The sequence below is a fragment of the Idiomarina sp. UBA3176 genome (assembly GCF_002364295.1).
Classification (GTDB): Bacteria; Pseudomonadota; Gammaproteobacteria; order Enterobacterales; family Alteromonadaceae; genus Idiomarina; species Idiomarina loihiensis.
Genome location: NZ_DEXU01000023.1, coordinates 172,023 through 229,104 on the forward strand (window position 1 = coordinate 172,023; position 57,082 = coordinate 229,104).

The 57,082-nt window shown below is 46.6% G+C and carries 57 protein-coding genes and 1 tRNA gene (2 of these 58 only partly in view); 35 read left to right on the forward strand and 23 right to left on the reverse strand.

The genetic code is table 11. The features are described 5' to 3' along the window. From pspA to B2U97_RS10450, 14 genes are all read left to right on the forward strand, one after another. Positions 1-471: the 3' portion of a phage shock protein PspA gene (pspA, locus tag B2U97_RS10385; RefSeq protein ID WP_011233983.1), read on the forward strand. 204 nt of this gene lie to the left of the window's left edge; 471 of the gene's 675 nt are visible here — the last part of the coding sequence; its start codon lies off the left edge, out of view; the stop codon is at positions 469-471. Positions 472-486: 15 nt separating this feature from the next. Beyond that, complete coding sequence (pspB, locus tag B2U97_RS10390) at positions 487-729, forward strand: envelope stress response membrane protein PspB (RefSeq protein ID WP_011233982.1); 243 nt, start codon at positions 487-489, stop codon at positions 727-729. Next, positions 726-1,109 (forward strand): envelope stress response membrane protein PspC, encoded by a 384-nt coding sequence (gene pspC / locus B2U97_RS10395; RefSeq protein ID WP_272988760.1) that lies wholly within the window; start codon positions 726-728, stop codon positions 1,107-1,109. Before pspB ends, pspC begins: the two co-directional genes overlap by 4 nt. Then, positions 1,106-2,479: a YcjX family protein gene (locus tag B2U97_RS10400; protein ID WP_272988758.1), complete on the forward strand. Its 1,374-nt coding sequence runs from the start codon at positions 1,106-1,108 to the stop codon at positions 2,477-2,479. Before pspC ends, B2U97_RS10400 begins: the two co-directional genes overlap by 4 nt. Further along, on the forward strand, positions 2,476-3,465 hold the full coding sequence (locus B2U97_RS10405; RefSeq protein ID WP_273025249.1) for a TIGR01620 family protein: 990 nt from the start codon (positions 2,476-2,478) through the stop codon (positions 3,463-3,465). Before B2U97_RS10400 ends, B2U97_RS10405 begins: the two co-directional genes overlap by 4 nt. 107 nt (positions 3,466-3,572) lie before the next feature. After that, entirely contained in the window at positions 3,573-4,799 is a 1,227-nt protein-coding gene (locus B2U97_RS10410) for a trans-sulfuration enzyme family protein (RefSeq protein WP_011233978.1), read from the forward strand. A gap of 69 nt (positions 4,800-4,868) precedes the next feature. Further along, positions 4,869-5,663 (forward strand): phenylalanine 4-monooxygenase, encoded by a 795-nt coding sequence (phhA, locus tag B2U97_RS10415; protein WP_011233977.1) that lies wholly within the window; start codon positions 4,869-4,871, stop codon positions 5,661-5,663. A gap of 19 nt (positions 5,664-5,682) precedes the next feature. Next, positions 5,683-6,024, forward strand: coding sequence for a 4a-hydroxytetrahydrobiopterin dehydratase (locus B2U97_RS10420; RefSeq protein ID WP_011233976.1), 342 nt, complete (start codon positions 5,683-5,685; stop codon positions 6,022-6,024). 115 nt (positions 6,025-6,139) lie between these two features. Continuing rightward, entirely contained in the window at positions 6,140-7,720 is a 1,581-nt protein-coding gene (tyrR, locus tag B2U97_RS10425) for a transcriptional regulator TyrR (RefSeq protein ID WP_110014027.1), read from the forward strand. 190 nt (positions 7,721-7,910) lie between these two features. Continuing rightward, entirely contained in the window at positions 7,911-8,984 is a 1,074-nt protein-coding gene (gene hppD / locus B2U97_RS10430; RefSeq protein ID WP_110014026.1) for a 4-hydroxyphenylpyruvate dioxygenase, read from the forward strand. Next, the gene (locus B2U97_RS10435; protein WP_011233973.1) at positions 8,977-10,107 is read left to right on the forward strand and encodes a homogentisate 1,2-dioxygenase; all 1,131 of its coding nucleotides are present in this window, start codon (positions 8,977-8,979) and stop codon (positions 10,105-10,107) included. Before hppD ends, B2U97_RS10435 begins: the two co-directional genes overlap by 8 nt. Positions 10,108-10,113: 6 nt before the next feature. Then, complete coding sequence (locus tag B2U97_RS10440) at positions 10,114-11,139, forward strand: fumarylacetoacetate hydrolase family protein (protein WP_114981386.1); 1,026 nt, start codon at positions 10,114-10,116, stop codon at positions 11,137-11,139. Continuing rightward, complete coding sequence (gene maiA, locus B2U97_RS10445) at positions 11,139-11,777, forward strand: maleylacetoacetate isomerase (protein ID WP_110014025.1); 639 nt, start codon at positions 11,139-11,141, stop codon at positions 11,775-11,777. Before B2U97_RS10440 ends, maiA begins: the two co-directional genes overlap by 1 nt. Positions 11,778-11,807: 30 nt before the next feature. After that, on the forward strand, positions 11,808-14,291 hold the full coding sequence (locus tag B2U97_RS10450) for a S9 family peptidase (RefSeq protein WP_272988744.1): 2,484 nt from the start codon (positions 11,808-11,810) through the stop codon (positions 14,289-14,291). Positions 14,292-14,299: 8 nt separating this feature from the next. On the opposite strand, the gene rrtA is transcribed toward B2U97_RS10450, so the two are convergent. Next, a complete protein-coding gene (gene rrtA, locus B2U97_RS10455) occupies positions 14,300-14,869 on the reverse strand; it encodes a rhombosortase (protein ID WP_011233969.1) in 570 nt (189 codons plus the stop codon). A 77-nt stretch (positions 14,870-14,946) separates the two neighbouring features. Between rrtA and ggt the strand changes: the two genes are divergently transcribed. Both ggt and B2U97_RS10465 read left to right on the forward strand, forming a co-directional pair. Further along, on the forward strand, positions 14,947-16,686 hold the full coding sequence (gene ggt, locus B2U97_RS10460) for a gamma-glutamyltransferase (RefSeq protein WP_011233968.1): 1,740 nt from the start codon (positions 14,947-14,949) through the stop codon (positions 16,684-16,686). Positions 16,687-16,692: 6 nt separating this feature from the next. Beyond that, positions 16,693-17,133, forward strand: coding sequence for a hypothetical protein (locus tag B2U97_RS10465; protein ID WP_011233967.1), 441 nt, complete (start codon positions 16,693-16,695; stop codon positions 17,131-17,133). A 5-nt stretch (positions 17,134-17,138) separates the two neighbouring features. On the opposite strand, the gene B2U97_RS10470 is transcribed toward B2U97_RS10465, so the two are convergent. Both B2U97_RS10470 and hspQ read right to left on the reverse strand, forming a co-directional pair. Then, on the reverse strand, positions 17,139-17,507 hold the full coding sequence (locus B2U97_RS10470; RefSeq protein ID WP_272988741.1) for a histidine triad nucleotide-binding protein: 369 nt from the start codon (positions 17,505-17,507) through the stop codon (positions 17,139-17,141). A 61-nt stretch (positions 17,508-17,568) separates the two neighbouring features. Beyond that, on the reverse strand, positions 17,569-17,880 hold the full coding sequence (gene hspQ, locus B2U97_RS10475) for a heat shock protein HspQ (protein ID WP_011233965.1): 312 nt from the start codon (positions 17,878-17,880) through the stop codon (positions 17,569-17,571). A 98-nt stretch (positions 17,881-17,978) separates the two neighbouring features. On the opposite strand from hspQ, the gene B2U97_RS10480 reads away from it, so the two are divergent. Then, positions 17,979-18,281, forward strand: coding sequence for a PilZ domain-containing protein (locus tag B2U97_RS10480; protein WP_011233964.1), 303 nt, complete (start codon positions 17,979-17,981; stop codon positions 18,279-18,281). Between the two features lie 12 nt (positions 18,282-18,293). Here the strand turns inward: B2U97_RS10480 and metG are convergent, their stop codons facing one another. Continuing rightward, positions 18,294-20,327 carry a methionine--tRNA ligase gene (gene metG / locus B2U97_RS10485; RefSeq protein WP_286824226.1) on the reverse strand — a complete coding sequence of 678 codons (2,034 nt, stop codon included), beginning with the start codon at positions 20,325-20,327 and terminating at the stop codon, positions 18,294-18,296. Positions 20,328-20,432: 105 nt separating this feature from the next. On the opposite strand from metG, the gene apbC reads away from it, so the two are divergent. Further along, a complete protein-coding gene (gene apbC, locus B2U97_RS10490; RefSeq protein ID WP_231378626.1) occupies positions 20,433-21,419 on the forward strand; it encodes an iron-sulfur cluster carrier protein ApbC in 987 nt (328 codons plus the stop codon). Between the two features lie 45 nt (positions 21,420-21,464). Next, on the forward strand, positions 21,465-22,052 hold the full coding sequence (gene dcd, locus B2U97_RS10495; protein ID WP_011233961.1) for a dCTP deaminase: 588 nt from the start codon (positions 21,465-21,467) through the stop codon (positions 22,050-22,052). Here the strand turns inward: dcd and B2U97_RS10500 are convergent. Continuing rightward, positions 22,049-22,945 carry a gluconeogenesis factor YvcK family protein gene (locus B2U97_RS10500; protein ID WP_011233960.1) on the reverse strand — a complete coding sequence of 299 codons (897 nt, stop codon included), beginning with the start codon at positions 22,943-22,945 and terminating at the stop codon, positions 22,049-22,051. The two genes, dcd and B2U97_RS10500, sit on opposite strands and share 4 nt — an antisense overlap. A gap of 106 nt (positions 22,946-23,051) precedes the next feature. On the opposite strand from B2U97_RS10500, the gene B2U97_RS10505 reads away from it, so the two are divergent. From B2U97_RS10505 to B2U97_RS10525, 5 genes are all read left to right on the forward strand, one after another. Then, on the forward strand, positions 23,052-24,458 hold the full coding sequence (locus B2U97_RS10505; protein ID WP_011233959.1) for a protein adenylyltransferase SelO: 1,407 nt from the start codon (positions 23,052-23,054) through the stop codon (positions 24,456-24,458). Between the two features lie 80 nt (positions 24,459-24,538). After that, on the forward strand, positions 24,539-25,033 hold the full coding sequence (locus B2U97_RS10510) for a DUF192 domain-containing protein (RefSeq protein WP_273025247.1): 495 nt from the start codon (positions 24,539-24,541) through the stop codon (positions 25,031-25,033). 29 nt (positions 25,034-25,062) lie between these two features. After that, positions 25,063-26,736 carry a M28 family metallopeptidase gene (locus B2U97_RS10515; protein WP_011233957.1) on the forward strand — a complete coding sequence of 558 codons (1,674 nt, stop codon included), beginning with the start codon at positions 25,063-25,065 and terminating at the stop codon, positions 26,734-26,736. A gap of 75 nt (positions 26,737-26,811) precedes the next feature. Continuing rightward, positions 26,812-27,180: a hypothetical protein gene (locus tag B2U97_RS10520; protein ID WP_011233956.1), complete on the forward strand. Its 369-nt coding sequence runs from the start codon at positions 26,812-26,814 to the stop codon at positions 27,178-27,180. 21 nt (positions 27,181-27,201) lie between these two features. Beyond that, complete coding sequence (locus B2U97_RS10525; protein ID WP_011233955.1) at positions 27,202-28,245, forward strand: bifunctional glycosyltransferase family 2/GtrA family protein; 1,044 nt, start codon at positions 27,202-27,204, stop codon at positions 28,243-28,245. Between the two features lie 64 nt (positions 28,246-28,309). On the opposite strand, the gene B2U97_RS10530 is transcribed toward B2U97_RS10525, so the two are convergent. The 9 genes from B2U97_RS10530 to asnC all read right to left on the reverse strand — a co-directional run bounded on the left by B2U97_RS10530 (position 28,310) and on the right by asnC (position 40,459). Further along, positions 28,310-31,411 carry an efflux RND transporter permease subunit gene (locus B2U97_RS10530; RefSeq protein WP_273025245.1) on the reverse strand — a complete coding sequence of 1,034 codons (3,102 nt, stop codon included), beginning with the start codon at positions 31,409-31,411 and terminating at the stop codon, positions 28,310-28,312. Between the two features lie 12 nt (positions 31,412-31,423). Then, positions 31,424-32,578, reverse strand: a complete 1,155-nt coding sequence (locus B2U97_RS10535) for an efflux RND transporter periplasmic adaptor subunit (RefSeq protein ID WP_011233953.1) — start codon at positions 32,576-32,578, stop codon at positions 31,424-31,426. Between the two features lie 69 nt (positions 32,579-32,647). Then, positions 32,648-33,664: a zinc-binding alcohol dehydrogenase family protein gene (locus B2U97_RS10540; protein WP_011233952.1), complete on the reverse strand. Its 1,017-nt coding sequence runs from the start codon at positions 33,662-33,664 to the stop codon at positions 32,648-32,650. A gap of 73 nt (positions 33,665-33,737) precedes the next feature. After that, positions 33,738-34,748 (reverse strand): ArsA family ATPase, encoded by a 1,011-nt coding sequence (locus B2U97_RS10545; protein ID WP_272991079.1) that lies wholly within the window; start codon positions 34,746-34,748, stop codon positions 33,738-33,740. Positions 34,749-34,783: 35 nt separating this feature from the next. Continuing rightward, the gene (locus tag B2U97_RS10550) at positions 34,784-35,056 is read right to left on the reverse strand and encodes a cory-CC-star protein (protein ID WP_011233950.1); all 273 of its coding nucleotides are present in this window, start codon (positions 35,054-35,056) and stop codon (positions 34,784-34,786) included. A gap of 20 nt (positions 35,057-35,076) precedes the next feature. Further along, positions 35,077-36,756, reverse strand: a complete 1,680-nt coding sequence (locus B2U97_RS10555; protein ID WP_011233949.1) for a carbon starvation CstA family protein — start codon at positions 36,754-36,756, stop codon at positions 35,077-35,079. A gap of 122 nt (positions 36,757-36,878) precedes the next feature. Further along, positions 36,879-37,052, reverse strand: a complete 174-nt coding sequence (locus B2U97_RS10560; protein ID WP_016341288.1) for a DUF1328 domain-containing protein — start codon at positions 37,050-37,052, stop codon at positions 36,879-36,881. A gap of 135 nt (positions 37,053-37,187) precedes the next feature. Further along, on the reverse strand, positions 37,188-39,806 hold the full coding sequence (locus tag B2U97_RS10565) for a M14 metallopeptidase family protein (protein ID WP_286830511.1): 2,619 nt from the start codon (positions 39,804-39,806) through the stop codon (positions 37,188-37,190). A 182-nt stretch (positions 39,807-39,988) separates the two neighbouring features. Next, complete coding sequence (gene asnC, locus B2U97_RS10570; protein ID WP_011233946.1) at positions 39,989-40,459, reverse strand: transcriptional regulator AsnC; 471 nt, start codon at positions 40,457-40,459, stop codon at positions 39,989-39,991. 150 nt (positions 40,460-40,609) lie between these two features. On the opposite strand from asnC, the gene asnA reads away from it, so the two are divergent. The 5 genes from asnA to B2U97_RS10595 all read left to right on the forward strand — a co-directional run bounded on the left by asnA (position 40,610) and on the right by B2U97_RS10595 (position 44,453). Continuing rightward, positions 40,610-41,590 carry an aspartate--ammonia ligase gene (gene asnA, locus B2U97_RS10575; RefSeq protein WP_011233945.1) on the forward strand — a complete coding sequence of 327 codons (981 nt, stop codon included), beginning with the start codon at positions 40,610-40,612 and terminating at the stop codon, positions 41,588-41,590. 56 nt (positions 41,591-41,646) lie between these two features. Beyond that, positions 41,647-42,237, forward strand: a complete 591-nt coding sequence (locus B2U97_RS10580; protein ID WP_016341287.1) for a TetR/AcrR family transcriptional regulator — start codon at positions 41,647-41,649, stop codon at positions 42,235-42,237. A 20-nt stretch (positions 42,238-42,257) separates the two neighbouring features. Then, the gene (locus tag B2U97_RS10585) at positions 42,258-42,995 is read left to right on the forward strand and encodes an SDR family oxidoreductase (protein ID WP_011233943.1); all 738 of its coding nucleotides are present in this window, start codon (positions 42,258-42,260) and stop codon (positions 42,993-42,995) included. Positions 42,996-43,001: 6 nt separating this feature from the next. Beyond that, positions 43,002-43,985 carry an LLM class flavin-dependent oxidoreductase gene (locus B2U97_RS10590; RefSeq protein ID WP_011233942.1) on the forward strand — a complete coding sequence of 328 codons (984 nt, stop codon included), beginning with the start codon at positions 43,002-43,004 and terminating at the stop codon, positions 43,983-43,985. Between the two features lie 84 nt (positions 43,986-44,069). Next, positions 44,070-44,453, forward strand: a complete 384-nt coding sequence (locus B2U97_RS10595; protein ID WP_011233941.1) for a glutathione S-transferase N-terminal domain-containing protein — start codon at positions 44,070-44,072, stop codon at positions 44,451-44,453. Here the strand turns inward: B2U97_RS10595 and B2U97_RS10600 are convergent. After that, positions 44,450-45,292 (reverse strand): TIGR02285 family protein, encoded by an 843-nt coding sequence (locus tag B2U97_RS10600; RefSeq protein WP_011233940.1) that lies wholly within the window; start codon positions 45,290-45,292, stop codon positions 44,450-44,452. The genes B2U97_RS10595 and B2U97_RS10600 overlap by 4 nt on opposite strands. Positions 45,293-45,407: 115 nt before the next feature. Between B2U97_RS10600 and B2U97_RS10605 the strand changes: the two genes are divergently transcribed. The 3 genes from B2U97_RS10605 to B2U97_RS10615 all read left to right on the forward strand — a co-directional run bounded on the left by B2U97_RS10605 (position 45,408) and on the right by B2U97_RS10615 (position 47,440). Then, positions 45,408-45,908 carry an alpha/beta hydrolase gene (locus B2U97_RS10605; protein WP_011233939.1) on the forward strand — a complete coding sequence of 167 codons (501 nt, stop codon included), beginning with the start codon at positions 45,408-45,410 and terminating at the stop codon, positions 45,906-45,908. A gap of 3 nt (positions 45,909-45,911) precedes the next feature. Next, complete coding sequence (locus B2U97_RS10610; protein WP_011233938.1) at positions 45,912-46,316, forward strand: HIT domain-containing protein; 405 nt, start codon at positions 45,912-45,914, stop codon at positions 46,314-46,316. 68 nt (positions 46,317-46,384) lie between these two features. Next, entirely contained in the window at positions 46,385-47,440 is a 1,056-nt protein-coding gene (locus tag B2U97_RS10615) for a Fic family protein (protein WP_011233937.1), read from the forward strand. A gap of 28 nt (positions 47,441-47,468) precedes the next feature. Here the strand turns inward: B2U97_RS10615 and B2U97_RS10620 are convergent. Beyond that, positions 47,469-47,545, reverse strand: a tRNA-Pro gene (locus B2U97_RS10620). Positions 47,546-47,631: 86 nt separating this feature from the next. Then, positions 47,632-49,266 carry a DUF3413 domain-containing protein gene (locus B2U97_RS10625; protein ID WP_011233930.1) on the reverse strand — a complete coding sequence of 545 codons (1,635 nt, stop codon included), beginning with the start codon at positions 49,264-49,266 and terminating at the stop codon, positions 47,632-47,634. A 67-nt stretch (positions 49,267-49,333) separates the two neighbouring features. Here B2U97_RS10625 and yejK point away from each other — a divergent pair, with 67 nt between their 5' ends. Further along, positions 49,334-50,377: a nucleoid-associated protein YejK gene (gene yejK, locus B2U97_RS10630; protein WP_011233929.1), complete on the forward strand. Its 1,044-nt coding sequence runs from the start codon at positions 49,334-49,336 to the stop codon at positions 50,375-50,377. Positions 50,378-50,454: 77 nt separating this feature from the next. Here the strand turns inward: yejK and cspD are convergent, their stop codons facing one another. Continuing rightward, positions 50,455-50,670, reverse strand: a complete 216-nt coding sequence (cspD, locus tag B2U97_RS10635; RefSeq protein WP_011233928.1) for a cold shock domain-containing protein CspD — start codon at positions 50,668-50,670, stop codon at positions 50,455-50,457. Positions 50,671-50,887: 217 nt separating this feature from the next. Here cspD and clpS point away from each other — a divergent pair, with 217 nt between their 5' ends. Next, positions 50,888-51,196: an ATP-dependent Clp protease adapter ClpS gene (gene clpS / locus B2U97_RS10640; protein WP_011233927.1), complete on the forward strand. Its 309-nt coding sequence runs from the start codon at positions 50,888-50,890 to the stop codon at positions 51,194-51,196. 27 nt (positions 51,197-51,223) lie between these two features. Continuing rightward, positions 51,224-53,494, forward strand: coding sequence for an ATP-dependent Clp protease ATP-binding subunit ClpA (clpA, locus tag B2U97_RS10645; protein WP_286830512.1), 2,271 nt, complete (start codon positions 51,224-51,226; stop codon positions 53,492-53,494). Between the two features lie 69 nt (positions 53,495-53,563). Here clpA and infA read toward each other — a convergent pair whose 3' ends face one another. The 5 genes from infA to ald all read right to left on the reverse strand — a co-directional run. Continuing rightward, positions 53,564-53,782, reverse strand: coding sequence for a translation initiation factor IF-1 (gene infA, locus B2U97_RS10650; RefSeq protein ID WP_008489926.1), 219 nt, complete (start codon positions 53,780-53,782; stop codon positions 53,564-53,566). Between the two features lie 9 nt (positions 53,783-53,791). Continuing rightward, positions 53,792-54,520, reverse strand: a complete 729-nt coding sequence (locus B2U97_RS10655) for an arginyltransferase (RefSeq protein WP_011233925.1) — start codon at positions 54,518-54,520, stop codon at positions 53,792-53,794. After that, positions 54,520-55,230 (reverse strand): leucyl/phenylalanyl-tRNA--protein transferase, encoded by a 711-nt coding sequence (aat, locus tag B2U97_RS10660; protein WP_011233924.1) that lies wholly within the window; start codon positions 55,228-55,230, stop codon positions 54,520-54,522. The genes B2U97_RS10655 and aat overlap by 1 nt, the downstream gene beginning before the upstream one ends. Before the next feature lie 9 nt (positions 55,231-55,239). Beyond that, on the reverse strand, positions 55,240-56,199 hold the full coding sequence (trxB, locus tag B2U97_RS10665) for a thioredoxin-disulfide reductase (RefSeq protein WP_011233923.1): 960 nt from the start codon (positions 56,197-56,199) through the stop codon (positions 55,240-55,242). 145 nt (positions 56,200-56,344) lie between these two features. Then, positions 56,345-57,082: the 3' portion of an alanine dehydrogenase gene (gene ald / locus B2U97_RS10670; RefSeq protein ID WP_011233922.1), read on the reverse strand. Its footprint extends 390 nt past the window's final position; only the last 738 of its 1,128 coding nucleotides appear in the window; its start codon lies beyond the right edge, outside the window — the gene reads right to left on this strand; its stop codon occupies positions 56,345-56,347.

Consider the following 57,082-nt stretch of genomic DNA (forward strand, 5'->3'; position numbering starts at 1 on the left):
CAGGACTGGGAAAACAAAGCTGAGCTGGCGTTAACCAAAGAGCGTGACGATTTAGCTCGTCAGGCATTAATTGAAAAGCAAAAAGCACAGCAGGGCGTTGACTCGTTGCAGCAGGAAATGGATCGCGTTAATGAAAACCTGGACAAGCTAAATGATGAAATTGGCCAACTTCAGGAAAAACTGGCCGATGCGAAGTCTCGCCAAAAAGCGATTCTGATGCGTCAGAAGGCGGCCAGCAGTCGCTTGCAGGTTAAGCAACAGGTCGATAGTGGCAAAGTAGATGACGCAATGCAGCGGTTTGACCGCTACGAAGCCAAAATCGATGATTTGGAAGCCCAGGTTGAATCTTATGATATGGGTAAACGGACATTACGTGACGAATTTGCAGAGCTGGAAAACGAGAGTAAAGTGAATGACGAGCTGGAAGCATTGCGTGCTCGTATGAGCTCAAAAACCAAACAAGACTCTTAAAACAGGCTTAAAAAAATGGATATTGAAGCAATACTAGGGATGTTGATGGCGCCGATTATTTTGTTTGTCATTATAGTCGCGCCTATCTGGATCATCCTTCATTACCGCAGTAAACGACAAATGAATCAGGGATTGAACGAGGAAGAAAGGGAATCTTTAGCGTTACTGGCGAATCAGGCAAAACGCATCCGTGAGCGTGTACAGACACTGGAACGTATTCTGGATGCTGACGCTCCGGGCTGGAGGGACAGACAATGAGCGAGAGAAGACCCAAACGAGAACTGCGTCGTGACTCAGAGCGAGGAAAAATTGCAGGTGTTTGTGCTGGTATTGCAGATTACCTGAACCTGGAACCCTGGCTAATACGAGTGGCCTTTGTTACTGGAGTGATTTTTACTAACGGCTCTTTCTTTGTACTTTATATCGCCGGTTGGTTAATTCTGGATAAAAAGCTACCGAATACTGAGCGTCATAATGTTGATGTAAAGACTAAGGTCTGGCAGGGCGGAGAACCGCCGCGTGAAGCTTTTCGCGATATAAAGCGAGAGTTTGATGAACTGGGGCAACAGTTGCAATCAATGGAAAAGTACGTAACCTCAAATCACTATAATCTTCAACGAGAATTTAATCGTCTGTGAGCCGTTTTCAAAAGCTACAACACCAAACCCGCGACGTTATTCATCGCGGGTTTGATCGTCATATACGTCTGGCTGTAACGGGGTTAAGCGGAGCGGGAAAAACCGCGTTAATCACCGGTTTACTTGAGCAGCTATTATATGCGAATGAAACGCAGCAATTGCCTTATTTTAAGGTGAAGCAACAACAGCGTCTTAATGGCTGTCGTTTGCACACCAGTAGTAACTGGCAAGTCTCGCGTTTTGACTACGAAGGGGCAATAGACTGTTTAACCACAGATGTGCCCCGGTGGCCACAGTCGACACGCGATGTGAGTGAAATACGTGTCGAAATAAAATATAAGCCGCATCGAGGCTTAGCCGGGCGAGTGCTCGACACTCGTCGGTTAACCCTGGATTTAATTGACTATCCGGGCGAATGGCTGCTGGATTTGCCGCTACTAAAACTGAGCTATGACGAGTGGAGCCAGCAACAGCAGCGCTTACTGAAAGCTGAGCTACGACATAAGCTGGCAGCGAGCTGGTTGACTAAGGTTCAGACATCAGCAAACGCGGCGTCAGAGGATAAAGCTGAGCAGCAGATACGTGAACTGGCATCGGGGTACCGCTCTTTTTTACGCCAGTGCCGGGAGCAAAAATTATTATTGTTGCAGCCCGGAAGAATGGTGTTGCCTGGTGAACTGGAAGGGGCTCCTGCGCTGGAGTTTTTCCCCTGGCCGTTGTCACAACCAATACCCGATGCCTGGGCGAAACGCTTGCGGGAGAAATACCGTTACTATCAGCAGTATGTGGTGACTCCGTTTTATCAAAAATACTTTAAGCACTTTAACCGGCAGATTGTGTTAGTTGATGTCCTGCAGGCGTTGCAGAATGGTGAGCATCATTTTGCCGAATTACAGTTGGCAATAAATGAACTGATGAAAAGCTTCTCCTATGGGAATAACAGTTTGCTTAAGCGGTTGATGTCGCCGGTTATTGATAAAGTCGCGCTGGTTGCGACAAAAGCCGACAGCATAGCCCCGCAAGACCATCAAAAACTGACGGAATTACTGCGTGTTATGACGCAGAAACATCGTCAGGAGCTACAGTTTGATCAAATACCTCACCAGGTATTTAGCGTGGCCGGCATTGCCACCAGTCAAATTAAAAAATTAAGTAACGGTACGACTGTTCTGGACGGTATTAATGAAAGCCGTGAGTTTGTGCGGGTTGGTGCACCAGAGGTGCCTAATGCCATACCAACGGCTGCGGACTGGCAACAAGGCTATATTTATCCGCAGTTTTACCCCGGCTTCACCGCGCAGAACTCACCTCTGCCGCATATACGGCTGGATCAGCTGCTTGAATACGTTCTGGGAGATAAACTCAAATGAGTGATCCGCGCAAGTTAACTTACTATTCGGTGGATGAACCGGCAGTTGAAGTTTCTGATACCGATAATATGCCTGAGCAAGCAGGACTTGAAACGGGGGCTACACAGGCAGCTGCGGGCGTCAAGTCTGGTCGCTGGGGCAAGTGGCTGGCACTGGGTTTAGTGGTTGCTTTATCGGCCGCTGTTATCGAATCGGTATTGATGGTTATTGAGCGTTTTCAACAAAACATATTTTTAGGCAGTTTGTGGGCGGTTGGTTTTGGTGTTATTGCGTTGGCATTATTGAGCTTTATGGTGCGTGAAATCTGGTTGCTGCAAAAGTTGAAACGGCGCTGGAAAAGACAGTCTGAAGATCCCAAACCGGAGCAACAGTTACAGCTTCTGCAACATCCTGATTTAGAACATCGCTGGCAGCAAATCAAACAACCGTATTGGTCTGCGGATGAAGAACGCGAACGTTTTGAAGTGGACGTCTTAAGCCGTATAGACCAGCAGGCTACCCGTATTACAAGTCGCTGGTCGGCAGAAGCCGCCGCCATGGTGGCAGTGAGCCCCTTCGCCTTGTTGGATATGCTTATCGTTATGTGGCGTAACCAGCGCATGATATCGCGTATTGCCGAGTTGTACGGCGTAAAACTGGGGTATTGGGCCAGAGTTCGCTTATGGCGTCAGGTGTTTGCCAATATTGTTTACGCAGGGCTAAGCGAAGTTGCGGTTGATTTAGGTGCTCAGTGGGTTAGCGCTGAACTATTAACGCGTTTATCAACCCGGGCCGGACAAGGTTTAGGAGCCGGTTTGCTCACCGCCAGACTGGGCTACCAAGTGATTGAATTATGCCGACCTATGCCGTTCGAAAAGGTTAAAAAGCCGGGCTATTTAAAACTGCAAAAAGACTTACTAAGCCAGCTAAAGAGCGTTTTACCTTTTATTTATAAATCGCGTCAGGCAAAGGCTACAGCCACATCTGAGCAGAAAGTGGAAAACTAGCGTTACAGTTGTTTATAGGTTTGACACAGCGCAAAGATTGCCAACTAAGGTAAGCTCGTTGCACTCTGTTGCTCGTTAACAAATTTCTGACAAACGAGCCAAAACGCATGTCTTCTGATTTAAAACCACATAATAATAAATGGCAGCCAGCGACTCAGGTAATTCATGCCGGAGCCGCGCATGATGACCCTCATGGCGCGTTAACCGCGCCACTTTATCAGACCTCGACTTTTCGGTTTTCTTCTGCGGAGCAGGGCACTCGCCGCTTTGCCGGCGAGGAAGAAGGCTATATTTACAGCCGTTTAGGTAACCCGACAACAGCAGAACTGGAGCGCCGGATGGCGTCGCTTGAAGGTTATGAAGCTGCTGCTGCGGCAGCGACCGGGATGGGTGCTATTGCGGCTGCTACTATGGCTTTTGTGCGCAGCGGTGATCATATTGTGGTATCAGATGCCATTTACGGTTGCAGTTTTGCATTGTTCAGTGAGTTGTTTGAGCGCTTCGGCGTCGAAGCTGACTTTATTGATTTAAACAACGAAGGCCTGTTGAAAGAAACCCTGCGTGAGAATACCCGCTTAGTTTTTCTGGAAACCCCGGCTAACCCGCACCTGAAAGTGGTTGATATCGAAAAAGTTCATGCGGTAATTGCTGACTCAGATATTCGTCTGGTGGTGGATAATACCTTTATGACGCCACTGATGCAGCAGCCCAAACGACATGGTGCCGATATTGTTGTGCACAGTGCAACTAAGTTCCTCAATGGTCATGGTGACGTGGTCGCCGGCATTATTTGTGGCAGTGACGACGATATTAACACCATTAAAAGTACAACCTTAAAGGATATGGGCGCCACCATCAGTCCACATGACGCCTGGCTTATACTGCGTGGTCTGAAAACCCTGGATGTGCGCATGCAGCGCCACTGTGAAAACGCCGATGCGGTTTACGATTTTCTGGCCGCGCGGCAGGATATAAAAAAGATTTACTACCCCGGAGCTCCTGACCACGAGGCACAAGCTTTAATGGGTAAACAGATGAGCCGTAACGGGGCGGTTATTGCTTTTGAACTGGAAGGCGATGAAGCGAAAGCACGTTACTTTCTGAATCAATTGCGGATGATAGCTCTGGCAGTGAGTCTGGGCGATGCTGAAACTCTCATTCAGCACCCGGCGTCAATGACGCATTCCCCGTATACGCCGGAGGCTCGTCTTAAGGCGGGGATTTCGGATACATTGATCCGAATTGCGGTAGGCTTAGAAGCAGCAGACGATATTATTGCGGATCTTGAACAGGCGCTGGAGGCCTGCCGTGTGCAGTGGCAGAAGTCCGCGTAATTCTGCGAAAGATGAACTAATAATAACAAAAACGATCAAACATTAATGAGGAAGCAACAAGGCTGAATTATGGGTAAACAAAGTCAATACGTATCAAGGCAACCGGATGAAAACGGTATTATTCAGTGGAGTGACGAAGAAAATCAGGTCTGGAAGGATTTGGTCGAACGTCAGTTGGAATGCATACCGGGTAAAGCTTGCGATGAGTATATGAAGGGACTGGAGTTACTCGACTTGCCGAAGGATCGCTTGCCACAAATGCATGAAATTAATAATGTGCTGGAGAGAGAGACAGGCTGGCAAGTTGCAGCAGTTCCAGCGTTAATTCCATTTGACGAGTTTTTTCGCCTACTGGCAAACAAGCAGTTTCCGGTAGCAACCTTTATTCGCACACGGGAAGAGTTTGATTACTTGCAGGAACCTGATATTTTTCACGAAATATTCGGACACTGCCCACTATTAACCAACCCGGCGTTTGCGCATTTTACTCACCAATACGGTAAATTGGGTTATGCAGCCACACCCAAAGAACGGGTCTATCTGGCTCGCCTGTACTGGTTTACCGTAGAGTTCGGGTTATTGAAAACCGAAGAGGGTATCCGAATTTATGGTGGCGGTATTTTATCGTCTCCGGCTGAAACGGAATACGCCGTTAACAGCGATACGCCAGAGCGCAAACCACTGAAAGCGTTAGATGCGCTACGTACACCGTACCGAATTGATATTATTCAACCTATCTACTACACCATAGAGAGTGTGGACGAGCTGTTTAAGATATCCGATATGGATATCATGTCGCTGGTTCATGAAGCTATGGAGCTAGGGTTGTTTGAACCAAAATTTCCACCAAAAGATGCAGCTTAAGGCAAAGGAGTATTAAAGAATGTCAAACTTGGAAAATGCACGTTGCGAAGCGTGTCATGCAGACGCGCCACAAGTCAGCGATGAAGAGCTGAAAGAGCTGATGCGTGAGATACCTGACTGGACGCCGGTAACAAACGACAACGTTATGATGTTGCAGCGCGAATTTAAGTTTAAAAACTTTAAGCAGGCGCTGGCTTTTACTAACCGAGTAGGTGACCTTGCTGAGGAAGAAAAACATCACCCTGAGCTGGTGACTGAATGGGGCAAAGTAACGGTTACCTGGTGGACCCACGCTATTAACGGTTTGCATAAAAATGACTTTATTATGGCGGCAAAAACCGACAGTGTAGTTGACGCTTAGCCAGCTTTGTCGATGAACTGCATGGAACCCCGGTCTATTGGCCGGGGTTTTTGTTTTTTAAGCGGGAACAATAGTGTATTATTTGCTTTACATTTAGTTCAATGCAGTAGGGTTTATGCGACTTGAGATAACTTGTGATGACCGTCTGGGTATCTGTCAGGATGTTCTGCAAATTTTGCGAGACCACGAAATTGATTTACGTGGCATTGAAGTCGATCCTAAAGGAAAAATCTTCCTAAATTTTCCTGAATTAGCCTTCGATGATTTTCGGCATTTGATGCCTCAGATTCGTCGCATTCCCAATATTATTGACGTAAAAACCATTCCTTACATGCCGTTTGAACGCGAGCATTATGAATTTAGTTTGCTGTTAAGTACCTTGCCGGATCCGGTTCTTTCCATTGATAGCAAAGGTCATATCGACATTATCAATGACGCCGGCTTACGTTTATTAGCGGGTCAGGAAGACAGCCTTAAAGGTGAGCCGCTTATGCAGTATGTGCATGGCATCTCGCTACAACGCTGGCTGGATAAAAAGCCCCGTGACCCTATTTACGAGGCCGTGACCATAGGCAATTCAGAGTACTACGCTCAATTATTGCCTATCTGGGTTAACGACGAAGAAGGCAGTACGGCGTTTGCCGGTGCGGTAATGACTTGTAAGTCAGAGCCCGTAACAGCAACCTGGCAAAGTCAGGACAATGAAAAAGCCTTTGAGCGCCTGCTGACCGATAACAGCACTATGAAACGCGTTATTAAAGATGCCCAGCGTATGGCAGAGCTTGACGCGCCGCTGTTAATTGAAGGTGAAACGGGTGTCGGTAAAGAGCTGTTGGCAAAAGCCTGTCATTTAGCCAGCCAGCGTCAGGACAAACCCTTTCTGGCAATAAATTGTGCGGCATTACCAGACAATGTTGCTGAGAGCGAACTTTTTGGTCATGGTGAAGGCAGTATAAGCAGCCAGAGCACTCGTAAAACCGGAGTCCTGGAACAATCTGCCGGGGGCACAGTATTACTGGACTCAGTCAGTGAAATGTCTATTGGCCTGCAGGCAAAATTACTACGCTTTTTAGAAGACGGTGTGTTTCGCCGCATTGGCGAAGAGCAGGAAGTGAGCGTAGACGTGCGAGTTATTTGCACTGCTCAGGGTAACCTATACGAACTCGTTGAAAACGGCGAATTTCGCGAAGACTTGTATTATCGGCTTAACGTCCTGGCACTGAATGTCCCGCCACTGCGTGAACGCAAAAGCGATATTTTATTGCTGGCAGAGCATTTTGTGACTCAGGCTTGTAAGAAGCTCGGGCGCAGTCAGGTAAGTTTAAGCCGGGCAGCGAAAGAGCGGCTCAAGCGTTACCAGTGGCCGGGCAACGTGCGCCAGCTGGAGAACACTATGTTTCGTTCGGTTTCAATGATAGAAGGTTATACGCTGGAGCCCGCGGATATCCGTTTGCCTGAGTTGAATCAGGAAGATGACCAGCTAGCACTGGATATCGACGATATGAGCCTGGACGATGCAGTTCGTCGTTTTGAAAGCCACGTACTACGCCGTTTGTATCCGAGCTTCCCCAGTACAAGGCAACTGGCAAAACGTTTAGGGCTTTCCCATACCGCAGTGGCCAATAAATTACGCGATTATGGCATTGGTAAGCAACGCAGTGGTCGTGCCCGTAAAGCAGAACAGACAAAAAAGTAGTCTTGTAACAAAAGCTTTACAAGTTAAACAGGCTGTACCTTGATCCAGAGCAAGTGTTCAGCCTGTACATTAAACTTTACGTTTTAACCTTAACTTCAGCAATTTGCTATCTTCTCCTCTTATTCGCCTTTTCCCCACAACTACCGCTACAGTCATGGTGTTAACAACCGAATAATAAGAGGAAGTAACCATGACAGATAAAATGATTAATCCGTTAAATACAGACGGTTTTGAGTTCGTTGAGTATACCGCTCCGGACCAGAAAGGCATTGATGCGTTAAAAGACTTGTTCGATAAACTGGGTTTCACTGAAGTGGCTAAGCACAAGAGCAAGCAGGCCTGGTTGTACAAGCAGAACGACATTAATTTCATTATTAACGCTGAACCGGGCGGGCAGGCTGAAGAGTTTGCGAAAGACCATGGTCCAAGTGTTTGTGGTATGGCTTGGCGTGTCGAAGATTCGGCTCATGCATTGAAGCACTCACTTGATAACGGTGCCAAAGCTTTTCCTGCTGATAAAGGCGTTGTTGAAGGTGTTCCGGCAGTTTTTGGTATTGGCGAAAGTGCGTTGTATTTTGTCGACAACTACGAAAACCATGAAATTTATAAGCAGCATTTCGACTTCTATGAAAACTGGGAAGCGAAAATGAGCGAGCACGCCGCGGGTCTGTTTGAAATAGACCATCTGACGCACAACGTATTCCGTGGCAACATGGATACTTGGGCTGGCTTCTATGAGCGCATTGGTAACTTCCGTGAAATTCGTTACTTCGACATTGAAGGCAAACTGACAGGCTTGTTAAGCCGTGCTATGACAGCGCCTTGCGGTAAGATCCGTATTCCAATTAACGAATCTCACGATGATAAATCGCAAATCGAAGAGTACTTAAAAGAGTACAAAGGTGAAGGCATTCAGCACATTGCTTTAACCAGTGACAATATCTACAAAACCGTAAAAGATCTGCGTTCTATTGGCATGGACTTCATGGATACGCCGGAAACTTACTACGAGAAAGTGAATGACCGCGTTGAAGGGCATCAGGAAGATTTAGACGCACTACGTGAACAGCGTATTCTAATCGACGGTGCGCCAATGAAAGATGGCATTTTACTGCAAATCTTTACTCAAACCGTAATTGGTCCGGTGTTCTTTGAAATCATTCAGCGTAAAGGCAACGAAGGTTTCGGCGAAGGTAACTTCAAAGCGCTATTCGAAAGCATTGAAGAAGATCAGATCCGCCGGGGAGTGTTAAGCGATGCGTAAATGGATCAGCTTTCCGAAACAGGTGGGCAAGTCATCTCGACAGGCCCACGCTGATTTTCCGGAGCAAGCCATTTATGAACGTGAAGCTGGTCGTAGTGGCTTTTTCGGTCCGGCCACGCATTTTCACCATCAGCATGCTCCGACCGGTTGGTCGGAGTGGCGTGGGCCTCTGCGCCCACGGGCTTTCGATTTTAACAAGCTAGAAGCCATAGCTCCGGAAAACCCCTGGTTAACGCCTGACTTATTGCACAATAATAACTGCCGTTTTCGCTTGTGGCATTGCCACAGCAAAATGGACTATTTAGTGCGTAATGCCGACGGCGATGACTTGCTCTTTGTTCATGAAGGCAGTGGTCATCTGCATTGTGACTACGGGCATATTCACCTGGTGAAAGGGGACTACTTCTTAATTCCCCGTTCTACTAACTGGCGTCTTGAGCCCGATGAAACCATGCAGTTGTTGATGATTGAAGCAACAAATGGCTCTTATAGCCTGCCGGAGAAAGGTCTGGTGGGTAATCATGCTATTTTTGATCCGGCAGTTCTGGATACGCCGGATATCGATGAGGCGTTTCAGGCTCAATACAGTGAAGAGCAGTGGCAGGTGTATGTAAAACGTCATCAGCAGGTGTCGGTTATTACGTACCCTTATAACCCACTGGATGCGATAGGCTGGCACGGAGAATTAGCTCCGGTTCGTTTAAACTGGCGCGATATCCGGCCGTTAATGAGTCATCGTTATCATCTGCCGCCGTCGGCACATACGACCTTTGTGGCTGACCGTTTTGTGGTCTGTACTTTTGTGCCGCGTCCTATCGAGTCAGATCCGGGCGCGTTAAAAGTGCCTTTCTACCACAATAATGATGATTACGACGAAGTGCTGTTCTATCACGAAGGTGACTTTTTCAGTCGTGATAATATCGACCGCGGTATGGTAACCTTCCATCCGGCAGGATTTACTCATGGCCCACACCCGAAAGCGTTTAAAGCCGGGCGTGAGCATAAAAAGAAATTCACAGACGAAGTTGCGGTTATGCTTGATACCCGCGATGCCTTGCAAGCAAGTGATGAGGCTTTAGCGGTTGAAAACCCGGACTACGTCTACAGTTGGCAGGAGAAATAACAACTTATGAAACTCGCCACATACAGAAATGGTACTCGTGACGGTCAGTTAATGGTCGTCAGCAGGAATTTAAATGCAGCAGTAGCGGTTCCTGCTATTGCGTCTTGCATGCAAGAGTTGCTCGACAACTGGGACGGCATTGCACCTAAGCTCGAAAAAATCTATCAGCAGCTTAACGACAGCGACGTGGATGGCAGTATCCAGTTCGATGAAGCTTTATGTGAGTCGCCTCTACCTCGTGCGTATCAGTGGGCTGATGGCAGTGCCTATGTAAACCACGTTGAATTAGTTCGGCGTGCACGTGGTGCCGAGATGCCACCGAGCTTCTGGGAAGATCCTTTAATGTACCAGGGCGGTTCTGATGATTTCTTAGCGCCTTACGACGATATTGAAATGGGCAGCACTGAATGGGGCATCGATTTTGAAGGCGAAATTGCCATTATTACTGACGATGTTCCAATGGGTATTGATGCTAAGACCGCCGGGCAGCACATTAAGTTATTGATGCTGGTTAATGACGTTTCATTGCGCGGGCTTATTCCGGGCGAGCTGGGAAAAGGTTTTGGCTTTTTCCAGAGTAAACCATCCTCAGCTTTTTCGCCGGTCGCGGTAACACCAGATGAACTGGGCGACGCGTGGAAAGCCAACAAGGTGCATTTACCACTATTGTCAGAGTACAACGGTAAAGCTTTTGGTAAACCTAATGCCGGTGAAGATATGACCTTTGACTTTGGCCAGTTGGTTGCTCATGCAGCGAAGACTCGTCATTTAGGGGCTGGTGCTATTATTGGCTCGGGTACAGTTTCCAATAAACAGGGAACTGACCACGGAACCTCTATTGAAGAAGGTGGTGTTGGCTACAGCTGTATTGCCGAAGTGCGTATGATTGAAACCATTCGTGATGGCAAGCCGGCGACGCAGTTTATGCAATTTGGTGACACCATCAAAATGGAAATGAAAGATGATGGTGGCCAGTCAATATTCGGCACCATTAACCAAAAAGTTGTTCAATACGAAGGTCCTGAAAAGTGATGAAACTTTACGGCTACTGGCGCTCAAGCGCCAGTTACCGGGTTCGTATTGCGTTAAACCTCAAAGGGCTGGCGTACGAGTACGAACCGGTGCATTTAGTAAAAGACGGTGGACAACAGCACAGTGAGGCTTATCGAAAGCTTAATCCTGCGCGTTTGGTTCCTACTTTTTTAGATGGCGACGTTAGATTAAATCAGTCCTTAGCCATTATTGAGTATCTGGAAGAGTGTTATCCAAAGAAACCTTTATTGCCCTCCGCTCCAGCTGACAAAGCCAGAGTCAGAGCCTTGGCTTATGATTTAGCCTGCGAACTGCAACCTGTTACAAACTTACGAGTGCTACAGTACTTAACCGGTGAGCTGAATTGCAGTGACGAACAACGCTCAGCCTGGATAGCTAACTGGGTAGAACGAAGTTTTACCGCATTTGAACAGCGGCTTACCGAGTATGCAGGTGATTATTGCTATGGTAATTCGGTAACATTGGCTGATATCTGTTTGATACCTCAGGTATACAATGCACAACGCTTTAATTTGGACTTAACGGCATATCCAACTTTAATGGCGGTGCATGAACGTTTGCAGGCGCTTGACGCAGTGCAACAGGCTCGGCCTGAAAATCAAGCGGATGCACAGTAATCCAGGGATCCTAAAAAGGAAAATAATAATATGGTGAAGTCACGTCTGGTGATGGCCATTGGGGCGGCATTGTTTGTCGCCTCTTGCGCATCAACCTCTCCTCAGAATACGAATACTGCTGACACGCAGAAAAACCCCCCGACCTTACAAGCTAACTCTCTTGCCAGTGCGCAGGGAACCGCCGCTCTCACCATGGAACAAATTATGGCTGATCCGGACTGGATGGGACGTTTCCCGGAGCAGGCTTTCTGGAGTATGGATGGTGAGGACATTCTTTTTTATCAAAAGCGCGAAGGCAGCGACATTCGTGACTTAATGATGCTGGAAAATGGTGCCGGTGAACCACAGAAAGTGGCTATAGAAAACCTGCATCAGTACGTTGCCGATGAAAAAGTGCATGCAGCGGATGACAGCTTTTTAGCTTATACCTTTGAAGGCAATATTTTTGTTCGTTTTAATGACGGCAGTCTCCGTCAATTAACCCGTGACGATGCTCGCCAGCATAATCTACAGCCTATGACCAATGGGCAGTTGAGCTACCAACAAGATAATAACTTTTTTGTTATTGATGTGAACTCGGGGTTAAGCCGCCAGGTTGCTTCATTAGCTTTTAAAGAAAAGCCTAAGGCAAACGAAGAACCGAAGGATTACCTTGCTCGTGAAGAACAAGAGTTAATTCAGTTTGTGCAAAAAGAGCGTAAGGCATCGGAAGAACGTTTTGCTCAGCGTTCCAATTTACATGCGCAAAACTCAACCTTAGCGCCTAAGCCTTTCTACTTACCTGAAAATAAAGAGTTGGTGTCGGCCAGTTTGTCACCAAAAGGCGACTTTTTGCTGGTGGCTATTACTGAGCCGCAAAGCTGGCGTGATGAAGGCGATATTATGCCAAACTACATCAGTGAAGACGGCCGCGTAAAAAGCGAGAATGTTCGTCGCCGTGTGGCTGATGCCAAGCCGGTTGAACATCAGTTGGTTTTGCTGAATTTAACTAACGGTAGCCAGTCCACCTTAACTTACAACACTTTACCTGGCTGGAACGAAGATGTACTGGCAGAAGTGAAGCGCGAAAATCTTGAGGCAGAAGGCGAAAGCTACACCTCTGAAGAGAAGCCGCGCCCAATAACTCTGATGTCCGACTGGGGTTGGGATAACGGTGCTATTCAGTGGAACGCTGAAGGAACTGAAGTTGCGGTGATGCTGGAAGCCTGGGATAACAAAGATCGCTGGCTTGCTACTGTTGATACTGCCGGTAAAAAACTGGTTTCTCAAGATCGCTTACACGACGATGCATGGATCAATTACACTCACAACGAGTTTGGTTGGTTAAACAGCAGTGAGTTGTGGTTCATGTCCGAGGCTGATGGTTATTCACAGTTGTATGCGACGAGCATTGATGGCAGTACGCGCCAGTTAACTAAAGGTCATTATGTTGTCGAGTCTGCCGACTTAAATCGTAGCGGAGACTATCTGTATTTTCAGGCGAACATTGAACATCCTGGTATTTACGAAGTGTACCGGGTGAAAACCCATGGTAGCGGCGAACCGGAAGCTTTGACTGACCTTGATGGTATGACCGCATTTGAGCTCAGCCCTGAAAGTGACGAGCTGTTGCTGACTCATTCAACACCGTTAATGCCACCTGAGCTTTATCATAAAGCTGTAGGCTCATCTCAAACAGCGAAGCGCCTGACACATACGGTTTCGGAGAAGTTCCTGAGTATTGACTGGACTGCGCCGGAACTGGTCGGGGTTGAGTCTTCTCATGTTGATGAGCCTATTTATACCCGCATCTATAAGCCTGAAGGTTTTGATGAAAACAGAACCGAAGAATATCCTGCGGTTGTGTTCATTCACGGTGCCGGCTATTTGCAAAACGCGCACATGGGCTGGTCAGGCTATTTCCGCGAGTTCATGTTCCACAGCTTACTGAATAAAAATGGCTATGTGGTTGCAGACCTCGACTACCGCGGTTCAAAAGGTTACGGACGCGACTGGCGTACCGCTATTTATCGTCAAATGGGAACGCCGGAAGTTGAAGACCTGGTCGACGTTGCTACTTACTTAGAAAGTGACTTGAACGTTGATGGCGACAAGTTAGGAACCTATGGCGGTTCTTATGGTGGCTTTTTGACTTTTATGGCCTTGTTTAAAGAGCCAGGTTTATTTGAGGCTGGTTCTGCTTTGCGTCCGGTGACTGACTGGGCACATTATAACACCAGTTATACCTCAAACATTCTGAATTTGCCGCAGGACGATGCTATTGCGTATCGTCGCAGTTCCCCTATCTACTTTGCTGAGGGGTTAGAAGATGCGCTGCTTATCAACTCTCCGATGGTTGATGACAATGTGTTCTTTCAGGACAGTGTTCGCCTTGTGCAGCGTTTAATTGAGCTGAAGAAAGAAGACTGGGAAACGGCAATTTATCCGGTGGAACCGCACGGTTTCCGTCAGCCTGAAAGTTGGCTGAACGAATACCGTCGGATTTTTAAGTTGTTTGAAGAAAACCTGAAGTAAAGCGAACTTTACTTATCGAAGGGAACGGCGTCACTAATGCGGCGCCGTTCTAATTTATAAAGCAATAATGAGCTCACTAAACCTGCCGCGTGAATGTAGCTGACATGCTCGCCAACAAAGTGATCCGGCTGCCAGCCAAGTAACTCGGCAACGACCTTTGCCACAAGTGCAATTAGAATAAGCCACATCCATTTTTTACCCGCACGAATGTCCTTAATTAAGCAATAAGCAAGCAGTCCGTGTAACACACCAGATAAACCGACAAAGCTTAAATTAACCGGCATAATCCAGAGCATTAGAGAGGTTGCAACACCGCTTATCAGCAGAGCGTTTATTAGCCACCGAGTGCTCCAGTATTCACGCCAAATGAGAACAATGAGCGCCAGCCCAATGAAGTTAAACAACGCATGCCACCAGTCTAAATGAATAAAGTGGGCGCTAATCAATGGCCAGCCTTCAGCCATAACTGTTTCTGAGTTAAAAGTCAGTAACGAGTGCCACTGGGGCATCAGTTGTAAAAAAATGGATAAAATCAGAACAAGGGCAAGCCCTGCCCAGTATTGATTAAACCTCTCCATTCGTTTTCCTTTTCGTTGCGTCATTGGTTTCTGATTCGTATGATAGGGGAAATTCCTCCCAATATGAATGAGGCCTTATGAAGTTCTGGCTACCGACAATAATTGCTGCAAGCGTATTAACTGCCTGTACGCCTGCATCCGAACAAGAAACCCGTGAACCGGAAGCCGCAACTGGCTTTGTTGAGAAGAGTGCGGTAACTGCCGATAACTTTATGGTGGCTGCAGCGAACCCGCACGCGGTTGACGCTGGCTATCAGGTTTTAAAGCGTGGTGGTTCTGCAGTTGATGCCGCTATTGCTGTACAGGCTATGCTCGGGCTGGTTGAACCTCAGTCATCGGGGCCGGGGGGCGGTGCGTTTATTCTGTATTGGGATAACGAAGAGAACAAGCTGTACAGCATAGATGCGCGTGAGACTGCTCCTATGGACGCTACTGAGTCTTTGTTTCTGGATGAAGAAGGTAATGCGCCTAAGTGGATTGACGCCGTCGTCGGTGGCCGTTCAGTCGGGACACCGGGAGTCATTCGCGGCCTGGAATTAGCTCATAAACGTTGGGGCAAAGCGGATTGGTCGTCACTTTTTAGTCAAACTATTGAGCTTTCAAAAGAGGGTTTTGAAGTATCTCCGCGACTGGCCAAGCTGGTTGAGATGGAGATTAACCCTGGTGTGAAAAAAATGCCTGAAGCCAGCGACTACTTTTTCCCTAACGGAGAGCCATTGAAAGCGGAGTCCATTCTCAAGAACCCTGACTATGCAAAGAGCTTAAGTCTTATTGCTGAGCAGGGGGCTGATGCATTTTATCAGGGGGAGCTGGCAGCAAAGATTGTGGATGCGGTACAAAACAGCCCTATCGAGCCAGGCGCATTAAGTCTTAAAGATTTAAGCCAATACAAAGCCAAACTGCGCGAACCAGTATGCAGCGCATATAGACAATATCAGGTCTGTGGCATGGGACCTCCAAGTTCTGGGGGGATTACAACACTGCAAACACTAGGCGTGCTGGAAAACTTTGAGTTAGGTGAGCTTGAACCTAATTCAGAACAATTCGTTCATTTGTTTACTCAGGCGTCACGCATGGCTTATGCCGACAGGAACCAATGGATTGCGGATCCTGACTTTGTAGAGATGCCAGTTGAAGCCATGCTGGACAAAACTTACTTGTCGAGCCGGGCAGATAAAATTACCGAAAATGACATGGGCAAGGCAAAACCGGGAGTTCAGTTACAGCCCGAGTATGAGCAGGATATTGCTTATGAACTGCCAAATACCAGCCATGTTTCAATAGTCGACGCCGAAGGTAATGTATTGTCTATGACCACCAGTATTGAAATGGGTTTCGGCTCAACAGTCATGGCCGGCGGTTTCTTGTTAAACAACCAATTAACGGACTTTTCTCTGGCGCCGGGCGATGGCAAAGAAAAGTATGCGAACAGAGTTGAGGCGGGGAAACGCCCCCGTAGTTCAATGGATCCCATTATTGTACTGGACGAGAAGGGTGAACAGGTTTTACACGCGTTAGGTTCCCCCGGCGGCAGCCGAATTATTAATTATGTCAGCCAGACATTAGTTGGCATGCTGGACTGGAACCTAAACGTCCAGCAAGCTATCAATCTTGGTCACGTAACTAACCGTAATGATTATACCTCGCTGGAAAAAGGTCGGGACATAAGTGAACTCAAAGCAGATTTAGAGAAGCGCGGACATGACGTTAAAGTTATTGATTTAAACAGTGGCTTACACGGAGTTAGCATTGATTCAGACGGCACTCTTATTGGCGGTGCTGACCCACGTCGCGAAGGTGTGGCAAAAGGAGAATAGCAGGTGATGAAAATTATAAACTTATTGGTAGTGGCTTTCACTATAGTGACGTTATCTGCGTGTGGAGACGACGAACCGATAAATTATGCACAAGCCCAGCCGGAAGAAGTTATCCAGGGTTTTTATGACTCAATTTATAAAGACGGAGACTTAGAGCAGGCGAAACAGCTGTCTTCAGAGCGTATGGCTGACTTAATTGATCATTATGGTGCGGTTAGTGCGGTTCAGAGGTACGTTCTTGGCCGCTATTTTGAAACCGTTGAAATTGAAGTGGAAACCAACTCTTTTACCGATTACTTAAATAATTCGGAAGATTTACGAGTAACGGTCATTTTTGACGGCTATCACAACGGTGAGAGAGCGAAGGACAGCCGTGATGTGGTACTGATTAAAAGGGACGATGCCTGGGTCGTTGATAAAATTCTTGATACTCGGTATCGCCCTTAATTGCTTTACGCTTCTTTTTTCTTATCAGTATAAGGTGGCCAGCCCATTTTTTTTCCAGCCAGCATGTGTAGATGAATGTGATACACCGTCTGGCCACCATACTCATTACAGTTCATGACTAACCGGTAACCGTCTTGTGAAAAATTATGTTCCGCTGCTAATTTAGCTGCAACCACATACAAGTGGCCAACCAAACCGGCGTTGTCTTCATTAATGTCGTTTGCTGTCGCAATAGGTTGTTTGGGAATGATCAAACAGTGGAACGGGGCTTGTGGATTTATATCTTTAAACGCAAGCGCTTTGTCATCTTCGTAGATAATGTCCGCAGGGATATCACGGTTAATAATTTTTGTGAAAATTGTTTCTTCTGCCATTGTCTTACCCTTATTACGCTATTTTAGTCTATGGTAACTATAGCATTGGGCATCGGCAAATTCAGTTGAGGTTTTCGGACAGCTTATATTGGCTGGCGGATTTTCCCGAAAACAAAAGGTCAACCATTGGGTGTTGAATTGCCTGCTCTGAAAAGTCGGCTTCTAAGCTGCTTTCACTGACATAAGTCTGAATTGACGAGTTGTTAACTAAAATATGGTACCACGGCTGATCTTTGGCCGGTTTAGAGGTTGCCATTTTATTGTACCAGCTGTCAGATAGCGTGAAGCACGGGTCAGCATCAATAATCACGCCACGGTAACCGTAAAGGCTGTGTGTGATAAGTTGACCAATTGAAAACTTCGCTTCTACCATGATGACGGTTCCATGTTATCCGATAATGTTTTTTTATCGGCTAAGGCGTGCTAAAACTTAAGTAAGATTTACACTTAATATACAAATAAGAGGACAACATGCTGGAATCCCCGGAAAATCGAAATTTCATGCGAATGGCAGTCAATGCAGATGTAAAGGTTACTCTTAAAAATGAAAAGGGAGAGCAGCAGTTACAGGGGATTTGTCTTGATTTAAGTGCGGTTGGTTTATCTTTGCAATTACCTGAAAACGCAGAAATTGGCGATAGCTTATTTGCGGAAATTGGCTCGTCTGGTTCCATAGCCCCGTTGAAAGTTACCGCTGAAGTTGTTCGCAGTCAGAGACTGGAAGACAACAGCGGCGACTTTATTCTGGGGTGTCGTATTATATCAATGGACTAGTTGCCCGATTGATTACATTATTCTCATACCGGGTTTGGCGCCATCGTGCGGGTTCAGAATGTAGATTTCATCTTTACCCGGGCCTGCTGCAAGCACCATGCCTTCAGATAAACCAAAGCGCATTTTTCGAGGTGCCAAGTTCGCAACCATAACGGTTAATTGACCTTTCAATGCTTCCGGATCATAAGCTGATTTAATGCCGGCAAATACCTGACGAGTTTCACCGCCAAGATCCAATGTCAGTTTCAATAACTTATCTGCACCTTCAACGTGCTCGGCATTTGCAATGCGGGCAACGCGTAAATCAACTTTAGCAAAATCGTCAAAACTGATTTCATCGGCAATGGGTTCTTTCTTCAATTCGTCATTGGTTTCCAAAGCCGGAGCTTGTGAAGCTTGCTCTTCTTTTGATGCGTCAATCATGGCGTTTACGTCATCCATTTCAACGCGCTGCATGAGCGCTTTGAATTTATCTATCGGGTGGTCTGTTAAAGCCGTTTTGTGGCTGTCCCAGGTGAAGTTGTCGTTTAAGAAGCTCTGCACTTCTTCGGTCAGTTTTGGTACAACTGGCGCTAAATACACCATTAACACTCGGAATAGATTGATACCCAACGAGCAAATTTCATGAACTTCCTGCTCGCTGCCTTCCTGCTTAATTAACTGCCAGGGTTCTTTATCAGCAATGTACTGGTTGGCACGATCAGCCAACGCCATAATGTCGCGCATGGCACGTGAGAACTCTCGTTTTTCATAAAGCTCAGCGATGTTGTCACCGGCCAGCTGAAAGTCTTCTAACAGTGCTGAGTCAGCTACGTTAGATGAAAGTCTTCCATCGAACTTTTTCTGAATAAAACCGGCGCAGCGGCTGGCAATATTAATCACCTTACCAACAAGGTCTGAATTGACCCGTTGTGCGAAGTCGGTCAGATTCAGGTCTAAATCGTCAATACGGCTTGTCAGTTTGGCTGCAAAGTAATAACGCAGATATTCCGGGTCAAGATGCTCAAGGTAGGTACGAGCCTTAATGAATGTCCCTTTCGATTTGGACATTTTAGTCCCGTTAACCGTAATAAAACCATGTGCCCAGACATTGGTTGGTTGACGGAAATCGGCACCTTTTAACATGGCAGGCCAGAATAAGCTGTGGAAGTAGATAATGTCCTTGCCAATAAAGTGATAAAGCTCGGCTTCGCTGTCAGCTTGCCAATAAGTGTCCCAGTCTGCTTTGCCTGTGGTTGAGCAATAGTTTTTAAAACTGCTCATGTAGCCTATAGGCGCATCCAGCCATACGTAGAAGTATTTATTTTCGGTGCCGGGAATTTTAAAGCCAAAGTAGGGCGCGTCGCGGGAAATGTCCCACCGTTGCAAGCCTTGTTCAAACCATTCGTTGAGCTTGTTCGCCATTTCATTTTGCAATGAGCCAGAGCGCGTCCAGCTTTTTAGCATGTCACCAAATGCCGGCAGGTCGAAAAAGTAATGTTCAGACTCACGCAGTTCGGGTTCTGCGCCAGAAACCACCGACTTGGGGTTTTTCAGGTCGGTTGGTGCGTATGTTGCACCACAAACATCGCAGTTGTCGCCGTACTGGTCTTCTGCGCCGCAATCCGGACACTCGCCTTTAACGAAGCGATCGGGCAGGAACATCTCTTTTTGCGGGTCATACAGCTGTTCAATGACTTTGGTTTTAATATGTCCGGCTTTATCAAGACGCGTGTAGATAGTCTCAGCCAACTCACGGTTTTCGTCACTGTGCGTGCTGTAGTAGTGGTCAAAACCGACTAAAAAATCACTAAAATCGGATTCATGCGAGCGTTGCATGTCGCCAATCATCTGTTCAGGCGTTATACCAAGCTGCTGGGCTTTCAGCATAATCGGTGTGCCATGCGCATCGTCAGCACAGACGAAGTGGCATTCGTTACCGCGCAGCTTCTGAAAGCGTACCCAGATATCGGCCTGAATATAGCCCAACATGTGACCGATATGGATAGGGCCGTTTGCGTAAGGCAGTGCGTTAGTAACCAGTATTTTACGTGCGGATTGGCTCATGCGAAAATCTGCTTCCGTTTTGTTGATTAATCGAATGTAAACCCTAAAGTTTTATGCCGCTCATGTTAGCATAGCTCTTGGCTGATACACAGATCCCCGAGGTTGATGATGAAAGATTTTACTCACCCCTTATTGCCTAATGGCATACCCGATAACTGGGTAACTGGCTCCGGTAAGCAACGGGTATTGAATTTGCCTTTTGTTGCTGGCGAGTCCTTGCTGAAAGCCATACAAGAGGATTCTGAACTGGGCGAGTTTGACTGGCAGCTTAATTGTCAGATCAAAAAATTGAAGAACTCACAGCCGGAATTACCGCTTACCACGGGTAATGTCATTGTTGTCTCCTCAGGCAAAGGCGGAGTGGGGAAATCCTCTGTCAGTGTGAATCTGGCACTAGCTTTATCACAGCTAGGCGCCAAGGTTGGCTTGCTGGATGCCGATATTTACGGGCCATCAATTCCGACCATGCTTGGCGGTGGCGGCTCAGAGATGGAGCTGACCAAGAACAATAAAATGATGCCTTTAGAGCGCCACGGATTGCATGTACATTCGCTGGGATACCTGGTTGAGGACAACGATGCGACTATTTGGCGCGGTCCTATGGCAAGTGGCGCTCTGCAGCAGCTTTACAAAGACACGGCCTGGCCAGCGCTTGATTATCTTATTGTGGATATGCCGCCGGGTACTGGCGATATTCAGTTGACCATGGCACAAAAATTACCGGTAACTGGCGCGGTGGTAGTAACCACACCTCAAACCGTTGCACTTAAAGACGCGGAGAAAGGCGTGGCTATGTTTGAAAAGCTGAATATTCCGCTTATAGGCATATTGGAAAACATGAGTTTTTACCAATGTCCGTCGTGTGGGCATGAAGATGCGGTTTTTGGCAAAAACGGGGGGGCGGTTATGGCAACTGAGCACAACTTACCGTTATTGGGACAGTGGCCTTTGAACAGTGAGCTGCGCGAGAGTCTGGATGGCGATACACCACTATTGTTAGCACAGCCGGAACACCCGTTAAGTCAGCTAATTTTAAATTCAGCGCAACAAGTTGCAGCAAAACTCTATTATCAGCAAGAAAATTCGTTATAGTACTGGCCTTAAGGTCTTAAATGACAACACGGAGAACGATGAACCATGCGCCTAAACGACACTGAAATAGAACAGCATTTGAAAGATGGAATTATAGGTGTCGAACCTGCACCCCAAGCCAATAATATCTCAGGCGTTACACTAGATATTCATTTAGGCAACGATTTTCGTGTGCTGCAGGATCATGCGGCACCTTTTATAGATATTAGCGGCTCGCGCGAAGCTATTGAAGCGGCAATTCAGGAAGTCATGAGTGATGAAATTGTGCTTAAAGATGACCAGGCCTTTTTTATTCACCCTGGCGAATTTGCTTTAGCGGTAACACATGAGTCTATTACCTTGCCGGCCGATATGGTGGGTTGGTTAGACGGTCGCTCGTCATTAGCGCGTTTAGGATTGATGGTACATGTAACGGCTCACCGCATTGACCCGGGTTGGTCAGGACAAATTGTTCTGGAGTTCTTTAATAGCGGTAAGTTACCTTTGGCATTACGAGCGGGTATGAAGATAGGTGCTATTAGTTTTGAGAAGCTCAGTGGCCCTTGTGCAAGGCCCTACAACAAGCGTGAAGATGCTAAATATCGGGATCAGCACAGCGCCGTGGCTTCGCGTATTTCAGCTGACGGCGGCTAAGCACTCTCCACCAGGAGTTGTTTCGCGGCTTCTTCTAATTTAGCCAGTAAATTGCTTGTATTATGGCGGTAGTAGACATCTTCATCACTCTGCAAACCGCCAATAACCGGTAATTTTAGGTCTTTTTCTTGCTTGTTGCTTAAAACTAAGTCGATAACCTGCTTACCCAATTGCTTCTCGATAAAGCCGACTTTTTCAGCCAGGCTGAGTTTCCCGGCAGGGCCGTTTTCATCCACCAGATTATCAATAAACACCACTTTGGCCTGAGTTGTCCGTAAGGCATCGCGGACACCATTAATGAGTAACGGTGGCATAACCGAGGTCATGAAACTTCCCGGTCCCAGCAAGATTAACTGACTGCTTCGAATATGGCGTATCGCTTCGGGGGTTGCAGTAACGCTGCCGGATAAGGAGAGCTTGCGTGGCATAACCGGCAGTTTATCAATGCGTATTTCACCATGACACTGAATGCCATCGTTGGTTGTCGCAATGAGATCGGTCGGGCATTCCGACATAGGAAGTATGCGATTATCGACGTTCAGCAAACGACTTAATAGCTGTATACCATCTAACGGGCGGGCACTGAGCTGGTCCAGTGTATAAAGCAGCAGGTTACCGAAGTTATGACCATGCAGTGACGATGTGCAATCAAAACGATAATTCAGTACTTCGGCCGCTAGCGGTTGTTCAACAAGTTGTGACAGGCAGTTGCGGATATCCCCCCAGGCAATGCAGTGTTGTGACTCACGTAACAAACCGGTTGCGCCGCCGTTATCTGTGGTTGCTACAATACCGACTAACTTATGTTTCATAAACGACAGAGTCGACAGTACCCGACCGAGACCGTGGCCACCGCCTATTGCGGTGATACGTCGTAAAGAATGAAGTTGCATGTGGCTTCCTTTGCTGCCAATGGCCAAACGTTGCGACCTTAGCTGATTTATTATGAGTTATGCAAGCCTCGCTGACTGTGTAACAATCTATTTAGCAGGAGGATGTATGCCAATAGTTTTTGATAACCGCTTTGCCCGTAAGTTCCCGGAAATTACAACTCGCCAGCCAATAAAGCCCGATGGCGAGGTCAATTTACGTTGGTTAAATAGCCCTTTATGGGCTGAATTAACCAATGGAGAAACGCCGCCGGCTGAATTGTCTCAGTGGCTGGGAGGGCTCGAGCACTGCCCGGGAAGTGACCCGGTTGCGCAAAAGTACGCAGGGCATCAGTTCGGACATTTTAACCCTTATTTAGGCGATGGTCGCGGCCTGCTGCTGGGTCAGGCCGTAGTGGGAGATAAAATAACGGATATCCATATAAAAGGCGCCGGACCGACTCCATACAGCCGGGGCGCAGATGGCAGGGCGGTGTTGCGCTCTTCTATACGGGAATTGCTGGCAAGCGAAGCGCTGCACGCGCTAACTATTCCGACAACGCGTGCTTTGGCCTTAATCTCGACACAAGGGAAGATACAACGGGAGCGGGTTGAACCCGGCGCGATGCTGGCCCGCACAGCGACGACGCATGTCCGTTTTGGTCATTTTGAACACTGTTTTCACCGCGGACTGGAAGATACCATGCACAACCTCTGGCAGGACACCATAGAAGTGACCTGGCCACACTTAGCGGATGCGGATATCGAGGAACAATTTTCGCAGGTGGTTAAAAGTACCGCTGAGATGATTGCTGCGTGGCAGGCTTATGGTTTTATTCATGGTGTAATGAATACTGACAATATGAGTTTAGCGGGTGAAACGTTCGACTTTGGCCCCTACGCCTTTCTGGATGATTACCAGCCCGAAAAGATTTTTAATCATACCGATGCGGGCGGGCGTTACGGGCTTTTGCAACAACCGGGAGTTGGACTCTGGAATTTACAGCGACTGGCTCAGGCAATTAGTCCTTTAATTGAGGCAGATAAACTAAGGGCGGCGCTGGACACCTACGAACCTGAACTTCGAAAAGCTTACTTAAACCGAATGACAAAGCGTCTGGGGATGTCGTCAGTGCCGGCCAAAGAGAGAATGCAGTTAGTTGGCGGCTGGTTAAGTCTGCTGGAAGTGAACCAGGCCGATTATCAATTGGCGTTCCGTGACTTAATTGACTCGCTTGAAGCGAAAGAGCCGAAAGGGTTACTGGCACAAAGCGGTGACAGCTGGTGGCAGGAATACAATAACGTGGTAAACGGAGAGAGCGATATTGACGTGATGAAGCAAGTTAACCCCTGGGTTATTGTCAGGACACACCATGCGCAGCGGGTTATCGAGGCTGCAGAAACCGGTGACGACTCGTTATTACATGACTATGTGCAGGCTTTAATGACCCCCTTTTCTGAACGTTTACGCGAAAGCCCCTGGGCGAAGCCGCCAACGGCTGAGGAGCAGGTCTCTGAACTGTCCTGCTCAAGTTGAGGTTTGAATTGCGATCTCCCACTGGATAGGACAAAATCAGAGTTACTGATTATGACAGGGTCAAGCAAATGAACTATCGAGTGCTTTTTATATTAATCAGCGCCTTACCTTTTTGCAGTCTGGCGCAGCAATGGAATGTTCCTGAACCACAAGAATTTGATAAAACCGAAGTCTGTCTGGGCGAACTTGAACAACCTTTGACAGTCGAGCTAGCGGATAATCAGCAGCAACAAGCGCGGGGTTTAATGCAGCGTGAGTCACTGGGTGAGTACAATGGAATGTGGTTCCGTTATGGAAATGAGCGGCCCGGCTACAGTGGTTTCTGGATGTACCAGACATTAATTCCATTAGATATTGCTTACCTTGATCGACAAGGCCGTATTGTGAAAACGTTCACGATGCGACCTTGCGGCAGCGATGATCCAACGCAATGCAGAAGCTATTCTCCGGGGAAAAATTACTGGAGCGTACTTGAGGTCAATGGCGGATTTTTTGCGGAGCACGATATTCGCATGGGCGATCAATTAAGAAAAGCTGAGGGCGAGAGCTGTGAGCAAAAATACGGTAAAGAGTAATAATGAAAAGTAATATAAAAGGAGAAACCATGAAGTACGTCATATTGGGAGCACTGAGCTTAAGTGTCTTAGCTGCTTGCGGGCCGGCAAACGAATCAAACAAAGAAACAGATAAAGCCGTTGCCGATATAAAGGATTCAGCTTTTAACCCCAATTACCGGGATTATCTTAAAACGTTATCTTCTGACGAGTTTGAAGGGCGCGCACCTGCATCAGCTGGTGGTGAAAAAACGGTTAGCTTTATTGAAAATAATTTCCGCGAGTGGGGCTTAAAGCCGTATGACCAGGAAAATGACAGTTATCGTCAACCTGTCCCCTTAGTCAAATTGATGCCGTATAAAGTGAGTTCTCTAAACTTTGATGGTGAGTCAGCACCAGAGTCAATGAAGTACCGTACGGAAATGATGGCGTGGACACCGCGAGTGGTTGACGAAGTTAAAGTCGAGAACAGCGACGTTGTTTTTGTCGGATACGGTATTGTTGCTCCTGAATACGACTGGAACGACTACGAAGGACTGGATGTTGAAGGTAAAACCGTTGTTATGCTAGTAAATGACCCGGGCTACGCAACAGGTGATCCTGAGCTATTTAATGGCAATGCAATGACTTACTATGGTCGTTGGACTTATAAATTTGAGGAAGCCGCCAGACAGGGCGCTGAAGCCGCTTTTGTGATACACGAGACTGGACCTGCCGGATATGGCTGGGGGGTTGTTGCTGGCGGTTCTCCAGTGCGTTTTGACTTAAAGCGTGAAAACAAGAATATGGATCGCTCAGCCATTGAAGGTTGGATAACCGAAGAGAGTGCAAATGCGCTTTTTGCTACTGTAGGCAAGAATTTAGAACAAATGCGGGAGCTGGCGTTAAGTGGTGAGTTTAAGCCTCAGCCGCTGAATATTGAAGCTTCACTGACGGTGCAAAACAAATTTGAATATTTAGATACCAATAACGTGATTGGTTACATTGAGGGCTCTAAATATCCAGAAGAACACGTTATTTATATGGCTCACCACGACCATCTGGGAACCGATCCGGTGCGTGAAGATGATCCTATCTATAATGGTGCGCAGGATAATGCCTCCGGCACGGCCGCATTAATGGCTATGGCTGAGCAGTTTGCTAAAGGGCCACAACCAGAGCGCTCTATTGTGTTTGCTGCGGTAGGTGCAGAGGAGAGTGGCCTGCTCGGTTCTGGCTGGTACGCGTCACATCCAATGCTGCCGCTGGGCAAAGCTGTTGGCGGTATCAATATGGACGTTATGAACGTTTATGGTCCGATGAAAGACATGGTTGTCGTTGGTTATGGCAATTCTTCTATGGAAGACTACTTGAAACGCTACGTAAAGGCCCAAGATCGTTATGTAGCACCTGAGCCAACTCCTGAAGTGGGTTCATTCTACCGCTCGGATCATTTTAGCCTGGCGAAGAAAGGCGTGCCGATGCTTTACGCTGAAGGTGGCAATGATCACTTTGAAAAGGGCCGCGAGTGGACTGAAGAGCAGCGTGCTATATTTAATCGCGACGCTTATCATAAACCGGCTGATGAATTTGATGAAAACTGGGATTTACGTGGTGTACAGCAGGACATGTCCGTTTTTTATTCAATTGGCAATGAGTTAGCAAACTCACGGGATTGGCCGCAATGGGCACCGGGCAATGAATTTGAAGCGGTACGTAAAGCAACAGAAGATATGCGTAAATAGACGTTAAGATAACCTTGTAGGAACGGTCTGTGCCTTATGTTGTCTTAGCTTTGTAGTCATTTTTTAGGAGCAGTTATGACTCATAAACGAGATAAAGTTTATGTCCGTTTCAACCAGGGTTCGCGTACCGGAGGTTCATCCTCCGGTAACTGGCTCAGCCGTTTGCTGGGCCTTTTTTTGTTATTGGTTCTGATAGGCCTTGGATTGGCTTTTGGCATGGTCATCGCCGCCGTTTTATTTGTGCTGATGATTCCGGTTATGTGGCGTCAACGTCATGCTATTAAACAGGTTTGGCGTATGCGTAAGCAGGCGAAACAGCATTATCAGGAGCAACAACGGCAGTATCAAAAACAACAAGAACATTATGAAAATAATAAGGAAGACCGTGGCTCGGTTATTGATGGAGAGTACGAAGTCAAAGACGATCAGGACAAAAAAACATAGAAACAAAGGCCCAGTGCTGGAATGAAGAAACCTTATATTGTTATTCCGGCGCTGGATCCCGACCAGCACTTGCTGGAGCTTATTGATAGTATTACCACTGGAGATCCAGAATGGAATCACTATCTGGGTATTATTGTTGTTGATGACGGTAGTCGCCTCTCCGATGTTTTTCAGCAACTGGCTGATCGTCATCGTGTTCATGTTCTAAGGCATGAGCAAAATAAGGGAAAAGGCGCGGCGTTGCGCACGGCATTTAACTGGATCATCAAGCAAAGTGATGAACGCTGTTCCGGTGCCGTAACTGCTGACGCAGACGGTCAGCATTTGGCGAAAGACATTCTCGCTATTTGCACCTGCCTAAAAGGATACCCGGATAAACTATGGCTGGGTAGCCGCACTTTCGATGAAAAAGACATTCCTTTCCGCTCCAGACTCGGTAATAAATTTACCCGGGTTATTTTTCGGCTGGTAACGGGTCAGGATATTAAAGATACCCAAACCGGACTACGTGGAATTCCGTTAGGTTTCCTTAAACAGTTAGTTCACTTTAACAGTTCAGGTTATGAGTTTGAGTTGGAAATGCTGCTTTCGGCTAAGCGCTGCGGCTATCGCATAAACTCTCAGGAAATAACCACGGTTTATGAAGAGGGTAATGAAACAAGTCATTACCGACCAGTAATCGACTCGATAAAAATTTACCAAAAGTTTTTAAAGTTTGCGAGTATTGGCATTCTGTCTGCCGGCCTTGATTACTCTATTTTTGCGACAGCTTACTTTTTCTCCGGCCAGGTGTTGGAGTCTATTGTTCTGGCGCGAATTATATCCGGGGTGTTCAACTTTTCTTTGAATCGCCAATGGGTATTCAAACAGGGGGCTCATGTCGCCTGGGACGCAACTAAGTACAGTTGTTTGGCGATTGTTTTAGTGGCTGCTAATTACGGCCTTACGGAGGCTTTCCGGTATCTTGGTGTCACACCTTTTATTGGTAAGCCTTTAGCTGAAGGTCTAGTATTTTTATTGAGTTACGGTGGGCAAAAACGCTTAGTTTTTAAAAAAGCGACTTGATAAGCTGCCGTTTTAAAAAGAAAACCCGGAGTTTAAGCTCCGGGTTTTTTGTATCTGCTATTCGTTATTCTTCCGATTGTTTAGGCGGGAATATTCGCCGCACAACATAGAAGAATAATGGTACGAAGAAGATTGCCAGTACAGTACCGCCAATCATTCCGCCTATAACACTGGTACCGATGGCATTACGGCTTGCAGCACCTGCACCATCGCTTAGTGCCAGAGGCATAACACCAAAGATAAAGGCTAAGGACGTCATAAGGATAGGGCGCAGACGTAAGCGCACGGCTTCCAGCGTGGCATCCAGTAGCTCTTTACCCTGAGCCTGTAAGTCTTTCGCAAACTCAACAATCAGTATGGCGTTCCTTGCTGATACCCCTACGGTTGTCAGCAGACCTACCTGGAAGTAAACATCGTTAGAGATACCGCGAAGCATGACAGCAACGACAGCACCCAGAATACCCAGAGGGACAACCAGCATGACTGAGAAAGGTATTGACCAGCTTTCGTACAGGGCTGCCAGGAACAGGAATACGACAATCAGCGATACGCTATAAAGGATCGGCGCAAAATCACCAGATTGACGCTCTTGTAAAGAAATACCTGTCCATTCGAAACCAATACCCGGAGGAAGCTTAGCAATCATCTTTTCCATTTCAATCATGGCTTCGCCGGTACTGACTCCCGGAGCTGCCTGCCCCTGGATTTCCATTGCAGCAACACCGTTGTAGCTTTCAACTCGCTGGGCACCATAAGTCCATTCCCAGCTCGAGAATGAGCTAAATGGCACCATATCACCCTGGTTATTTTTGACATACCATTCGTTGATATCTTCAGGCAACATGCGCGATTCCGTCTCGCCCTGCAGATAGACCTTTTTAACCCGGCCCCGATCGATAAAGTCGTTAACGTAGGATGAACCCCAGGCTGTGCTTAAGGTTTCATTGATATTGGTAATAGTCAGTCCCAGCGCCTGAGCTTTTTCAAAGTCGATATCAATACGCAACTGTGGCGCATCTTCAAGACCATTTGGACGTACCTGTACCAGCTTGTCGTTCTGTCCTGCCATACCCAGCAATTGGTTACGGGCTTCGAGTAAACCTGCATGACCCAGGTTACCGCGATCCTGCAGGAACAGGTTGAAACCACTGGAAACACCAAGTTCTGGAATAGGTGGCAGGTTAAAGGCAAATATCATCGCCTCTTTAATACCAGCGAAGAACCCAAAAGCTCTGCCTATAACGGCATTAACACTCTGGCTTTCGTCACGTTCGCTCCAGTCTTTCAAACGCACGAAGGCGATACCATTAGCCTGACTTCGTCCTGAGAAACTGAAACCAACAACAGAAAATACTGACTGAACCGCATCTTCCTGGTTAAGGTAATAGTTTTCTATTTTGTCCATGGTATTAACCGACTGCTCAATAGTCGAACCGACCGGTAACTGCATCTGAGTCAAGAATACGCCGCGATCTTCGTCGGGCAAGAAGGCCGCTGGCAATTTCATGAATAAGAACACCAGAATGCCAATAATACCCAGGTAAAGTACGCCAAACCGTACGGTACGACGTAAAATTGAGTGAATGGTATTGGTGTACTTATCGGTCCATTTCTCTAAGGTACGGTTGAACCAACCAAGCGGGCCCCAGCCACTGCTTTTGTCGTGCTTAACCGGTTTCAGCAGGGTGGCACACAATGCTGGTGAGAACACGATAGCGACCAGAACAGACAGACCCATCGAGGTAATGATGGTCAGTGAGAACTGTCGGTAAACGGCACCAGTCGAGCCAGGGAAAAAGGCCATAGGTGCGAATACCGCGGCCATAACAACACCGATAGCAACAAGTGCACCGGTAATTTGTCCCATCGACTTAATCGTTGCCTGCTTGGGTGACAAGCCCTCTTCAGACATTAAGCGCTCAACGTTCTCTACAACCACGATGGCATCATCAACCAACAGGCCGATGGACAACACCATACCGAACATGGTCAGGGTGTTAATTGAGAAACCAGCTAATGCCATGACCCCCATGGTTCCCAGAATAACCACCGGTATTGCTAAGGTGGGTATTAAGGTAGCGCGTAGGTTCTGCAGGAAAACGAACATCAGCAGGAAAACCAGAATAATGGCTTCTATTAAAACCTGCGCAACTTCTGAAATTGAGATTTTGATAAAGGGAGTCGTATCGTACGCTGTAACCAACTCCATTCCATCAGGGAAAAACTCTTCCAGTTCAGCCATTCGCGCTTTTACCGCATCGGCTGTTTCCAGAGCGTTAGCGCCGGTCTGTAGGTTAATTGCCAGACCTGTTGCCGGCTTACCGTTATAATTGGCCTGAATGGAATAGTTTTCTGCGCCTTTTTCGACCTCAGCAACGTCTTTAAGAAGGACTTGCGAACCATCGGACAACACTTTTAAGGTGATGTTTTCAAACTCAGAGACATCAGACATACGAGTTTGCGCAATAATGGTTGCGTTTAGACGTTGTCCCTCTACGGCTGGGGTACCACCGAGTTCACCGGCAGCAACCTGAGCATTTTGTGCCTGAATAGCACTTTTAAGGTCAGCCATTGTCATGCCGTAGTTAACCAGCGCTGACGGGTCTACCCAAATTCTCATTGAGTAGGGCGAGCCAAAGAGCTGAACGTTACCAACGCCGGTTGTACGGGCTATAGGATCCTGAATATTTGACGCAATATAGTCACTTAAGTCGGTTTGAGAGTAACGGTCGTCTGAGGCCACGAGTGCGGCTACCATTAAGAATGAGCTACTTGCTTTACTAACGGTAATGCCCTGAGCCTGAACTGCCTGAGGCAACTGGGGGGTTGCCTGAGAAAGCTTATTCTGAACTTGCACCTGAGCAATATCAGGATCCGTTCCTGAAGCAAAAGTCAGACTAACGGTACCGTTGCCAAAGTTGCTCTGAGAAGAGAAGTAGAGCAGGTTATCTATACCTGTCATATTCTGCTCAATCACTTTGGTTACGGTATTTGAAACGGTTTCGGCGTTAGCGCCAGGGTAACTCACCTGAATTTCGACTGCAGGCGGAGCGATAGTCGGATACTGAGCTATAGGTAGCTGCAGCATCGCGATAGCACCGGCCATCATGGTCAGTAGCGCGATAACCCAGGCAAATATCGGGCGATTTATAAAAAACTTGGCCATTACTGACTTCCCTTACTGCTGCTGTTCAGAGTTAGATGAATCGATAGTCACCGATGCGCCCGGACGAATTTTTTGCAGACCTGAAGTGATAACGGTATCGCCTTCTTTAAGGCCTTCAGATACTAACCAACTGCTGCCTACAGCGCGTTCTGTCGTTATCATCCGTTGTTCAACTTTTTTGTCATCATTTACCAGCATGACATAAGGTCGTCCTCTGGGGTCTCGAGTTACGGCTGTTTGTGGTACTTTAATGGCTGAGTTAATAGTGCCTTCACTCACTTCAGCACGCACAAACATGCCGGGATACAACGTTTTATCCGGGTTAGGAAATTCAGCACGTAATAGAATTGCTCCTGTATCCTCATCGACACTGACTTCAGAAAAAAGCAGCTCACCTTTTTGATCGTAATCCAGACCATTTAATTTTAGACGAACGGGTGCGTTACCTTTCTCGTTCGCCTGAATACGGCCAGATTTTATATCAGCCTGTAATTCCATAAATTGCTTACTGGACTGGTTGATATCAACATAAATTGGATCCAGTTGATTAATCGTAACCAAAGGCTCAGTCTGCGACGCCGTTAATAATGCACCTTCAGTGAAATTAGAGCGGCCAATGACACCGTTAATAGGGGCGTTGACTTTTGTATATTCAAGATTAATACGGGCATTTTTTAACTGGGCTTCAGCGACTGAAACAGCCGCTTTGTTTTGATAAAAAGTGGCTTCTGCACTATCAAATTCGTCTTGACTGACAGCGTTCTCTTCAAGTAATTCCTGAAAGCGTTTATAACGAAGTTCCGAGCTGCGCAGCACAGCTTTGGCGCTTTCAACTTCAGCTTTGGCGCTGGCTAATTCTGCTTCGTAAACGGCAGGATCAATTTGATAGAGTTGTTGTCCTTTCTCTACAAAAGTTCCTTCTTCAAAAGTCCGTTTCAGCAATACACCACTAACTTGTGGACGCACCTGAGCAACTCGGTAGGCAGCTGTACGTCCAGGTAAATCGGTACTAAGGCTGATTGACTCAGGCGTTACGGTAATCACATCAACCTGAGCTGCTTGCTGCTGGCCTTGTTGCTGCTGTTGTTGGTCGCTGCATGCGGTTAGTGCTCCCGTTAACAGAAGACTCGCGGCAAAAATGGGGGCAAACCTAAAACGCGTGTTCATTAAATTACCTCTGACCTATTAATTTATATCAATCCGGAATTATACATACATTCATGTATGTTTGTAAAACTATTCAGCGACAGTTAGCGCTATTTTTCCGATGGTTTTCTGACTTTCTAATGCCTGATGCGCCTTCCGAAGATTATTCGCATTCATTTCGCCAAAGCTTTTACCCAGAGTCGAACGAATTTGGCCTTTTTCGACCATTTTCGCAATATGGTTCAGTAATTCCTGCTGCTTTATCATGTCTGCTGTAGTAAACATAGAACGGGTAAACATAAACTCCCAGTGCAAGCTGATACTTTTTTGTTTCATCAGGGTAATGTCGATACTTTCTGACGGATCATCTATAAGGCAAAAGCGACCCTGAGGAGCCATTAATTTCATGCATTGTGCGAAATACTGTTCGCTATGAGTCAAACAGGCCACATCGGTTACCGGAGAGGCGCCAACAGACTCTATCTGCTCAGCTAAGTCGTCGTAATGATTGATAACGTGGTCAGCCCCCAGAGCTTTTACCCATTGTTGAGACTCTGCGCGGGAGGCCGTAGCGATAACGGTGACATCGGTTAGCTGCGCGGCAAGCTGAATTAAGACCGAACCAACGCCACCGGCTCCGCCAATGATTAATAACGTTCTTTTGTTGTGCGGTGAGGGTTTATCAACCTGTAAGCGATCAAACAGAATTTCCCAGGCGGTAATGCTGGTCAGTGGAAGGGCGGCTGCCTGAGTGTCATCGAGGTTCTCCGGTGCTTTGCCTACAATGCGATAATCGACGGTTTGCAATTGCGCGTTACAACCTGGTCGGGTCAAGTCCCCCGCGTACCAAACACGGTCTCCGGTTTTAAAACCTGTTACTTTATCTCCGGCAGAGACAACTTCCCCGACTGCATCCCAGCCAATAATTTTGTGGCCAGATTCAGGCGCCATGCGCATTCTGATTTTGGTATCAACCGGGTTAACGGCTACGGCTTTAACTTTAACCAGTAAATCGTTGGCTCCGGGAACCGGATCATCGACAGTAATATCCAGCAGTGAACTTGGATCTTCAGCCGGAAGTGATTCTTTGTATCCTACAGCGCGCATAGTCTTCTCCTTAATTAACAACAATCACACTGTATACGTATTATTAGAGAAAGCGATGACAAAAAAATGGCAGTTAGGCAGAAAATCCTGCTTGCTCCAGATTATTTGCAAAGGCTTCTAATGCATCAAGACCTTGGACATCTTCTTCTAATAGATAAAGAGAGTAATTTCGCCATGCTTTAAAACGTTTGTGAATGTCTTCTATGTAAGTTTTTTCCTGAAGCCTGCGTTTGGCCAAAAAGCTGCCGTCGGCCTGTTCAGGCAATATTCTATTGATAACAACACCACCAACGGGTAACTTCTCCGCGGTTAACGACAGCAGTGCCCGATCAGTTTCCTGAATAGGGAGACGTTCTGGTGTTAGCACAAATAGAATGGATGTGTAACTGCTATCCTGCAGTAAGCGTCGGGTTCGTTGAAAAAGCCTCTGTCGTGTTAATAGTTGTTCTGTAATTGCTTTAGTGCGGTCGGACATACCGTCGCTGGCATTGTCTTGAGGGTCAGCCATTGGGTTATTAATATCTTTACCAGCTTTGGGTGATAAATGCTCAAGGACTGAATCAAAGTCTTCAGAGCGCTTTTGCGAGCGCAGCATTCCCTGCGTCCAGGCTGCCATAGCCTCGGGTAATGTCAGTAAACGCAAAGTATGACCGGTCGGGGCTGTGTCAAAAATTAACAAATCGTAGTCTTTCTCTGCTTCATCAATGACGTTGCAAATGCGCTCTAGCAAAGCAGCCTCCTGGGCTCCCGGAGACTGCTGGGTTAAACGCATCTGGCGTTCAATTTCGGGAAAGAGATCGGGGTTTGTAAAGCGCTTCATTTGAGAACTGACGCGTTCAATATGAGCCTTAACTTCGTGGTCAGGATCAATTTCTAATGCGGTTAAGTTTTCGCGCATAACAGTTTTTTTATCGCCAATTTTCTTGTCGAATACATCGGCTAGACTATGTGCCGGATCGGTTGAAACCAGCAGCACTTTTTTGCCTTGGCGTGCAGCAAGAACTGCCAGAGCCGAAGAAACGGTTGTTTTACCAACTCCGCCTTTACCACCAATTAATAAAACTTTTTTATCGCTTAACAACATGAGAAATGAACCCTGCTTTTGGTCGGGTTATAAAATTAGCAACAACGGAAGTGATCAAGAGGTGAGTGTTCCATCCCCATGCGTTGATGCCATTCGTGGAAACGTTCCAGCATTAATGGCTGTAACTCTAAAGTATAATAGGCGGCCGGGTTCGGCACGCCCATCATTTCAGAAAAAACCAGTAGCATGAATAAATCGTCTTCGTCGCGCTTTGCCCGGGCAATAGCAGAGCGATAGGGCGCATTATAAAACTCATTGGCCAAATCACTTGCCCGGCTGAACCAACGGCGCACTGACTGTATATTCATGCTACTTACTCCAGTTACTTTTATTGCTGCTTCTGGGCTTTTTGTTCCTTACGGATTTTAGTTAAGCCTGCGCTAGCTTCAAGAGCAATCCAGATAGCGGCAACCAGAACCACTAAATCCAGACCCATTAAGAACCAGTCACCGCTGTTATAGAAATCTTTAAGCTGAACAATAAGAGCGAAGACTGTCATTATCAACAGGAAAATTAACGGTATTAAGGTGTAATACATTGGTCGGCCTAAGCGCACCAACATGACCGTAATAACCAACAAGGTCAACCCTGCTAATAACTGGTTTGTGGTACCGAACAGAGGCCATATAACTAAGCCGCCGGAACCGTCTGCGCCGCCAGCACCGAAGGCTAACAATAAGCAGCTTCCTACAGCTAGCATCGTTGCCGGAAAGGCTTTTTGCATCCAGTTAATGTTATACAGGTTTCCCCATTCCTGGAAAATATAGCGTTGCAGACGTAATCCAGTATCCATTGTGGTACCGGCAAAAAGCACAGCCATTACCGTCAGCAGGGTTTCTGATACGCCAATGTCCAGGCCAAGCCCCTGACTAATAATGTTGGCGCCACCTTCAACAAAGGCTGATACGCCGCCTTGTCCGAAAGATGAGTAGACCGCTTCCCAGTCGGCTAATGTTGCAAAACCGGCTGTGGCAGCGATGATAGTCGCCAGCGACAATGAGCCTTCACCAACCGCACCAAAGTATCCGACAAAACGGGCGTCGGTTTCTTTATCAAGTTGCTTCGAGGTTGTACCCGATGCAACCAGACCGTGGAAGCCCGAAATTGCGCCACAGGCTATGGTGACGAATAACAGCGGCAACATTGAAGGGGTGCCTTCCGGGGTATTGCTATTGAAGGCCGGAGCTGAAATTTCCGGAGCCAGTAATAACGTGGCACCGTAAAGCAAAATAAGACCAATGAAGAGCTGCAGACCGTTGATGTAGTCACGTGGCTGAAGCAACATCCAAACAGGCAGTAATGAAGCGATAGCGGCGTAGCCAAACAGGATAAGAACCCATTGCGCGTTGTCACTGATACCCATTACCGTTTCTGGCAATTCTATTGGAAATGAGGGACCTGCCCAGATAAGTGCGTACAGTGCCAGTACACCGATAATGGATATTGCACCTAAGCCCATCCATTTACGGAAAATAATTTGTCCGATAATAAGTGCGACAAAAATAGCACCCCAAACTGGCACTACTGAGCTGGAGAATTTAATCAACAGACCTGAAATAGCAGTAGCGAAAACCGCGTTGACCATTAGTAAGACAAGGAAGATAACGATCATGAACAGCGTTTGAGAGCGTTTGCCAACAACATCGCCAGTCAAGTTACCAATAGATTTGGCTTTATTACGGTTACTTGCCCAGATCGCGCCAGCGTCGTGTACGCCAGCAAAAAATATGGTACCGAAAATAACCCATAAGAAAGCAGGTACCCAACCCCAGATAACCGCAATGGCAGGACCAATAATAGGTGCCGCACCGGCTACAGAAGTAAAGTGGTGGCCCCACAGAACGTATTTATTGGTAGGGACGAAGTCGACTCCGTCTTCTAATTCGTGAGCGGGTGTTCTGAAGTTCGGATCAAGCTTAAAAATTTTCTCAGCAATAAATTTAGAGTAAAAAACATAACCGAGAAACATTGCGCCTAAACCCAGAACCATCATTACGATTGCGTTCATGGCAAGAGCCTCATTGTTGTAGTGTTAGACAGATAACGAAAAATGCCAACCGTTATTGTAGCGTAAACTCAATAACGGTTGGCATACGACCAATGTCTAATATCTAACAAAGGCTAAAACATTTAAAGCCTTTTATTCCCCTGAAGCAGGCGAACGACTAAAGAAATCGCAAAGAGGATAATAAAGATATAGAAGATAATTTTAGCTATTCCGGCAGCTGTTCCGGCAATTCCGCCAAAACCTAAAATAGCGGCAACTACAGCCACGGCTAGAAAGATTAGAACCCAACGTAACATATACACCTCACTGATTAATTTAGAAGATTCAATTAGTAAGGTAGACCATTATTCGAAAAACAACCAATATATCCAAGTGTAAAAAAACCGCTAAGACAAAAAATCCTAGCGGTTTTATCTCTATTAATTTATTAATTAATGGGCTTCAGCGGCGGCATCCGCTGCTGCTTTATCGTCCAGTTTTTTCGCGTAAACCTGAATACGGGGAGCTAAATAAATAGCATTACTGAGTAACTTGGATGTCCCCCAAAAATAGGCGCGGAAATTAATGTTGTCGGCAAAACCAATTACCTGACCGTTGCCTAAACGATGGGCGGCAATATTGGTTTTACCTTTTAGTATTTCGCGATTGCGCTCATCAGTGTAACCACTCATTAAAGGCTGCTCCGAATAGCGAGCGACTGAAACGAAAGGCGACTCGGGTTCTTCCATGGCGGCAGCCGAATTCTTGAATACTGGCATTTGGTCACGCGGGAAGCCAAAGAATAATGGGTGAGAAGTATCGACATCCATTGAGAATATCGCTCCGGCAATTCGCTGTTCAGCGTAGAAGTCGTCGCGCTCTTCGTAACTTAGCTGCTTTTTAGTAAAAGCGCTCTGGAAGACGGCATCATCAATAAAGCGAGTTTGCAGAAGACCATTTTCTGCTAACCATTCAGCACCACCACGCTGACCAATTATTGTTCCACCCTGGCTTACCCAGTTTTGGATTTTTTTACGCAGTTGTTTATCTAAATTGCTGTAATGTCCGTCCACCATAATAATATGGCTATAACGGGTTAAGTCAGCGCTGGGCAGACGTTCAGTATCAACCATCGACAATGGAATACCTACGTGGCGGTCAAGGTAGTACCAGGTTTCCCCAGCTTCGTAAAGGTTAACCCCTTCGCCGGTCAGCATCATTACGCTGGGCTTTTCCACCGGTTGAATATTGCGGCTACCCAGGTCAACACCTTCAGGTGTTAATCCGGTCTCGATAGAGGTTACCTGAATACCTTTTTCTTTTGCTGCGGTAGCCAGACGACGTTGTACATCGCGCCATTCCCGTTCCTGATAGGCTTTAGGTACAACAATAGAACCGGCTGAAAACTCCTGACGGCCTTGTTCACCTTCTACAGTGAAGGGTTTTGTTGTCTGACGAACGTGAATGTTCTGCTCCAGCAACTCTTGTAATAAACCCGGAGCGAAGTAATCGTTCCAGTTAAATGCGTAAGCGTAGGCATCAGTGAGAGCCGACGTCTTGCGTTTTGGCGCATCCCAGGCATTATCCGCAATTTGAATACGACCACGATGAGTCTCAAATGGCACGTTAAAGGCTAATGGCAGAGTCCAGCCTGAAACATCGTAGAAGGTATTGTTCGGGAAGTTCTTGCGCGTACTGAATATTCCCTGAATCAAACCGTACTGAGCCTGAGCCAGAGGGATATAATAACTGCTTCCGGCTTTAAACTGAGTGCCGTTCTGTTCAATATCTTTTTCTACACGATAAGCTTTAATACCGTGCTGTTTAAAGATTTCCAGTAGACCTTCTACACGCGACGGATCGCTTGAGTCACCAATTAGATAACCTTCAAACTTGGCTTTTTGTGCGGCCTCCATGCCTTCGTCGTAAGCACGCTCCTGAAACTCAATAAAACGACTTTTGTTTTTGTGTGTGCCGTAAATGGTACTGAGTGAGGCGACAAACTGGTTACGAATAGTGAACGGAAAGCTGACCTCACCATTAACCGAGTCCTGCAAGTGTCCTCGGCTGGAGGCTTGTTCAAATAAAATACCTACGGCGCCCTGAATGTCAGGGTAGGTAGAGCCTTTGCCATAATAGAAGTCATCAAATGACTCTTCGGTGTAATACAGGCTGCCAATATCATCCAGCGAGTCAGCGTGTTCTGCCGCAAGAATTTCGGTTAAGCGCACGTTTTCATCTGGCGTTAATGGGTTTTTACGAGACGGAATACCCGGCTGGAAGAAATACGTGCTGTTGGTTCCCATTTCGTGGTAATCGGTCAGTACGTTTGGCTTCCATTTCTGAAAGTTAGCGATACGCGCGCGCGATTCAGGGTGTTGCAGTAACAGCCAGTCGCGGTTCATATCGAACCAGTAATGGTTGACCCGGCCACGAATAAAAGGTTGCACGTGCTCACGATGCTGTGGATCGGCAACCAGATTTTGACTGCGGTGCTGGTTTGCCCATTGTGCAAAGCGAGCTAGTCCATCAGGGTTAAACGCCGGATCAAGCAGAATAACTGAATCGCTCAAAAGCTCATCCACAGCTTCACCTTCTGCCGCGGCAAGGTAATAAGCAAACAGTATTGCTGCATTACTGCCGCTCGATTCGTCCCCGTGAATACTGTAGCCCATGTACATGACGACCGGCGTATTGTCCGGGTCGGCATCACGGTTTGGATCAGCTGCGGCCAAATGACGCTCACGAACGTCATCAATATTGCGGTGGTTGTCTTCTGAGGTGACGGTAAGAAGTAACAAAGGACGCTGCTCATGTGTGCGACCGGTCACTTCCAGCGTGATGCGATCTGACTCTTCGGCCAGAACTTCCATATACTTTACAATTTGTTCGGGGCGGGCATGCCATTCACCAACCTGATAACCAAGCACATCTTTGGGTTTGGTAATTTCCGGGTTGTAACTGACATCCTGTGGCAGATAGTAAGAAAGGTCTTTTGTTGCTGCCATAGAAGGCAGGGCAACGATGACCAATGCAGCCGCGGTGACACGGCTTAACATTCGTTTCAACATAGATAGATCCCCTTGGTGTAATTATGCCAATACCATAACAAAAGCTTAACGCATTGACTGTTGTTTTCGGCGGGTCGCAGATTTTTAGCGATGCTTATCGCTTTTTCATTTGGTAGTCGTACATGGGGTCGTAGTAGTCAACCAGTAAGCCTTCTATCCACTGTTTATGCAGTTCTGCGCTGTCATGGCTGTATGTCCCGGTTAATTGGCTGCTGTAATGAAATGAGCGTTTCCGTCGATTGTATTTCATCAATAGCCTGAATTCGATTGATTAGCGTGTGTTGTAGCTCGTTTATTGACGGTGTCATAATTTTAATAAAGACGTTGTACTGACCGGTAGTGTAGTAAGCCTCAATAACTTCTTCGAGCTTTTCCAGTTTTTCAATTGCGGCCGGGTAGTCACCCGCGCTTTTCAGCGTAATGCCAATGAAACAACAGACATCGTAGCCTAAGCGTTTGGCGTTAACCTGTAAACGCGTACCCTCAATAATCCCGGCACGCTTCATTTTTTCAACCCGTACGTGAATAGTGGCCGGACTCACCTTATAGCGTTTGGCCAGCTCAGCGTAAGGAATACGTGCGTCTTCCATCAGAGTTCTTAGTATGGAACGGTCCAGATCATCGATTTGATAATTTTCAGGTAATTTTTTCATGTTTTATTAAAGCTTCGTTAATTAAGTTAGGTATAAATTAACGGAAAATAATAAGTAAAGCTATTTTTGTTAAACATTATTGAATAAATAGTTCTAAAAGGTATTAATTGAATTGTGTTTCTATTCTTTTATTAACGATTCGGAGTATTTATGAAGTCACAATACATGTTACAGCAACAGAAAATTCAATTCGTAAAAGCCGGCTTTACTCAGCAGTTACAGCTTCAGCTTGGGCTTATTGAAGTGCAGTCGCCACTACTAAGTGAGTTGGGCAGTGGTGTTCAGGACGATTTGTCGGGCTGGGAAAAGGCGGTTGCAGTTAAAGTAAAAGCCGTGCCCGACAAAGACTACGAGGTGGTTCACTCTCTGGCGAAATGGAAGCGCTATACCCTGGGGCGTTACGGCTTCGGTGCAGGCGAGGGCATAGTTACCCAAATGAAAGCCTTGCGGCCCGACGAAGAAGCTTTGAGTTCCGTACATTCTGTTTACGTTGACCAGTGGGACTGGGAAAAAGTCATTACTGAAGAGCAGCGTTCGCTGGCGTTTCTGATCCAGACCGTCGAGCGTATTTACGCTGCTTTGCGTCAAACGGAGCAGCAATATATTGAACAACACGGTGGAACCGGAACCTTACCGGAGAAAATACAGGTTGTGCATGCAGAGGATTTAATTACTGCCTATCCAGACCTTACTGCAAAACAACGTGAGCGCAAAGTGGTTAAACAACATGGCGCAGTATTTTTGGTCGGTATTGGCGGGGAGCTGAGTCATGGTCATGCACATGACGTAAGAGCGCCGGACTACGATGACTGGAGTTCGGTTAACGAGCAGGGCAGTACGGGCTTAAACGGCGATATTCTTGTCTGGCATCCGGTATTAGATGACGCGCTGGAACTTTCTTCTATGGGGATACGTGTTGACCAGCAGGCATTAAAGCGTCAGTTGGCTATTAGCCAACAGGAGGAAAAGCTCAAGCTACCCTGGCATCAGTCCTTGTTAGCGGGTGAATTGCCTTTAACTATTGGAGGGGGAATAGGTCAGTCACGGGTGGTTATGCAAATTTTACAAAGTGACCACATTGCTAAAGTTCAGTGCGGTGTCTGGCCGGAACCCATTGCTGAAGCCCTATAGTTGCAATTAACAGACTGATCTTGAAGTTTCTAGACGACTGGTCTAATATAGATCGCATGACTAAGAATGACACACGACAAAACATCATAACAATCGGTGCTGACCTGATATCCATACATGGGTTCGGCAGCACCGGTTTGAATAAAATTCTGAGCGAGGCGCAGGTGCCCAAGGGCTCCTTTTATCATTACTTCAAAAGTAAGAATGATTTTGGCCTGGCTGTTATCGAAACCTACGCCGAGGATTATGAAGCACGCATGGACGAAACTCTGGCTAACGAGACGTTGGAGCCGGTTGATCGTTTGCGCAGCTATTTGCGTCGCTCGGTAGAGGACTTAAAGTCGTGTGATTTCTCCAAAGGCTGTCTGATAGGCAACCTGGGTCAGGAAATGGCATCTCAGAGTGACTTATTTCGCGAACGGTTAGATGACATTTTTTCTGACTGGGAGCAGCGTATTGCCCGGTGTTTAAAAGCTGCACAGGACGCACAGCAAATTCAGCAGTGCATTGACACCGAACAGATGGGAGCCTTCATTCTTTCTGGTTGGCAGGGGGCATTACTGCGAGCCAAAGTTCAGCGTTCTATGCTGCCGCTACTGCGTTTTGAAGAGATGATATTAAAGCAGTTAGGGGCAGTTGACCAATAGCACTAACCGGAGGTAAAGCTATGTCAGAAGTACAAGATAAAGTTGTGATTATTACAGGTGCAAGCAGTGGTTTAGGAGAAGAGACCGCTCGTATGCTTGCAGCAAAAGGCGCAAAACTGATGTTAGCGGCGCGTCGCGAAGATCGCCTAAAAGAATTGACTGAGTCAATTAAGAAAGACGGTGGCCAGGCAGCTTACCGTGTGGTTGATGTAACCGACAAAGCCGCAGTTCAAAAACTGGCTGACGACACCAAAGCTGAATTTGGTCGTATTGATGTCTTAATTAATAACGCCGGACTCATGCCACTGGCCCCGCTCGACGCGCTGAAAGTGGACGAATGGGACACCATGATTGATGTGAACATTAAAGGTGTTCTATATGGCGTAGCTGCTGTATTACCGGTTATGCGTGAACAGCATGTGGGTCATATCATCAACCTGTCATCGGTTGCAGGTCAGAAAGTTTTTGCTGGCGGAACGGTGTATTGCGCAACCAAGTTTGCGGTAAAAGCCATTTCCGAAGGCATTCGTCAGGAATCTAATGGTGAAATTCGCGCGACCAATATTTCACCGGGCGCTGTAGCAACAGAACTGACGGATCACATTAGTGACAAAGACGCGAAAGAAATGGCTGACAGTTTGTATTCAGACGCGATTGATTCTGCGGCTATTGCTCGTGCCATTACCTTTGCGATTGAGCAACCTCAGCAAGTTGACGTGAATGAAATGATCATTCGCCCAACCAAGCAAGAGCTGTAATTCAGTATGAAATACTCAGTTCTTGATTTAGCGCCCATTACCGAAGGTGGGTCTGTGGCTGAATCATTGCATAACTCGGCTGATTTGGCCCAGCATGCAGAGCGGTGGGGTTACCACCGCTTCTGGATGGCTGAACATCACAATATGACCGGAATTGCCTCGGCCGCAACCGCGGTTGCTTTAGGTTATGTCGCCGGTAAAACTGACAAAATTCGAGTGGGCTCAGGCGGTGTTATGTTACCAAACCACGCGCCTTTTGTGGTCGCTGAGCAGTTTGGTACGCTGGATGCCCTGTACCCCGGACGTATTGATATTGGTCTGGGCAGAGCACCGGGAACAGACGGCCGAACTTTACGCGCGTTAAGACGTAAACCAGATGATGCGGAACAGTTTCCTAACGATGTTCAGGAGCTTTTAGGTTATCTGGAAGAAGCGCAGGAAAGCGACCCAATTAAAGCGGTGCCCGGGTTTGGACAGAAAATTCCGGTGTGGTTGCTCGGCTCAAGCACTTTTGGCGCTCAGCTTGCTGCACACTTAGGCCTGCCTTATGCCTTTGCTTCGCATTTTGCACCAGACTATTTGCAGCATGCGTTAAAAGCGTATCGCGAGAACTTTCGTCCGTCGCGTTACCTCAGCAAGCCTTATGTTGCTGCGGCAATGAACGTTTTTGCGGCAGACAGCGAAACCGATGCGCGAAAAATGATGAGTTCAATGCAACAACAGTTTATTGCGTTGCGGCGCGGTACACCCGGGCCTTTAAAAGCACCGGTGGATGACATAAGAACGGTTGCTGCGCCTCATGAACTGGCCGGGGCGAATCATGCATTAACCTATACGGCGGTTGGTACTAAGGATTCAGTTCAACGGCATATTAATCAGTTTATTGATGATACCGGTATAGATGAAGTTATTCTTACTTGTCATGCCTTTGATCATCAGGCTCGTTTAAGGTCGTTCGAAATTGCCGCGGAAGCTTTAAACGGAAAGTGAAAAGCGTTTAGTTAAAAGACTGACGCTCTACCTTAAACACGTTAGAATAGCGGCATCTTTAACAGGCAGTCTGGTTGTATTTCTATGAGAATTATCATTCGTTACTTTTTTCGTACTCTACGGCTTATTTTAACGCCTATTGTTTTACTGGTCGAAAAATTGACCACCCCAAAAGGCCAGAGCCGCAGTGATGAGGCTCAGCAACAGGTAGATGAAGCCTGCAAGTCGCTGGCTCTTTATCAATTTGCCGCTTGCCCTTTTTGCGTCAAGGTACGTAAGGAAATTGCCCGCCTTAATTTAAATATAGAATTAAGAGATGCAAAAAATAATGAGCAGCACAGACAAGAGCTGTTAGATGGCGGCGGCAGAGTTAAAGTGCCGTGTTTGCGCATTGAGCAGGACGATAAAGTACAGTGGATGTATGAGTCCGATGACATTAACCAGTATTTACAACAGCGCTTTGCTTAATCAACCATTGGGCGACTAGTTCCTAACCACTGATCCAGACTTTTTTGAAAGTCCGGATCAGCTTTAAGTTCGTTGATGACCTCATTAAGGTGTCGCACAGCTTTACGTCCCCATTCATTATTACTGCAACCAACCGCACCCTCAATAACCACACCCTCGTACTCTTCAATAGGCAAGAACACCAGTCCGCTGTTTTTAAATTCAGTTTCGTTGTAGTAAGTCATAATCATTTCATAATCGATAGTGTAATCAATACGCTTGTTGACTATCATAGTCAGCAAGTTGATGTGGGCATTGTCGCCGCTAATAAAACTGAAATTATCTGAATCGATAAGGTGCTCTTCCAGTAGAGGCTGCAGGCGGCCGTAACGGCGTTCAGCCGGTTGCGCAAAGCGTAAATTTGAGTCCTGAACCAGGCTGGAAAAATCTACTGGCTGGCCATACTTTCCAATGATTCTGGCTGCTGTGTCAGCACGGGTAATGATACCGTGCGGCTGGTACCGATGAGTTGTTTCGGTGTAATTAAATTCGGAATTGTAACTTGCTCCTTTAATCAGGCAGGGAAAGCAGAGGTTCTTGTTCTTTTTCATAAGCATGGTAATACGGCGGGAGGGCAGCTTTCTGACCTTGTGCGACAGTTCCGGTAGCTGGCGCTGAAAGCTGCTGACTAAAGCATCGCAAAAGCCTTGTTCTTCGTATTTACCATCAAATATATGAAACGGCGGGGAGGAGTTTACTCCCCAGATAATGTCTTCGTGCTCGGCAAGGCTGCTTGAGCTAAACAGAGCCACTATAGATAATGCGGTGTACAGCGCAACAAGTTGCTTGTTAAAGGTCATAGTAACCGCCTTTCTTTATAATGAACGTTTTGACTATCATGATAAAAGCTTACATTGTTACTTAATTGTTATATCTGATAGTTTTATCTAAGCACAAAATATAGGTAATTGCTAAATGCTGGTTATTTTTAATCACGGAAAAGAGAGCGGCCCCTGGGGCAGCAAAATTAAAGTTTTAGCAAAAACCGCTGAAGCTTTGGGGTTCAGCGTAACCAGTGTCGATTATCAGGGTATTGATGATCCTGATCAGCGCGTGGAAAAACTCACAACATATATTGAAGCACTAACGGAAAATTTCTTGCTGGTCGGTTCCAGCATGGGCGGTTACGTGGCAACGGTAGCTGCAGCTAAAACAAAGAGCCGGGGGCTGTTCTTAATGGCTCCGGCCTTTTACTTAGGTGGTCAGGCAAATTTTGATGAACTGACACCGGCTTGTGAGACTCAAATTGTTCATGGCTGGAAAGACGATATTGTTCCTGTTGAGAACAGTTGGCGTTATGCGGAAAGAACCAGGGCAGAGTTACACCTGGTGAATGATGGCCACCGTTTAATTGACAGCTTGCCGCAAACTAATGCACTGTTTAAACGGTTTCTTGAAACGTTATTAAAAGGGTAGGTTATGGAATATACATTAGCTCCGGAATTAGCCAGAGACAGTTATCATTTAACCGATTGGCCGCTATGCGAAGTCAGAGTCATGAATGACAGGCAATTTCCGTGGTTTTTGTTGGTTCCTAAAGTGGCAGACGTGCGCGAAGCCATAGACCTTTCTGAAGACGATCAACTGCAGTTGTTAAAAGAAAGCCGATTTCTATGCCACTGGCTAAAGGCTGAATACCAACCCGATAAACTTAATGTCGCTGCTTTAGGAAATCAGGTTCCGCAGTTGCATGTTCATCATATAGCGCGGTTTCAAACTGACGCTGCCTGGCCTGCTCCAGTCTGGGGGAAACAACCTATGCTTCCGCTGGAAGAAAGTGAAGTGGCAAGGCTGCAATCGGTATTCGCTGATATTACAGTGTAAGTGTTTTAGACTGAGTGTGTGCGTTAACAAAATAACGGAGAGTAACCCCCAGAGGTTACTAATAACAAATGGCAGCAGATTATTTGATTACCAGTAAATGCGTGAATTTAGTGGCGCAAATAAGCACCGACTTTGGCCGTTGGTTAGCATTACTTGAATCCGATAAAAGCAATTTAGAAGATTTTAAGTCTCAACAATTGCCAATTAAAGCTCATGCGTCGGTAGGCCTGGATGAGCAGTCACAACCGCTGGAGGGTATTCGTCTAGATGAAGCCTATAAAAAGCTGTCTGAGTGGAATTTACATTCGGAGTCAGATCTTAAAAACGCTCACCAGATGATTTGCGCCGCAGTAACCCCCAGTGCCGGAAGCTATCGCGCAACGGGAATGGGCGTTTACCGCAACAACAAGCTGGTTCATATGACCGCTCCGGCGGGGCAGGCCGGGAAGTCGGTAAGAAGTCTATTGTCCTGGTTAGACGAAAGCAACGAACACCCTTTAATTAAAGCGGCTATTTTCTTACAGCAGTTCGAATTTATTCAGCCGTTTTCTGTTGCCAACGGTTGTGTTGGAAGACTCTGGTTTAGCCTTATTTTAGCTAAATGGCATCCGGCAGTTGCCTGGTTAAGCTTTGAGCAAATCTTTAAATTCAATAAAGACGAATATCTTGATTGCTTGCGACGCTCAATTAGTGAAAATGACAGAGGTCTTATGGTTGAGTTTATTCTGGATTGTTTGCAACAGAGTATTTCAACCACAGTAAAAGAAGAAAAAGACAAAGCAGAGGTGCTGGAAGAAGCGAGTATCTCGCATGATTTTTCCAGTGAAATACCTATGAGTTCGGTAAAAAGTTCGCTGTTAGGTTCGGATAACGGTTCGGGTAAAGGTCGATATTCGGGCACGAGCACACGAAATATGGTACTTAGGCTATTAAATGAGCAACCCGAATGGAGTGCCGCCAGAGTCGCTGAAGTGTTGAATATTTCGTCGCGCGCGGTAGAAAAACACATTTCTAAATTGAAAGAACAAGGAGTATTAATTCGAAAAGGTTCTGCCAGAGGAGGTTACTGGCGAGTGGCAACTGAAATGGGAGAGCAACTTAGCTTACCAGAATGGAACCAGTGAATGCTTTATTGAGTGTCACTAGAAGAATTGGTCGGCGTGAGAGGATTTGAACCTCCGACCCCTGACACCCCATGACAGTGCGCTACCAAGCTGCGCCACACGCCGACCGAGGACTGCTATGTTACTGGATTAAGCCGAATTAGCAAGTCTCAACACGCCCTCCGGTGCTCGACTGCTGCTATTTTCGACAATTACTCCTTGTTTTCAGTTTCGCTAAAGCGTTTTAAATCTTTCAGTGCGTCGATAAGCACCGGGACGGGCGGTTCGGCCTGTTTTTTCAGTTCAAAATCGTTGCTGCTGTATACGCTAAACTGACCACTATTATCTAAAATCGTAATCTCTTTCTGGTCGTAAATAACAATATAAGGACTGTAGGTTTCAACCAGCGGCCAACGACGCTTAGATGTCTGCAAGCTTTCGCCATTGGTGTAATTTTTATGAGAACCAGCGCAGGAGATACGATCTTCAAGCATGGTTGGAACCAAATCCATAAGTCCGGCTATAGGTTGGTCTGCCAACTGGTAATTTCGCTGCCAAAGGGGAACCTGCATGTTTTCAAGCGCAAACTGCTTGTTACCCAATAACTCTTCACTTTGCGCAGGAGACAAGGCCGTGAGCAGCAGTTGTTGGTCTCCGGTTTGCTGAAGCACTTTATCTAAAGTAGAAATATCGTCTTCAGCAATTAAAATGACATTAATTTGGTTTTGCGGATGAGCGCTAAACTCTGCCAGCTCCTGGCTTTGCCAGTCGGGATGAAACTGACTTAAACGCAGAGAGTCGTTCCAGTTTTCGCTGTGATACCAGCGCACATCAAAATTAAAGTCGTTAAGCGGCTTAAGGTAAGCGGGCTTCAACTGCTGGCGCTCAATGGATTCCTGATAAAAGTCGGGCAAGCCATAAAGCACCTGAAATAATCCGCCGTCGCGGTTCGGATGAGCCAGTAGTTTAAGCTCCGGTCGCTCTAGTTGATGTTTGGCTGCCAGAGTTTCCAGTTCTTTCTGAATTTTGCTACTGCTACGTTCGAATAGAATCAGAGTTGTTGACTGCTGAGAGTCTATTTTAGAGCATAAAAGCGGGTGCTGGGGATACTTAAGTTTTATTTTATCGGTAGCCATCAGCATTTGTTGTCTGGCCTGGTAGCTTTCAACATCAATGACTCCGTGTTTAGCCATTAATGTTTTAGCCGTTGTAGGATAGGACAACGGGAACATATCGTCTTGTTGGGTAATAGGGTCGTACAACACCGCGTCAGCCCAAACATGAATACTGTGACTAACGAAAAAGCATAAAAGGAAAATGGCTGTAACCGGGGCGCCAATTTTCCGCTGTTGTAAGTCTTCCAGACGTTTCCACGCGAGGTTAGCCAACAGCAGCTGTATTCCGACAGTTAATAAGAAACCTAACAGAACACCGGAAATAATAACGAAACTGGCCCCTGTGAAAACCGCTTCTGCATCGCGGGTCATTTGCGCCATAGAATAGGTATTTAAATGATACCCGTACTGACGAAAGAACAGCGCATCGGCGATAAGCGCTATTAGACCGAATGAGGCTATCAGGGCGGCAAAGCCACGTAATATTTTGGAATAAGGTACTATCAGGCAGAATGGGAATATCAGAATTATGAAGAATACGAACGGCAGGAAGGCAAAGTGACCTATCCAGCTGACAAGCATGTAGAGATTACCGATAGCCGTGGAGGGCTTCGGGGCCGCTTCAATATACAAAAGTCCAATAAACAGGCACAGGACGATATTGGCAAAGGTAAACCAATGTCCCCAGCTTATTAATCGGGCAATTTTATCCCTACGTTGGTACTTTCCCATCGTTCGTCAGTCCCGTGTTACAATGGCATTATAGTAACACAGCAAAACAGCAAGGATAGTCCCCGTTATGCAATTGCGGATAGAAGAAAGCATTATTCACCAGTTTTATCAAAATGACGGACAAGTAGGGCTTCGGTTGGCTCCTTCAGCGTTAACGGAAGATGACCAGTTGCACGATTTGTTAGTCGAATTAACGGATGTGTATACCAGCAAACCGGCAAAAGGTTATGCGAGTTTTCTTAAAGATGAAGAAGAGGGCGAGCCCGGTCCTTTTCCTGAGCATTTAACCTCCTGGTATGACGGGCAGCTGGACTTTGTCGAGTTCAGCCAACAGTCTGCCAAACTATTGCTGGAACAACTGCAGAACTATAACTTGTTAGAAGCGGGCTTTTTGTTAGTCACACGCTACCAACACATTAGCACCGAGTATTTATTGGTCTGCTTTTTACCCGTTAAAGAAGGGGTAACAATAAACCCTGAGCTGGCTGTTGACCGCTCGTCGCAGTTAGATATAACAAAAGTCCAATTGGCGGCTCGTATTGATTTAACCGAGTGGAAAACATCTCCGGAAAGTGAGCGGTACATTTCTTTTATTAAAGGACGCGCCGGTCGCAAGGTTTCAGACTTCTTCCTCGATTTTCTGGGGTGCACTGAGCGTTTAAACTCAAAAGCGCACACACAACAGTTAGTCGATTCGGTTCAAGAATATGCGAAACAGTCCGAACTGGAAACGGAACAACGCCAAGCCCTGAATAAAGCGGCTTATGAGTATTGTGACGACCAATGGAAGCAGGGCGACACGGTAAAAATTAAAGATCTATCAGAGCAATTTGCAGAGCAGTACCCGGTAGAAAAGAGCTTCGAGAGTTTCTCGAAGGATTTTGCTGAACAGAATTCACGCGAATTAGTCGATGACTTTCCGGCAGATAAGTCGACATTACGTAAGTTGGTTAAGTTTCAGGGACAAGGTGGAGGAGTCAGCGTTGGCTTTGATCACACAGCCCTGGGAGAGAGAGTGCACTATGACGCGGCGACGGATACATTAACAATTAATGGAACTCCGCCAAATTTACGTGATCAATTACGGCGTTATTTTGGTATAGATAGTTAGTTGAAGTGATTAAGTAAATTAAAACGCCGGACAAGCCGGCGTTTTGAAAGTACTTAAATTGTTTGGTTTAGCCGATGTTATTTATCGGCAGCGCCGGGAACAATGTTGTTGGCATGCAAGCCTTTGGGGCCTTCTTCGAGTTCAAACTCTACGGGTTGCCCCGCTTTAAGTGTGCGATAGCCTTCCATTTCAATGGTTGAATAGTGAGCGAAAATATCACCTTCGCGGTCCTCGCTTTCGATAAAGCCGAAGCCCTTCGAATTATTGAACCATTTGACTTTTCCGGTAGCCATACTTCTACATCCTTCTTCTGCAACAGATAGATAGTTTATTATTATTAGGTGCGGTGGCTTGAAAAATCGCCGATTTAGCACCATGTTTAACTCTAGGTGACGTGAGTGATTAGTCAAGCCCTAAAGTTCAAAAAATAACCTGGATTGTTAATATTTTGGTTGTTTTTTTATATTTTCTGGTAAATTTAAAACTATTATTATGGCAGGTTGTTAATAAATGAGTCAGTTTGATCACCAGCACCTTAGCGATACAGAGGAAAAGCAGGAGCTCAAGCCACCATCCATGTATAAGGTCATTATTAATAATGACGATTACACCCCTATGGATTTTGTGATTGAAGTATTGATGAGATTTTTTAAGATGGATCAGGAGCGCGCCACGGACACCATGTTACAGGTGCATTATAAAGGAAAGGCCGTTTGCGGTGTATATTCTGCGGAAATCGCCGAAACTAAAGTAGTACAGGTAAATCAGTATGCTCGGGAAAATCAGCATCCATTATTGTGTACCATGGAGCAAGAATGATCCGGGTTGGCTGGTAAGGAGTGGTCTATGTTGAATAAAGCCCTTGAATTAACGCTAAACGATGCGTTTCGGCTAGCGCGCGAACGTAATCATGAATTGATGACAGTTGAACACTTGCTAATTGCATTACTGGATAACCCAGATGCATCGGAAACGCTTCGAGCTTGTGGGGCAAACTTTCAACAATTGAAAGAAGAACTATTAAGTTATATTGACCGCAGTACGCCGCTGTTTGGTCCGGAAGAAGAAAGTCCGGACACTCAACCTACGCTTGGTTTTCAGCGAGTTTTGCAGCGCGCGGTATTTCATGTTCAGTCATCCGGTAACGCTGAGGTAACGGGCGCCAATGTATTGGTTGCCATTTTCAGTGAACAGGAATCTCAAGCCGTCTATCTGCTAAGTAAAAACGATATTACCCGACTGGATATCGTTAATTTCATTTCTCATGGTATTTCTCGTATCGATGACGATGAGCCTATGGACGAAGAAATGGCGGAAGAAGAGGCCGTTAAGGGTGGTGAAGAGCAAGAGAGCTACTTGAAGCGCTTTTGTGCCAATCTTAATGTGCAGGCAAAGGAAGGCAAAATTGACCCTCTAATTGGCCGCGATTTTGAGCTGGAACGGTGTGCGCAAATTCTTTGCCGCCGTCGTAAGAATAATCCGTTGTTAGTTGGCGAAGCCGGTGTGGGTAAAACAGCTATTGCAGAAGGTCTGGCTTATCGCATTATTAAAGGTGAAGTGCCGGAGATACTTGCGGATGCCACCATTTATTCACTGGACATGGGCGATTTGCTGGCGGGCACTAAATATCGTGGCGACTTTGAAAAGCGCTTTAAAATGCTTTTAAAAGAACTGCAGGAAAAAGAGCACGCGATTCTGTTCATTGACGAAATTCATACCATTATTGGTGCCGGAGCTGCCAGCGGTGGCGTTTTAGATGCATCTAACTTGATTAAGCCGTTGCTTTCAAGTGGGCAGCTTAAGTGCATTGGCTCCACTACGTACAATGAATTCAAAAATGTTTTTGAAAAAGACCGAGCGCTGGTTCGCCGCTTCCAGAAAGTGGATGTGGTGGAGCCTTCAGTAGAAGACACCACTAAAATTCTAATGGGCTTAAAAGAGCGTTACGAAAGCCATCATGGTATTCGTTACACGCAGCCGGCGATTAAAGCGGCAGCGGAGCTCTCTGCTAAATACATTAATGAGCGTCATTTGCCTGATAAAGCCATTGATGTAATGGATGAAGCCGGTGCTTCCCAGCGTTTATTGCCGCCGTCCAAACGCCGTAAAACGGTCGGGGTGTCGGATATTGAAACCATTATCGCCAAAATAGCCCGTATTCCGGAACAGTCAGTTTCCCGGTCCGACCAGGACTTACTGAAGCAGCTGGATCGTAACCTGAAAATGGTGGTGTTTGGTCAGGATGAAGCTATTGATAAGCTCACTGGTGCTATACGGTTGTCGCGTTCGGGTCTTGCCAACGATAACCAGCCAATAGGTTCGTTTATTTTTGCCGGACCAACGGGTGTTGGTAAAACCGAGGTAACACAGCAACTGGCGAAAGCTATGGGCATTGAGCTGGTGCGCTTTGATATGTCGGAATACATGGAACGCCATGCGGTCAGTCGTCTAATTGGTGCGCCTCCGGGTTATGTAGGGTACGAGCAGGGCGGTTTATTGACCGACGCTGTAATCAAGCAACCGCATTGTGTGTTGCTTCTGGATGAGCTGGAAAAAGCCCACAGCGATGTATTTAACATTCTGTTGCAGGTAATGGATAACGGCACTTTAACGGACAATAACGGCCGTAAAGCTGACTTCCGTAACGTAATTATTGTTATGACAACCAATGCGGGCGTTCGTGAAACTGTGCGTAAGTCTATTGGCTTTAAACAGCAGGATCACAGCTTCGATGCGCTGGCGGAAATTAATAATATTTTCACTCCGGAGTTTCGTAATCGCCTGGACGGTATTGTGTGGTTTAACCATCTGACACCGGAAGTACTGGAACAGGTTGTCGATAAATTCATTTGTGAACTGCAGGCTCAGTTAGATAAAAAAGGTGTGTCGCTTGAGGTTGACCCTTCTGCTCATGCCTGGATTGCTGAAAAAGGCTACGACAAGGAAATGGGCGCCCGTCCAATGAGTCGGGTTATTCAGGAACACCTGAAGAAAACCTTAGCCAACGAAATTCTGTTCGGGAAACTGGCCAGTGGCGGCAGCGTGAAAGTGACTGCTGATGGCAAGGACGGACTGCAATTCGATTACGACAGCAAGAACGAGACCGTCGAAGGTTAATAAGCCTTCGGCAGAAATGAAAAAACCGGCTCATTAAATGAAGCCGGTTTTTTTAATCCTCAGTGCGGATTAACGTGCGCGGAAGACGATGCGGCCTTTGGTCAGGTCGTAAGGAGTTAACTGCACAGTCACGGTATCGCCGGTCAGGATGCGGATATAGTGCTTACGCATTTTTCCTGAGATATGGGCAGTAACTACGTGACCATTTTCCAATTCTACTCGGAACATAGTGTTAGGAAGGGTGTCTAGAACCGTTCCCTGCATCTCAATACTGTCTTCTTTCGCCATTAAAATCCTCTAATCTTTGTTTTGAGCTTTAAGTGTGTGCGATTTTAGCTCTTTTTTCCAATGATTGCCAACCAGTCGTTCATATGGGGCAAATCGAGTTTTATAATTCATCTTTTTACAGTCATCAATTTGGTAACCCAAATAGAGTCTGGCAACTTCTCGTTCCTGAGCCAATCGAATCATTTCTAATACAGCGAAGGTACCAGGCGAACGCTTTTCCTCATCGGGATGAAAAAAGGTATAGACCGCGGACATTGCGTCAACAGTGCGATCAACTACCGAAACTATCATTAACTCATTGCTGGCATTGCGCCACTCTAATAATTCGGGAGTTAACCAGTCGCAATCTATCCACTTCCAGAATTTGTCCGGGTCGGGTGGGTACATTTCCCCATCCGCGTGTCGTTGTTCAATAAACTGCGAAAACAATTGACTGTATTCAGCTTCCGGCTGCTGTTTAATCTGCAGCGTTAAGTCGTCATTCTTTTTTAGAATTCGTTTTTGGTTTTTACTAAAGCGAAACTCTGGCACGACCACACGGAGCGACTGACAAGCACTGCAGAGCCGGCAGTGCGGACGGTAAACGTCATTATGGCTGCGCCGGAAGCCGTATTGCATGAGTTGTTGATACGCGTCTGCATTAAGGTTTTCAAGATCATTAGGCAGGGCAACAACAAGTCGCTCTTCCTGGTCGGTTAAATAGTGACACTGGCTCTCTTTCGTCACGCCAAATTGCACTAGAGTTCTCCAGGTAAAGGAAGCTCACGAGCTTGCCAAAAAGTATCTGGCATCTTTTTTTGTTGCGCAATATTGAGCTTCATTAAAAAACGTTCCCGATGCAGGTTAACAGCACCTAATGAAAATAAATGCGGATTACCCACCTGACAATCAATTAGCTGGCCGCCATGCTTTTTAAAATATTGAGCGAAACGTAACAAGGCTATTTTTGACGCGTCGGTTTTGTAGTGAAACATACTTTCCCCGCAAAAAGCACGGCCTACTGAAATGCCGTACAAACCGCCTGCAAGTTCATTGTCGAACCAAATTTCGACCGAATGGGCGTAACCTAACTGATGAAGCTTGCAATAAGCTTCAATCATCTCTTCCGTTATCCAGGTACCTTCTTTGTCGGCGCGTTCGTCTGCGCAGGCACGAACAACTTCAGCAAAGTTACAATTAATGCTCATTTGCCAGTTTGGCTTACGATTGGTTTTAGCTAAAGAGCGGCTGGTATGGATTTGGTCGGGGAAAAATACAGCTCTGGGGTTAGGGGACCACCACAGAATTGGGTCACTTTCTGAGAACCAGGGAAATATTCCCTGCTGATAGGCGTGTATCAGCCGGCCCGGCGATAAATCTCCACCGACAGCGAGTAGCCCATTGGGCTCATGCAAAGCGGTCGCTGCGGGTGGAAAACTGATTGATGCCGGATCAAGCTGAACAATCACGTTAAAAGATTAAGACTTAGTCAGTGCGTCTAAGTAACGCTCGGCATCTAACGCGGCCATACAGCCAGTACCGGCAGAGGTAATTGCCTGACGGTAAATATGATCCATTACGTCACCGGCTGCAAAAACGCCCGGTACACTGGTTGCAGTCGCATTGCCCTGAAGCCCGCTCTGCACCTGAATGTAACCGTCCTGCATTTCCAGTTCACCGTCAAAAATACCGGTATTAGGCTGGTGGCCGATGGCAATAAAGCAGCCCGCAACTTCCAGCTCTTCGGTACTACCGTCTTGCGTATCTTTAATACGCACGCCAGTAACACCAGCATCGTCACCCAGCACTTCATCTAAGGTTTTGTTCAGATGGAAAGTGACATTACCGTTCTGCTCTTTTTCATGCAGACGGTCGACCAGAATTTTCTCCGCCCGGAAAGTGTCACGACGGTGGATAACATGCACTTCGCTGGCAATGTTTGAAAGGTACAACGCTTCTTCAACCGCAGTATTACCGCCGCCGACAACGCAGACCTTTTGCTTTTTGTAGAAAAAGCCGTCACATGTTGCGCAAGCTGAAACGCCTTTACCCATAAAGGCTTCTTCTGAGTCTAAGCCTAAGTATTTAGCTGAGGCGCCAGTGCTGATAATGACTGAGTCTGCGGTGTACTCACCAACGTCACCTTTTAACTGAAAAGGGCGCTTGGAAAAGTCGACGCTGCTAATATGGTCGAACACAATTTCGGTATCAAAGCGCTCAGCGTGCTTTTGCATACGGACCATAAGGTCGGGTCCGGTTAAACCTTCGGCGTCGCCCGGCCAGTTCTCAACGTCGGTTGTGGTGGTTAACTGACCACCTTGTTGCATACCCGTTACCATAACCGGGTTTAAATTAGCACGTGCAGCATAGACTGCAGCTGTATAGCCAGCAGGACCTGATCCCAGAATAAGTAACTTGCAGTGTTTGGCTTCAGCCATTAGAAAAACTCCATTAATGCGTTTTTGATTGTTCGTTCTTTAGCTATGGGGGTTGATTGTAGGGTTTACAAGCTTAGCGAACAAGAACTGCCAATAAAAAAGCCCGCAAACTTTTGTTCACGGGCTTATTCAGAACAACCGGCTATTACGCCTGAAGCGCTTCGCGAGGGTCCTGGTAATCCAGACCTAACTGCTGACCAAGATCATCGTGAATGGCTTTGTAGGTAATTTTACCTTTATGCATGTTCAGGCCGCGTAACAGGTGCTCGTTTTCGAGCATGGCTTGCACGCCTTTGTTTGCCAGCGCAATACCATAAGGCAAGGTTGCATTGTTCAGTGCAATAGTAGAGGTACGTGCAACACCGCCCGGCATGTTTGCCACACAGTAGTGAACAACGTCGTCAATAATGTAAACAGGGTCCTGATGTGTGGTTGCTTTTGATGTTTCAAAGCAGCCGCCCTGATCAATTGCAACGTCTACTAGTACTGAGCCCGGCTTCATATTGCTGATGTTTTCACGAGTCAGCAGTTTCGGTGCAGCGGCGCCCGGAATAAGAACCGCACCCACCACTAAGTCAGCTTCACGAGAGTATTTATCGATAGCATCAACGGTTGAGTAAACAGTTTGTACACGGCCGGCAAAAATATCGTCCAGTTCACGTAAGCGAGGCAGAGAACGATCTAAAATAGTGACTTCAGCACCCAGGCCAATAGCCATTTTCGCAGCGTTAGTACCAACAACACCGCCGCCAATGATAAGTACTTTACCCGGTGCTACGCCAGGAACACCACCTAATAAGGTGCCGCTGCCACCATGGGCCTTTTCTAAATAGTGAGCGCCTGCCTGAATTGACATACGCCCGGCAACTTCACTCATAGGAGC

What these genes read in the sequence shown, in the direction of transcription:
- pspB (WP_011233982.1), top strand. Translation starts at nt 487, where the DNA reads ATGGATATTGAAGCAATACTAGGGATGTTGATGGCGCCGATTATTTTG.
- pspC (WP_272988760.1), top strand. Translation starts at nt 726, where the DNA reads ATGAGCGAGAGAAGACCCAAACGAGAACTGCGTCGTGACTCAGAGCGA.
- B2U97_RS10405 (WP_273025249.1), top strand. Translation starts at nt 2,476, where the DNA reads ATGAGTGATCCGCGCAAGTTAACTTACTATTCGGTGGATGAACCGGCA.
- B2U97_RS10410 (WP_011233978.1), top strand. Translation starts at nt 3,573, where the DNA reads ATGTCTTCTGATTTAAAACCACATAATAATAAATGGCAGCCAGCGACT.
- phhA (WP_011233977.1), top strand. Translation starts at nt 4,869, where the DNA reads ATGGGTAAACAAAGTCAATACGTATCAAGGCAACCGGATGAAAACGGT.
- B2U97_RS10420 (WP_011233976.1), top strand. Translation starts at nt 5,683, where the DNA reads ATGTCAAACTTGGAAAATGCACGTTGCGAAGCGTGTCATGCAGACGCG.
- tyrR (WP_110014027.1), top strand. Translation starts at nt 6,140, where the DNA reads ATGCGACTTGAGATAACTTGTGATGACCGTCTGGGTATCTGTCAGGAT.
- hppD (WP_110014026.1), top strand. Translation starts at nt 7,911, where the DNA reads ATGACAGATAAAATGATTAATCCGTTAAATACAGACGGTTTTGAGTTC.
- B2U97_RS10435 (WP_011233973.1), top strand. Translation starts at nt 8,977, where the DNA reads ATGCGTAAATGGATCAGCTTTCCGAAACAGGTGGGCAAGTCATCTCGA.
- B2U97_RS10440 (WP_114981386.1), top strand. Translation starts at nt 10,114, where the DNA reads ATGAAACTCGCCACATACAGAAATGGTACTCGTGACGGTCAGTTAATG.
- maiA (WP_110014025.1), top strand. Translation starts at nt 11,139, where the DNA reads ATGAAACTTTACGGCTACTGGCGCTCAAGCGCCAGTTACCGGGTTCGT.
- B2U97_RS10450 (WP_272988744.1), top strand. Translation starts at nt 11,808, where the DNA reads ATGGTGAAGTCACGTCTGGTGATGGCCATTGGGGCGGCATTGTTTGTC.
- rrtA (WP_011233969.1), bottom strand. Translation starts at nt 14,869, where the DNA reads ATGGAGAGGTTTAATCAATACTGGGCAGGGCTTGCCCTTGTTCTGATT.
- ggt (WP_011233968.1), top strand. Translation starts at nt 14,947, where the DNA reads ATGAAGTTCTGGCTACCGACAATAATTGCTGCAAGCGTATTAACTGCC.
- B2U97_RS10465 (WP_011233967.1), top strand. Translation starts at nt 16,693, where the DNA reads ATGAAAATTATAAACTTATTGGTAGTGGCTTTCACTATAGTGACGTTA.
- B2U97_RS10470 (WP_272988741.1), bottom strand. Translation starts at nt 17,507, where the DNA reads ATGGCAGAAGAAACAATTTTCACAAAAATTATTAACCGTGATATCCCT.
- hspQ (WP_011233965.1), bottom strand. Translation starts at nt 17,880, where the DNA reads ATGGTAGAAGCGAAGTTTTCAATTGGTCAACTTATCACACACAGCCTT.
- B2U97_RS10480 (WP_011233964.1), top strand. Translation starts at nt 17,979, where the DNA reads ATGCTGGAATCCCCGGAAAATCGAAATTTCATGCGAATGGCAGTCAAT.
- metG (WP_286824226.1), bottom strand. Translation starts at nt 20,327, where the DNA reads ATGAGCCAATCCGCACGTAAAATACTGGTTACTAACGCACTGCCTTAC.
- apbC (WP_231378626.1), top strand. Translation starts at nt 20,433, where the DNA reads ATGATGAAAGATTTTACTCACCCCTTATTGCCTAATGGCATACCCGAT.
- dcd (WP_011233961.1), top strand. Translation starts at nt 21,465, where the DNA reads ATGCGCCTAAACGACACTGAAATAGAACAGCATTTGAAAGATGGAATT.
- B2U97_RS10500 (WP_011233960.1), bottom strand. Translation starts at nt 22,945, where the DNA reads ATGCAACTTCATTCTTTACGACGTATCACCGCAATAGGCGGTGGCCAC.
- B2U97_RS10505 (WP_011233959.1), top strand. Translation starts at nt 23,052, where the DNA reads ATGCCAATAGTTTTTGATAACCGCTTTGCCCGTAAGTTCCCGGAAATT.
- B2U97_RS10515 (WP_011233957.1), top strand. Translation starts at nt 25,063, where the DNA reads ATGAAGTACGTCATATTGGGAGCACTGAGCTTAAGTGTCTTAGCTGCT.
- B2U97_RS10520 (WP_011233956.1), top strand. Translation starts at nt 26,812, where the DNA reads ATGACTCATAAACGAGATAAAGTTTATGTCCGTTTCAACCAGGGTTCG.
- B2U97_RS10525 (WP_011233955.1), top strand. Translation starts at nt 27,202, where the DNA reads ATGAAGAAACCTTATATTGTTATTCCGGCGCTGGATCCCGACCAGCAC.
- B2U97_RS10530 (WP_273025245.1), bottom strand. Translation starts at nt 31,411, where the DNA reads ATGGCCAAGTTTTTTATAAATCGCCCGATATTTGCCTGGGTTATCGCG.
- B2U97_RS10535 (WP_011233953.1), bottom strand. Translation starts at nt 32,578, where the DNA reads ATGAACACGCGTTTTAGGTTTGCCCCCATTTTTGCCGCGAGTCTTCTG.
- B2U97_RS10540 (WP_011233952.1), bottom strand. Translation starts at nt 33,664, where the DNA reads ATGCGCGCTGTAGGATACAAAGAATCACTTCCGGCTGAAGATCCAAGT.
- B2U97_RS10545 (WP_272991079.1), bottom strand. Translation starts at nt 34,748, where the DNA reads ATGTTGTTAAGCGATAAAAAAGTTTTATTAATTGGTGGTAAAGGCGGA.
- B2U97_RS10550 (WP_011233950.1), bottom strand. Translation starts at nt 35,056, where the DNA reads ATGAATATACAGTCAGTGCGCCGTTGGTTCAGCCGGGCAAGTGATTTG.
- B2U97_RS10555 (WP_011233949.1), bottom strand. Translation starts at nt 36,756, where the DNA reads ATGAACGCAATCGTAATGATGGTTCTGGGTTTAGGCGCAATGTTTCTC.
- B2U97_RS10560 (WP_016341288.1), bottom strand. Translation starts at nt 37,052, where the DNA reads ATGTTACGTTGGGTTCTAATCTTTCTAGCCGTGGCTGTAGTTGCCGCT.
- B2U97_RS10565 (WP_286830511.1), bottom strand. Translation starts at nt 39,806, where the DNA reads ATGTTGAAACGAATGTTAAGCCGTGTCACCGCGGCTGCATTGGTCATC.
- asnC (WP_011233946.1), bottom strand. Translation starts at nt 40,459, where the DNA reads ATGAAAAAATTACCTGAAAATTATCAAATCGATGATCTGGACCGTTCC.
- asnA (WP_011233945.1), top strand. Translation starts at nt 40,610, where the DNA reads ATGAAGTCACAATACATGTTACAGCAACAGAAAATTCAATTCGTAAAA.
- B2U97_RS10580 (WP_016341287.1), top strand. Translation starts at nt 41,647, where the DNA reads ATGACTAAGAATGACACACGACAAAACATCATAACAATCGGTGCTGAC.
- B2U97_RS10585 (WP_011233943.1), top strand. Translation starts at nt 42,258, where the DNA reads ATGTCAGAAGTACAAGATAAAGTTGTGATTATTACAGGTGCAAGCAGT.
- B2U97_RS10590 (WP_011233942.1), top strand. Translation starts at nt 43,002, where the DNA reads ATGAAATACTCAGTTCTTGATTTAGCGCCCATTACCGAAGGTGGGTCT.
- B2U97_RS10595 (WP_011233941.1), top strand. Translation starts at nt 44,070, where the DNA reads ATGAGAATTATCATTCGTTACTTTTTTCGTACTCTACGGCTTATTTTA.
- B2U97_RS10600 (WP_011233940.1), bottom strand. Translation starts at nt 45,292, where the DNA reads ATGACCTTTAACAAGCAACTTGTTGCGCTGTACACCGCATTATCTATA.
- B2U97_RS10605 (WP_011233939.1), top strand. Translation starts at nt 45,408, where the DNA reads ATGCTGGTTATTTTTAATCACGGAAAAGAGAGCGGCCCCTGGGGCAGC.
- B2U97_RS10610 (WP_011233938.1), top strand. Translation starts at nt 45,912, where the DNA reads ATGGAATATACATTAGCTCCGGAATTAGCCAGAGACAGTTATCATTTA.
- B2U97_RS10615 (WP_011233937.1), top strand. Translation starts at nt 46,385, where the DNA reads ATGGCAGCAGATTATTTGATTACCAGTAAATGCGTGAATTTAGTGGCG.
- B2U97_RS10625 (WP_011233930.1), bottom strand. Translation starts at nt 49,266, where the DNA reads ATGGGAAAGTACCAACGTAGGGATAAAATTGCCCGATTAATAAGCTGG.
- yejK (WP_011233929.1), top strand. Translation starts at nt 49,334, where the DNA reads ATGCAATTGCGGATAGAAGAAAGCATTATTCACCAGTTTTATCAAAAT.
- cspD (WP_011233928.1), bottom strand. Translation starts at nt 50,670, where the DNA reads ATGGCTACCGGAAAAGTCAAATGGTTCAATAATTCGAAGGGCTTCGGC.
- clpS (WP_011233927.1), top strand. Translation starts at nt 50,888, where the DNA reads ATGAGTCAGTTTGATCACCAGCACCTTAGCGATACAGAGGAAAAGCAG.
- clpA (WP_286830512.1), top strand. Translation starts at nt 51,224, where the DNA reads ATGTTGAATAAAGCCCTTGAATTAACGCTAAACGATGCGTTTCGGCTA.
- infA (WP_008489926.1), bottom strand. Translation starts at nt 53,782, where the DNA reads ATGGCGAAAGAAGACAGTATTGAGATGCAGGGAACGGTTCTAGACACC.
- trxB (WP_011233923.1), bottom strand. Translation starts at nt 56,199, where the DNA reads ATGGCTGAAGCCAAACACTGCAAGTTACTTATTCTGGGATCAGGTCCT.